This is a genomic window from Microbacterium sp. RURRCA19A (genome assembly GCF_900156455.1).
In the GTDB taxonomy this organism is placed as follows: Bacteria; Actinomycetota; Actinomycetes; order Actinomycetales; family Microbacteriaceae; genus Microbacterium.
Genome location: NZ_FTNQ01000001.1, coordinates 283,312 through 339,938 on the forward strand (window position 1 = coordinate 283,312; position 56,627 = coordinate 339,938).

Annotated in this window: 53 protein-coding genes and 3 tRNA genes (2 of these 56 only partly in view); 35 read left to right on the top strand and 21 right to left on the bottom strand. The window is 70.0% G+C overall.

Annotated elements, in window-relative coordinates:
* Window positions 1-171 carry the 5' portion of an ABC transporter ATP-binding protein gene (locus BW982_RS01385; protein WP_076490314.1) on the bottom strand. The gene continues 741 nt to the left of window position 1, outside the view, so the window shows 171 of its 912 coding nt (coding positions 1-171); its start codon is at window positions 169-171; its stop codon lies off the left edge, out of view.
* Window positions 172-293: 122 nt separating this feature from the next.
* Entirely contained in the window at window positions 294-2,843 is a 2,550-nt protein-coding gene (gene pepN / locus BW982_RS01390; RefSeq protein WP_076490315.1) for an aminopeptidase N, read from the bottom strand.
* Between the two features lie 126 nt (window positions 2,844-2,969).
* On the opposite strand from pepN, the gene BW982_RS01395 reads away from it, so the two are divergent.
* From BW982_RS01395 to BW982_RS01415, 5 genes are all read left to right on the top strand, one after another.
* On the top strand, window positions 2,970-4,157 hold the full coding sequence (locus tag BW982_RS01395; protein ID WP_076490316.1) for a ferrochelatase: 1,188 nt from the start codon (window positions 2,970-2,972) through the stop codon (window positions 4,155-4,157).
* An 87-nt stretch (window positions 4,158-4,244) separates the two neighbouring features.
* Window positions 4,245-4,787: a ribose-5-phosphate isomerase gene (locus BW982_RS01400; RefSeq protein WP_076490317.1), complete on the top strand. Its 543-nt coding sequence runs from the start codon at window positions 4,245-4,247 to the stop codon at window positions 4,785-4,787.
* Window positions 4,787-5,776 carry an Fpg/Nei family DNA glycosylase gene (locus BW982_RS01405; RefSeq protein WP_076490318.1) on the top strand — a complete coding sequence of 330 codons (990 nt, stop codon included), beginning with the start codon at window positions 4,787-4,789 and terminating at the stop codon, window positions 5,774-5,776. The genes BW982_RS01400 and BW982_RS01405 overlap by 1 nt, the downstream gene beginning before the upstream one ends.
* Before the next feature lie 18 nt (window positions 5,777-5,794).
* Complete coding sequence (locus BW982_RS01410) at window positions 5,795-6,421, top strand: FMN-binding negative transcriptional regulator (protein WP_076490319.1); 627 nt, start codon at window positions 5,795-5,797, stop codon at window positions 6,419-6,421.
* On the top strand, window positions 6,418-7,914 hold the full coding sequence (locus BW982_RS01415; protein WP_076490320.1) for an amidohydrolase: 1,497 nt from the start codon (window positions 6,418-6,420) through the stop codon (window positions 7,912-7,914). The genes BW982_RS01410 and BW982_RS01415 overlap by 4 nt, the downstream gene beginning before the upstream one ends.
* A gap of 59 nt (window positions 7,915-7,973) precedes the next feature.
* Here BW982_RS01415 and BW982_RS01420 read toward each other — a convergent pair whose 3' ends face one another.
* Complete coding sequence (locus BW982_RS01420) at window positions 7,974-8,459, bottom strand: Dps family protein (RefSeq protein WP_076490321.1); 486 nt, start codon at window positions 8,457-8,459, stop codon at window positions 7,974-7,976.
* A 140-nt stretch (window positions 8,460-8,599) separates the two neighbouring features.
* On the opposite strand from BW982_RS01420, the gene BW982_RS01425 reads away from it, so the two are divergent.
* A complete protein-coding gene (locus BW982_RS01425; protein WP_076490322.1) occupies window positions 8,600-9,139 on the top strand; it encodes a gamma carbonic anhydrase family protein in 540 nt (179 codons plus the stop codon).
* A 31-nt stretch (window positions 9,140-9,170) separates the two neighbouring features.
* Here the strand turns inward: BW982_RS01425 and BW982_RS01430 are convergent, their stop codons facing one another.
* Window positions 9,171-10,760 (bottom strand): glycosyl hydrolase, encoded by a 1,590-nt coding sequence (locus BW982_RS01430; RefSeq protein WP_076490323.1) that lies wholly within the window; start codon window positions 10,758-10,760, stop codon window positions 9,171-9,173.
* Window positions 10,761-10,861: 101 nt separating this feature from the next.
* Window positions 10,862-11,830 (bottom strand): arsenic resistance protein, encoded by a 969-nt coding sequence (locus tag BW982_RS01435; protein ID WP_076490324.1) that lies wholly within the window; start codon window positions 11,828-11,830, stop codon window positions 10,862-10,864.
* Window positions 11,831-11,975: 145 nt separating this feature from the next.
* Between BW982_RS01435 and BW982_RS01440 the strand changes: the two genes are divergently transcribed.
* Window positions 11,976-12,332, top strand: a complete 357-nt coding sequence (locus BW982_RS01440; protein WP_076490325.1) for an SdpI family protein — start codon at window positions 11,976-11,978, stop codon at window positions 12,330-12,332.
* 8 nt (window positions 12,333-12,340) lie between these two features.
* On the opposite strand, the gene BW982_RS01445 is transcribed toward BW982_RS01440, so the two are convergent.
* A tRNA-Gly gene (locus BW982_RS01445) sits at window positions 12,341-12,414 on the bottom strand.
* 275 nt (window positions 12,415-12,689) lie between these two features.
* On the opposite strand from BW982_RS01445, the gene BW982_RS01450 reads away from it, so the two are divergent.
* From BW982_RS01450 to BW982_RS17395, 7 genes are all read left to right on the top strand, one after another.
* A tRNA-Pro gene (locus tag BW982_RS01450) sits at window positions 12,690-12,763 on the top strand.
* A 73-nt stretch (window positions 12,764-12,836) separates the two neighbouring features.
* Window positions 12,837-14,294, top strand: coding sequence for a trigger factor (tig, locus tag BW982_RS01455; protein ID WP_076490326.1), 1,458 nt, complete (start codon window positions 12,837-12,839; stop codon window positions 14,292-14,294).
* Window positions 14,295-14,477: 183 nt separating this feature from the next.
* Complete coding sequence (locus BW982_RS01460; protein WP_076490327.1) at window positions 14,478-14,966, top strand: tetratricopeptide repeat protein; 489 nt, start codon at window positions 14,478-14,480, stop codon at window positions 14,964-14,966.
* Between the two features lie 78 nt (window positions 14,967-15,044).
* Entirely contained in the window at window positions 15,045-15,629 is a 585-nt protein-coding gene (locus BW982_RS01465; protein ID WP_076490328.1) for an ATP-dependent Clp protease proteolytic subunit, read from the top strand.
* Between the two features lie 29 nt (window positions 15,630-15,658).
* On the top strand, window positions 15,659-16,321 hold the full coding sequence (locus BW982_RS01470) for an ATP-dependent Clp protease proteolytic subunit (RefSeq protein WP_076490329.1): 663 nt from the start codon (window positions 15,659-15,661) through the stop codon (window positions 16,319-16,321).
* A 240-nt stretch (window positions 16,322-16,561) separates the two neighbouring features.
* Window positions 16,562-17,830, top strand: coding sequence for an ATP-dependent Clp protease ATP-binding subunit ClpX (gene clpX, locus BW982_RS01475; RefSeq protein WP_076490330.1), 1,269 nt, complete (start codon window positions 16,562-16,564; stop codon window positions 17,828-17,830).
* Window positions 17,831-17,853: 23 nt separating this feature from the next.
* A complete protein-coding gene (locus tag BW982_RS17395) occupies window positions 17,854-18,657 on the top strand; it encodes a hypothetical protein (RefSeq protein ID WP_083696474.1) in 804 nt (267 codons plus the stop codon).
* Window positions 18,658-18,669: 12 nt separating this feature from the next.
* On the opposite strand, the gene BW982_RS01485 is transcribed toward BW982_RS17395, so the two are convergent.
* Window positions 18,670-20,721, bottom strand: coding sequence for a M3 family metallopeptidase (locus BW982_RS01485; RefSeq protein ID WP_076490331.1), 2,052 nt, complete (start codon window positions 20,719-20,721; stop codon window positions 18,670-18,672).
* 82 nt (window positions 20,722-20,803) lie between these two features.
* On the opposite strand from BW982_RS01485, the gene BW982_RS01490 reads away from it, so the two are divergent.
* Together BW982_RS01490 and BW982_RS01495 are read left to right on the top strand one after the other, a co-directional pair.
* On the top strand, window positions 20,804-21,397 hold the full coding sequence (locus BW982_RS01490; protein WP_076490332.1) for a winged helix-turn-helix domain-containing protein: 594 nt from the start codon (window positions 20,804-20,806) through the stop codon (window positions 21,395-21,397).
* Window positions 21,394-21,597, top strand: a complete 204-nt coding sequence (locus tag BW982_RS01495) for a hypothetical protein (RefSeq protein ID WP_076490333.1) — start codon at window positions 21,394-21,396, stop codon at window positions 21,595-21,597. The genes BW982_RS01490 and BW982_RS01495 overlap by 4 nt, the downstream gene beginning before the upstream one ends.
* A gap of 51 nt (window positions 21,598-21,648) precedes the next feature.
* Here the strand turns inward: BW982_RS01495 and BW982_RS01500 are convergent, their stop codons facing one another.
* The 4 genes from BW982_RS01500 to BW982_RS01515 form a co-directional block, all read right to left on the bottom strand.
* A complete protein-coding gene (locus BW982_RS01500; RefSeq protein ID WP_076490334.1) occupies window positions 21,649-21,897 on the bottom strand; it encodes a hypothetical protein in 249 nt (82 codons plus the stop codon).
* Window positions 21,897-24,464 carry a valine--tRNA ligase gene (valS, locus tag BW982_RS01505; protein WP_076490335.1) on the bottom strand — a complete coding sequence of 856 codons (2,568 nt, stop codon included), beginning with the start codon at window positions 24,462-24,464 and terminating at the stop codon, window positions 21,897-21,899. The genes BW982_RS01500 and valS overlap by 1 nt, the downstream gene beginning before the upstream one ends.
* A gap of 125 nt (window positions 24,465-24,589) precedes the next feature.
* A complete protein-coding gene (locus BW982_RS01510) occupies window positions 24,590-25,213 on the bottom strand; it encodes a pentapeptide repeat-containing protein (RefSeq protein WP_254845506.1) in 624 nt (207 codons plus the stop codon).
* 33 nt (window positions 25,214-25,246) lie between these two features.
* Window positions 25,247-26,551: an MFS transporter gene (locus BW982_RS01515; RefSeq protein ID WP_254845507.1), complete on the bottom strand. Its 1,305-nt coding sequence runs from the start codon at window positions 26,549-26,551 to the stop codon at window positions 25,247-25,249.
* Window positions 26,552-26,837: 286 nt separating this feature from the next.
* On the opposite strand from BW982_RS01515, the gene ileS reads away from it, so the two are divergent.
* The 4 genes from ileS to ndk are packed head-to-tail and all read left to right on the top strand — an operon-like array spanning window position 26,838 to window position 32,388.
* Window positions 26,838-30,218, top strand: coding sequence for an isoleucine--tRNA ligase (gene ileS, locus BW982_RS01520; RefSeq protein WP_076490338.1), 3,381 nt, complete (start codon window positions 26,838-26,840; stop codon window positions 30,216-30,218).
* Window positions 30,215-31,567: a bifunctional folylpolyglutamate synthase/dihydrofolate synthase gene (locus BW982_RS01525; protein ID WP_076490339.1), complete on the top strand. Its 1,353-nt coding sequence runs from the start codon at window positions 30,215-30,217 to the stop codon at window positions 31,565-31,567. The genes ileS and BW982_RS01525 overlap by 4 nt, the downstream gene beginning before the upstream one ends.
* Complete coding sequence (locus tag BW982_RS01530) at window positions 31,564-31,968, top strand: DUF4233 domain-containing protein (protein WP_076490340.1); 405 nt, start codon at window positions 31,564-31,566, stop codon at window positions 31,966-31,968. The genes BW982_RS01525 and BW982_RS01530 overlap by 4 nt, the downstream gene beginning before the upstream one ends.
* 3 nt (window positions 31,969-31,971) lie before the next feature.
* Complete coding sequence (ndk, locus tag BW982_RS01535; RefSeq protein ID WP_063257668.1) at window positions 31,972-32,388, top strand: nucleoside-diphosphate kinase; 417 nt, start codon at window positions 31,972-31,974, stop codon at window positions 32,386-32,388.
* 170 nt (window positions 32,389-32,558) lie between these two features.
* Here the strand turns inward: ndk and BW982_RS01540 are convergent, their stop codons facing one another.
* Window positions 32,559-33,158 carry a vitamin K epoxide reductase family protein gene (locus BW982_RS01540; RefSeq protein ID WP_076490341.1) on the bottom strand — a complete coding sequence of 200 codons (600 nt, stop codon included), beginning with the start codon at window positions 33,156-33,158 and terminating at the stop codon, window positions 32,559-32,561.
* Window positions 33,159-33,607: 449 nt separating this feature from the next.
* Between BW982_RS01540 and BW982_RS01545 the strand changes: the two genes are divergently transcribed.
* Window positions 33,608-36,055, top strand: a complete 2,448-nt coding sequence (locus BW982_RS01545; protein ID WP_076490342.1) for an Rne/Rng family ribonuclease — start codon at window positions 33,608-33,610, stop codon at window positions 36,053-36,055.
* Between the two features lie 87 nt (window positions 36,056-36,142).
* Here the strand turns inward: BW982_RS01545 and BW982_RS01550 are convergent, their stop codons facing one another.
* Entirely contained in the window at window positions 36,143-36,415 is a 273-nt protein-coding gene (locus tag BW982_RS01550) for a DUF4031 domain-containing protein (protein ID WP_076490343.1), read from the bottom strand.
* Window positions 36,416-36,627: 212 nt separating this feature from the next.
* Here BW982_RS01550 and rplU point away from each other — a divergent pair, with 212 nt between their 5' ends.
* The 9 genes from rplU (at window position 36,628) to rsfS (ending at window position 43,475) form a co-directional block, all read left to right on the top strand.
* On the top strand, window positions 36,628-36,936 hold the full coding sequence (gene rplU, locus BW982_RS01555) for a 50S ribosomal protein L21 (protein ID WP_076490344.1): 309 nt from the start codon (window positions 36,628-36,630) through the stop codon (window positions 36,934-36,936).
* Between the two features lie 18 nt (window positions 36,937-36,954).
* Window positions 36,955-37,215, top strand: coding sequence for a 50S ribosomal protein L27 (gene rpmA / locus BW982_RS01560; RefSeq protein WP_076490345.1), 261 nt, complete (start codon window positions 36,955-36,957; stop codon window positions 37,213-37,215).
* A gap of 98 nt (window positions 37,216-37,313) precedes the next feature.
* Complete coding sequence (gene obgE / locus BW982_RS01565) at window positions 37,314-38,861, top strand: GTPase ObgE (RefSeq protein ID WP_076490346.1); 1,548 nt, start codon at window positions 37,314-37,316, stop codon at window positions 38,859-38,861.
* Window positions 38,858-39,694 carry a glutamate 5-kinase gene (proB, locus tag BW982_RS01570; protein ID WP_076490347.1) on the top strand — a complete coding sequence of 279 codons (837 nt, stop codon included), beginning with the start codon at window positions 38,858-38,860 and terminating at the stop codon, window positions 39,692-39,694. The genes obgE and proB overlap by 4 nt, the downstream gene beginning before the upstream one ends.
* Window positions 39,695-39,698: 4 nt before the next feature.
* Window positions 39,699-40,958: a glutamate-5-semialdehyde dehydrogenase gene (locus BW982_RS01575; RefSeq protein WP_076490348.1), complete on the top strand. Its 1,260-nt coding sequence runs from the start codon at window positions 39,699-39,701 to the stop codon at window positions 40,956-40,958.
* 49 nt (window positions 40,959-41,007) lie between these two features.
* On the top strand, window positions 41,008-41,232 hold the full coding sequence (locus tag BW982_RS01580) for a hypothetical protein (RefSeq protein ID WP_076490349.1): 225 nt from the start codon (window positions 41,008-41,010) through the stop codon (window positions 41,230-41,232).
* 10 nt (window positions 41,233-41,242) lie between these two features.
* On the top strand, window positions 41,243-41,839 hold the full coding sequence (gene nadD / locus BW982_RS01585; RefSeq protein ID WP_076490350.1) for a nicotinate-nucleotide adenylyltransferase: 597 nt from the start codon (window positions 41,243-41,245) through the stop codon (window positions 41,837-41,839).
* A complete protein-coding gene (locus BW982_RS01590) occupies window positions 41,836-43,101 on the top strand; it encodes a hypothetical protein (protein WP_083696476.1) in 1,266 nt (421 codons plus the stop codon). The genes nadD and BW982_RS01590 overlap by 4 nt, the downstream gene beginning before the upstream one ends.
* On the top strand, window positions 43,098-43,475 hold the full coding sequence (gene rsfS / locus BW982_RS01595; protein WP_076490351.1) for a ribosome silencing factor: 378 nt from the start codon (window positions 43,098-43,100) through the stop codon (window positions 43,473-43,475). Before BW982_RS01590 ends, rsfS begins: the two co-directional genes overlap by 4 nt.
* 58 nt (window positions 43,476-43,533) lie before the next feature.
* On the opposite strand, the gene BW982_RS01600 is transcribed toward rsfS, so the two are convergent.
* Window positions 43,534-44,571: a methionine synthase gene (locus BW982_RS01600; protein WP_076490352.1), complete on the bottom strand. Its 1,038-nt coding sequence runs from the start codon at window positions 44,569-44,571 to the stop codon at window positions 43,534-43,536.
* Between the two features lie 20 nt (window positions 44,572-44,591).
* A complete protein-coding gene (locus BW982_RS01605) occupies window positions 44,592-45,584 on the bottom strand; it encodes a putative oxygenase MesX (protein ID WP_076490353.1) in 993 nt (330 codons plus the stop codon).
* 119 nt (window positions 45,585-45,703) lie between these two features.
* On the opposite strand from BW982_RS01605, the gene BW982_RS01610 reads away from it, so the two are divergent.
* The gene (locus tag BW982_RS01610; protein WP_076490354.1) at window positions 45,704-46,645 is read left to right on the top strand and encodes a LysR family transcriptional regulator; all 942 of its coding nucleotides are present in this window, start codon (window positions 45,704-45,706) and stop codon (window positions 46,643-46,645) included.
* 50 nt (window positions 46,646-46,695) lie between these two features.
* On the opposite strand, the gene BW982_RS01615 is transcribed toward BW982_RS01610, so the two are convergent.
* The 5 genes from BW982_RS01615 to BW982_RS01635 form a co-directional block, all read right to left on the bottom strand.
* Window positions 46,696-46,768 (bottom strand) — tRNA-Ala (locus tag BW982_RS01615).
* Window positions 46,769-46,810: 42 nt separating this feature from the next.
* Window positions 46,811-47,716, bottom strand: coding sequence for a 3-methyladenine DNA glycosylase (locus BW982_RS01620; protein ID WP_076490355.1), 906 nt, complete (start codon window positions 47,714-47,716; stop codon window positions 46,811-46,813).
* Complete coding sequence (locus BW982_RS01625; RefSeq protein WP_076491740.1) at window positions 47,713-48,423, bottom strand: SOS response-associated peptidase; 711 nt, start codon at window positions 48,421-48,423, stop codon at window positions 47,713-47,715. Before BW982_RS01625 ends, BW982_RS01620 begins: the two co-directional genes overlap by 4 nt.
* Before the next feature lie 168 nt (window positions 48,424-48,591).
* Window positions 48,592-49,623 (bottom strand): App1 family protein phosphatidate phosphatase, encoded by a 1,032-nt coding sequence (locus BW982_RS01630; protein WP_076490356.1) that lies wholly within the window; start codon window positions 49,621-49,623, stop codon window positions 48,592-48,594.
* A 5-nt stretch (window positions 49,624-49,628) separates the two neighbouring features.
* A complete protein-coding gene (locus BW982_RS01635) occupies window positions 49,629-50,309 on the bottom strand; it encodes a DedA family protein (RefSeq protein WP_076490357.1) in 681 nt (226 codons plus the stop codon).
* A gap of 42 nt (window positions 50,310-50,351) precedes the next feature.
* Here BW982_RS01635 and pabB point away from each other — a divergent pair, with 42 nt between their 5' ends.
* The gene (pabB, locus tag BW982_RS01640) at window positions 50,352-51,602 is read left to right on the top strand and encodes an aminodeoxychorismate synthase component I (RefSeq protein WP_076490358.1); all 1,251 of its coding nucleotides are present in this window, start codon (window positions 50,352-50,354) and stop codon (window positions 51,600-51,602) included.
* Between the two features lie 91 nt (window positions 51,603-51,693).
* Window positions 51,694-54,270 carry a leucine--tRNA ligase gene (leuS, locus tag BW982_RS01645; RefSeq protein WP_139327298.1) on the top strand — a complete coding sequence of 859 codons (2,577 nt, stop codon included), beginning with the start codon at window positions 51,694-51,696 and terminating at the stop codon, window positions 54,268-54,270.
* 60 nt (window positions 54,271-54,330) lie between these two features.
* On the opposite strand, the gene BW982_RS01650 is transcribed toward leuS, so the two are convergent.
* On the bottom strand, window positions 54,331-54,831 hold the full coding sequence (locus BW982_RS01650) for a DUF2087 domain-containing protein (RefSeq protein WP_076490360.1): 501 nt from the start codon (window positions 54,829-54,831) through the stop codon (window positions 54,331-54,333).
* A 108-nt stretch (window positions 54,832-54,939) separates the two neighbouring features.
* Between BW982_RS01650 and BW982_RS01655 the strand changes: the two genes are divergently transcribed.
* Window positions 54,940-55,557: a ComEA family DNA-binding protein gene (locus tag BW982_RS01655; protein WP_076490361.1), complete on the top strand. Its 618-nt coding sequence runs from the start codon at window positions 54,940-54,942 to the stop codon at window positions 55,555-55,557.
* On the top strand, window positions 55,554-56,627 hold the 5' end (the start) of the coding sequence (locus tag BW982_RS01660; RefSeq protein WP_076490362.1) for a ComEC/Rec2 family competence protein. 1,233 nt of this gene lie beyond the right edge of the window; 1,074 of the gene's 2,307 nt are visible here — the first part of the coding sequence; it begins with the start codon at window positions 55,554-55,556; its stop codon lies beyond the right edge, outside the window. Before BW982_RS01655 ends, BW982_RS01660 begins: the two co-directional genes overlap by 4 nt.

Sequence of the window (56,627 nt, forward strand, 5' to 3'; positions counted from 1 at the left end):
GCTGCCCGCCGTCGGGCGGTCGAGCCCGACGATCATGCGCATCGTGGTGGACTTGCCGGCGCCGTTGGGCCCGAGGAAGCCGGTCACGCGGCCCGGCGGAACGACGAACGAGACGTCCGACACGGCGGTGCGCGTGCCGTAACGCTTGGTGAGGTGGTCTGCGACGATCATGCTTCCACGCTAGGAAGCGGGTCCGCTCCCGCGCGTCCACCGGGGGAGTGATCCGCGTACATCGCAAGACGTACGCCCTCTCCCACCGGAGCGGGAGAGGGCGTACGTGGAGGGTCGGTGCGTTACTGCGCGTCGCGCTCCTGCACGGCCAGCGCGCGCTCGACGCCCGCGAGGTTCTCGCTCACGAGGCGACGGAGCGCGGGGGCCGCGTCCTTGTGCGCGGAGAGCCAGGCGCGGGTGGCATCCCGCAGCTGCGTGTTCGCGAGAGCGGCCGGGTAGAGCCCCACGATCAGGTACTGCGCGATCTGGTAGCTGCGGCTCTCCCAGATGGGGAGGAGCATGTCGAAGTACGGTCCGACGAACTCCGCGAGCACGTCGACGGTCGCGGGGTGCGTGAAGCCGAGCGCCGCCGAGCGCACGATCGTGTTCGGAGCGTCGGCGCGGTCGATGAGCGCGTCCCACGCCTCCTGCTTCGCTGCGACGGTCGGCAACGCGGCCTTGGCCTGCGCCGCGAACTCCCCGCCCTTCGCCGTGTTGTCGGCCTCGCGGGCCGCATCGATGTCGGCCGCGGTCACCGCACCTCCGGCGGCGAGAGCGATCAGCAGCTGCCACGACAGGTCGGTGTCGATCTCGAGACCGTCGAGGATCGTCTCACCGTCGCGCAGCGCCCGGACCGTCTCGACGTGCGCGGGGGTCGCCGCGGCCGAGGCGAACGCCGTGACGAACTGCAGCTGGCTGTCGCTGCCTGCCTCGGCGGCCTGGGCGAGCGTCCACAGCCCGTCCGCGACGCGCTCGCGCGCGGCCGCACGGGTCGCCGGAGCGACGTAGCTGTTGGCCCCGAGCTGGAGCTGCGCCAGGGTCGTGCGGACCGTGGTCGACTCGGTCTCGGAACCGATGTTGCGGAGCACCAGGTCGATGTAGTCGGTCGCCGAGGCCTCGGCATCCCGGGTCTGGTCCCACGCAGCGCCCCAGACGAGCGAGCGCGCGAGCGGGTCGGAGATGTCCTTGAGGTGCGCGATCGCCGTCGCGAGCGAACGCTCGTCGAGGCGGATCTTCGCGTAGGCGAGGTCGTCGTCGTTGAGGAGCACGAGATCGGGACGACGGGTGCCGCGCAGCTGCGGCACCTCGGTGCGGTCGCCGTCGACGTCGAGCTCGACGCGGTGGACGCGCTCCAGCGCCCCCTTGCCGTTGAGGGAGTAGAAGCCCACGGCGAGACGGTGCGGGCGGATCGTGGGGTAGTCCGACGGTGCGGTCTGCACGATCGCGAAGCGCGTGAGCGAGCCGTGGTCGTCCTGCTCGATGAGCGGCGACAGCGTGTTGACGCCGGCCGTCTCGAGCCACTTCTTCGCCCAGTCGCCCAGGTCGCGGCCGCTCGTGGTCTCGAGCTCGGCGAGCAGGTCGCCGACCTCGGTGTTCGACCACTGGTGCTTCTGGAAGTACGCCGCGACACCCGCGAAGAACTGCTCGATGCCGACCCAGGCGGCGAGCTGCTTGAGCACCGATCCGCCCTTGGCGTAGGTGATGCCGTCGAAGTTCACCTGCACGTCTTCGAGGTCGTTGATCTCGGCGACGACCGGGTGGGTCGAGGGGAGCTGGTCCTGGCGGTACGCCCAGGTCTTCTCCATCGCGTTGAACGTGGTCCAGGCGGCCGTCCACTCGGTCGCCTCGGCGGTGGCGATCGTCGAGGCCCATTCCGCGAACGACTCGTTGAGCCAGAGGTCGTTCCACCACTTCATGGTCACGAGGTCGCCGAACCACATGTGCGCGAGCTCGTGCAGGATCGTCACGACGCGACGCTCCTTCACGGCATCCGTGACCTTGCTGCGGAACACGTACGTCTCGGTGAACGTGACCGCGCCGGCGTTCTCCATGGCTCCCGCGTTGAACTCGGGGACGAAGAGCTGGTCGTACTTCGCGAACGGGTAGGGGAAGCCGAACTTCTCCTCGAAGTAGGCGAAGCCCTGGCGCGTCTTGTCGAAGACGTAGTCGGCATCCAGGTACTGCCACAGGCTCTTGCGGGCGTACACGCCCAGCGGGATGACGCGGCCGTCGGCGCTCGTGAGCTCGGAGAAGACCGACTCGTAGGGCCCGGCGATGAGAGCCGTGATGTACGACGAGATGCGGGGGGTCGCGGGGAAGCTCCACTCGGCCACTCCGTCGCGGACCTCGCGCGGTTCGGGGGTGGGGGAGTTGGAGACGACCTTCCACGCGGCCGGGGCGGTCACGGTGAAGGTGAACTCCGCCTTGAGGTCGGGCTGCTCGAACACCGTGAACACGCGGCGCGAGTCCGGCACCTCGAACTGCGAGTAGAGGTACACCTCGCCGTCGACGGGGTCGACGAAGCGGTGCAGACCCTCACCGGTGTTGGTGTACTCGCAGTCGGCGTCGACGACGAGCTCGTTCGAGGCTTCGAGCTCGTCGAGTGCGATGCGCGAGTCGGCGAAGACCGCGGCCGGGTCGAGGACGCGACCGTTGAGGGTCACGGAGTTCACCGAGCGCGCGATGAGGTCGATGAAGGTCGACGCGCCCTCGGTGGCGGCGAAGCGGACGGTCGTCACGGAACCGAAGACCTCGTCGCCGCGCGTGAGGTCGAGACGCACGTCGTACTGGTGCGTGTCGATGATCGCGCGGCGCTCCTGCGCTTCGATGCGGGTGAGGTTCTCTCCTGGCACTGGCGTTCTCCCGAGGATGTGGGTGGATCGTCGCGGATGGCACTGCTGGCGCCGACGACAACCGTATAAGCCTAGTGTCGAGATACCCCACGGCCGGGCTGATCCCACAGGTGGGAGGATGTCCGGGTGAGCACGACCGACACGGACCCCACCCCCGAGACCGTCCTCTACGCGTCTCCCGCCGCGGCATCCGGACCCCAGTGGGTCGAGACGCCCGTGGCGTACGACGCGATCCTCCTCGCCGGCTTCGGCGGGCCCGAGGGGCAGGACGACGTCATCCCCTTCCTCCGCAATGTCACGCGCGGACGCGGCATCCCCGATGAGCGCCTCGAAGAGGTCGCACACCATTACCGCCACTTCGGCGGCGTGAGCCCCATCAACCAGCACAACCGTGAGCTGAAGGCGGCGCTGGAGGCCGAGATCGCCCGCCGCGGCCTGAACCTCCCGGTGTACTGGGGCAACCGCAACTGGGCGCCGTACCTCGAGGAGGCGGTCACCGAGGCTGCGGAGGCCGGCGACACGACGCTGCTGGCGATCGCGACGAGCGCGTACAGCTCGTTCTCGAGCTGCCGCCAGTACCGCGAGGACTACGCCCGTGTGCTCGAGGCCACCGGTCTCGGCGAGACGGTCACCATCGACAAGGTGCGGCAGTTCTTCGACCACCCCGGCTTCGTCTCGACCTTCGTCTCGGGCGTGAAGGATGCCGTGTCGGCGTACGTCGCGGACGGCATCGCGCCCGAGAAGATCCGGGTCCTGTTCTCCACCCACTCCATCCCCACCGCCGACGCGGAGCGCTCCGGCCCCCGCGACGTCGACTTCGGCGAGGGCGGCGCCTACGAGGCGCAGCACAAGGCCGTCGCCGCGTTCGTCATGGCCGAGGTCGCCGCGGCCGTCGCCGACGTCGAGTGGGAGCTGGTGTACCAGTCGCGCTCGGGCCCGCCCACGCAGCCGTGGCTCGAGCCCGACGTGAACGACGTCATCGCGGAGCTTCCGGGCCGCGGCGCGGAAGCCGTCGTCATCGTGCCGCTCGGGTTCGTCAGCGACCACATGGAGGTCCTGTGGGACCTCGACACCGAGGCGATGGAAGCGGCGGAGGAAGCCGGCATCCGGGCCGTCCGCACGCCCACCCCGGGCGTCGACCCCGCGTACGTCTCGGGACTCGTCGACCTCGTCGAGGAGCGCCTGAAGGGCACTCCGAAGGCGGAGCGACCGCACCTCACCGACCTCGGTCCCTGGTACGACGTCTGCCGCCCCGGCTGCTGCGAGAACGTCCGCGCGGGCTTCAAGCCCGTCGCCGCCGGACTCCGTCCCTGACACCCTTCGACGCCGCTCGTCCCTCGCGGGGCGGGCGGCGTCGTCACGTCCGACCGCGGTGTCCGCGGCCCTCAATAGGATGAGCGCATGCGCATTCACATCGGCACCGATCACGCCGGTCTCGAGTTCTCCACCCAGTTGCAGCACCACCTCGCCTCTCAGGGGCACGAGGTCGTCGACCACGGTCCGATCGAGTACGACCCGCTCGACGACTACCCCGCCTTCTGCATCCGTGCCGCCCAGGCGGTCGTCCGCGACCAGGCCGACGGTCTCGAAACGCTCGGTGTGGTCTTCGGCGGCTCGGGCAACGGCGAGCAGATCGCCGCGAACAAGGTTCCGGGGATCCGCGCCGCACTCGTCTGGAGCATCGCCACGGCCGAGCTCGCCCGCGAGCACAACGATGCCAACGTGATCGCGATCGGCGCGCGTCAGCACACGTTCGAAGAAGCCGTGTCCTTCATCGACCGCTTCATCGCGACACCGTTCTCGGGCGAAGAGCGTCACGCCCGGCGCATCGCGCAGCTCGCCGCGTACGAACAGGACGGCATCCTGCTGCCCGACCCGCGCGAAGCCGCTCCGCGCCCCGACGTGCTCGACGCGAGCGACTCGTTCGACCCCGAGGCAGGCTGATGCCCGAAGGGCATTCCGTCCATCGCATCGCCCGGCAGTTCGACCGCAACATCGTGGGGCGCACCGTCGCGGCATCCAGTCCCCAAGGCCGCTTTGCCGAGGGCGCGTCGGTGATAGACGGTCGCGAGGCCCTCGAGGTGCGCGCCGTCGGCAAGCAGATGTTCCTCCGGTTCGATCCCGATGTCTGGCTCCGGGTCCACCTCGGCATGTACGGCGCCTGGGACTTCGCCGGAGAGGTCGCGGTCGATGCGACCATCGCCTCCGCGAACGGTCGCATGGGGCATACGAATCAGCGGGGCACGGTCGTCGACGAGCAGATCATGGATGCCGCCGGCGAGAACTCCCTCACCTCGATCGGTGCTCCGCGGCGCGCCCGGGTGCGCATGTCGGAGCAGACGACCGGACTCGAGGAGCAGACGGAGTGGCCGCCGCCCGTGGTCGGTGCCGTGCGACTCCGCCTTCTCGCCGAGTCGACGTGTGCGGATCTCCGCGGACCCACGGCCTGTCAGCTGCAGACCCCCGACGAGGTCGCCGCGACCATCGCGAAGCTCGGTCCCGACCCCCTCGTGGACGACGTCGCCGAGGGCGAGGAGCGGTTCGTGTCCACGGTACGGCGAAAGCCCACCGCGATCGGACTGCTGCTGATGGATCAAGCGGTCGTCAGCGGCATCGGCAACGTGTATCGCGCCGAAATCCTGTTCCGCGCCCGGCAGAACCCCCACACACCCGGCCGTGACGTCTCCGAAGAGACGATCCGCGAGATGTGGCGCGACTGGGTGCGGCTGCTGGCGATCGGCGTCGAGACCGGGCAGATGATGACGATGGACGACCTCGATCCCGAGGCCTACCGTCGCGCGATGGCCCACCGCGACGACCGGCACTGGGTGTACCACCGCGCCGGTCTCCCGTGCCGCGTGTGCGGCACGACGGTGCTCGTCGAAGAAGCGGCGGGACGAAAGCTGTACTGGTGCCCGAAGTGCCAGGCGTGAGCGTTCTAGGCTGATCCGATGCGGCAGAACCCGAGCTTCGCGATGACCGACGTCGGAGAGATCCGGCGACTCATCGAGCACAATCCCTGGGTCACGCTCGTCGCCTCGACCCCTGACGGCCTGGTCGCTTCGCACTACGCCGTGCTGCTCGACGACGACCGCGACGACCTCACGATCGTGGGGCACGTCGGCAAGCCCGACGACGCGATCCTCGGGCTCGGCGACGGCGAGCTACTCGTCGTCGTGCAGGGACCGCACGGGTACATCACGCCCCGGTGGTACGGCGACGGCCCCGCCGTTCCGACCTGGAACTTCGTCTCGGCGCACCTCAGTGGCATCCCGGAGATCCTCACTCCGGAGGAGAACCTGCGCGTGCTCGACCGGTTGGTGGAGCGGTTCGAGGGGGAGGACGGACGCGGGCTCCACCGCCCCCCGAACGACGCCGCGTTCGTCGATCGGCTCGCCGCGGGCACGGTCGGTTTCCGTCTGACCCCGACCCGCGTGGTCGGCAAGCGGAAGCTCAGCCAGAACCGTCCCGCCGAGGTCGTCGACACGATCATCGGGGGGCTGTCCGACGGCCCCTCCGCGAACCCGGCCCTGGCCGCCGAGATGCAGCGCGCCGCCGAGGCGCGACGCCGCGCATGATCGGCGAGAACGCGGACTTCGTGCGGGCCGTGCGCGTCGCGGGGCCCGGACGGGAGTTCCTGCCGACGCCCGACGAGCCCGTCGACCTCGTGCTCGCCGGTGGGCGCATCCTCGACATCGCCCCCACGGGCAACCTGCGTCCGCGCGGGCGCGTGGTGGACGGCGACGGCGGATGGCTGCTCCCGGGGCTGTGGGACCACCACGTGCACGTCGTGCAGTGGGCGCTCACGGCCGGCCGCGTCGCGCTCGGCGGCGTCGGATCGGCGCGCGAGGCCGCGACACGGATGTCGGGCATCGCGGCGAGCGACGACCGTCGCATCGGAGTCGGGTTCCGCGACGGGCTGTGGCCCGACGAGCCGACGCTCGCCCTGTTGGATGCCACGACCGGCGAAGTCCCGACCTACCTCGTGAACGCCGACGTGCACAGCGTGTGGATGAACTCCGCCGCGTTCCGGCGCGAGGGCTTCGAGCCGACGGCATCCGGTGTCCTGCGCGAAGAGGATGCGTTCGAGATCTCGCGTCGGCTGAACGCGGTCGACGCCGAGCGGGGCGATCGCGCCGTCGAGCGGATGGCGCGCGCCGCCGCGGCGCGGGGACTCGTCGGGCTCGTCGACCTCGACATGACGTGGAACGACGAACCGTGGCAGCGGCGCGTCGCCCGGGGCTTCGACGCGCTGCGGGTGTCGTACGGCACATACCCGCAGGACCTCGACCGCGCGATCGCCGAGGGCCTCCGCACCGGCGACCCCGTGCGAGGGGCTACCACCGACCTCGTGCGGGTGGGGCCGCTCAAGGCCATCACCGACGGCTCGCTGGGCACACGCACCGCCGCGTGCGCCCACCACTACCCGGGCGAGGTCGACAACCACGGGCTGCTGACCATCCCGCCCGACGAGCTCGTCGACCTCATGACGCGCGCGACCGCGGCGGGCGTGGAGTGCGCGATCCACGCGATCGGCGACGTCGCGAACGCGCACGCCCTCGACGCGTACGCGCTCACCGGTGCCGTCGGCACGATCGAGCACGCGCAGCTGGTCGCCCACGCCGACATCCCGCGCTTCGCGCGGCTGGGGGTGTCCGCGAGCGTGCAGCCCGAGCACGCACTCGACGATCGCGACATGACGGATGCCATCTGGGCCCAGCAGTCCGCCCAGCCGTACCCGCTGAGAGCCCTCGCCGACAGCGGCGCGAACCTCCTCTTCGGGTCCGACGCCCCGGTGGCGCCTCTCGACCCGTGGGCGGCGATCGCCTCCGCGGTGTTCCGCACGCGCGACGGTCGTGACGCGTGGCAGCCGCACCAGCGGGTCGACATCGACACCGCGATCGCGGCATCCACCGCCGGCGGCTCCACCTCTCCGTCGGAGATCGCCCCCGGTGCCCGCGCGGACCTGGTGATCGTCGAGGCGGATCCGCGCACCGCCGACGAGCAGGCCCTGCGCGCGATGTCCGTGCGCACGACGCTGCTCGCCGGCCGCGTCACGCACGCGTCCTGACGCCTTCCACGGGAAAGGGGGCGACGCCGAAGCGCCGCCCCCTTCTCAGAATCCGAGACTCAGGCCGCGAGGTGCGCGAAGAGGAACCAGCGGTCCTTGTCCAGGCCGCGCTTGATCTCGATCGCGACGTCCTGGCTGGTGAGGTCGGTCTCGTCGAGACCGTCGATCGCGGTCTGGATGTCGACCAGCACGGCGTCGATGTCGGCGATCACGGCGTTGATGATGACGTCGGACTGCGCGAATCCGGCGGGGACCGCGGTCTCCTTGGCCTTCGCCGCCACGGTCGCGAGACGCGAGTCGACCGGCAGGCCGAGGGCGACGATGCGCTCCGCGGCGAGGTCGGCCCAGTCCTGCGCGTGCGCGACGACGGAGTCGAGCAGCTCGTGCACGCCGATGAAGTTGGCGCCGCGGACGTGCCAGTGGGCCTGCTTGCCGTTGACGACGAGGGCTTCGAGGCCGAGGACGATCGGCGAGAGGAACTGCGCGGTGCTGGAGGCCATGGTCGAGTCGACGGTGGTGGCGGCGGGCGTCTGAACGGTGCTCATGAGATCTCCTGGATGTTGTGCCGAAGTCGTTCTGACAGCAACGCTACTCACGCCGGAACATTCCGCAAGCAAGATGAGGCTCGGCTAAATCCCTGATAGATAGGCAATCCTCACCTCATCTCAGCCGGTATTCTCGCGACATGACGATCGCCTCCGACGCCTCCGTGCTCGCCCTTACCGACGCCTCACCCGACGTGCACGAGACCGCATTCGTGGCATCCGGGGCCCGAGTGATCGGCGCGGTCACGCTGAGCGAGGGATCGAGCGTCTGGTACAACGCCGTCGTGCGCGGCGACAGTGCCGCGATCGCACTGGGCCCGCGCAGCAACCTGCAGGACAACGTCTCGGTGCATGTCGACCGCGGCCGTCCCGTGACGATCGGCGCCGACGTGTCGGTGGGACACAACGCCGTCGTGCACGGCTGCACGATCGGGGACGGGTCCCTGATCGGCATGGGGAGCGTCGTCCTGTCGGGCGCCGAGATCGGCCCCGGATGCCTCGTGGCCGGGGGAGCGGTCGTGCTCGAGGGCACCGTGGTCCCGGAGGGATCGCTCGTCGCCGGGGTTCCCGCCAAGGTGCGGCGCGCGTTGACGCCGGAGGAACGGGAAGGCATCCTGCGGAACGCGCAGACGTACCTCGCGCATGTCGAGCGGCACGCCTCCGCCGCGCCCGCCGACTGATGCAGGCACCGGGCCGCCCGGCCGGAACCGGTCAGGATGCGGCGGGCACCTCGTCGACATAGATCGGCTCGGTGCCGACCGAGATCCTGGATGTGCCCGGAGCGAGCGGTGCTCCCACCGCCTCACCGGTCAACGATGAGACGGTCGTGCGATAGCCGGACCGCGCCGTGACGGAAACGGTGGCCGCACCGGTGGTGGTGTCCGCGTACGGCGCATCGCGCCAAAGGATGCGTCGTTGGGTTCCGGTGCCATCGACGAAGGTGTACATCCACACGTCGGAGCCGAGCGATTGGCGGGAGCTGAAGCGATAGCCCTCGAGCTGCCGCATCAGGTATCCCGCGGCGGCGGCACTCTGCTTCGGTTGGAAGGCCGCGACCGTGTCGGTCGGTTGGCGGTACAGCCCGAAGTTGTCTTCGGTCTCATCCGGCCGGCTGCCGTCGTCGACGCCGTCGTACCAGACCGTCTGCACCACGGCCGGGTTCGACCGCAGCCCGGCGAAGATCTTCACCAGCGCGGTCGCCGCCTGCTCTTCGGTCTGCACCCTCGCGATGTTGCCGCTGCGGGCCGTCGAGGTGGTGTTCGAGACACCGATCTCGCTCACGATGATCGGTTTGGACACCCCGCCGTTGCGTCTCTTCACCAGCGCGTCCAAAGCGGTGACGCCGGCGAGCGTGGTGTCGAGGTCGCGGGCGTACCCGTGGGTCGAAAGCATGTCGCAGTACCGCAGTCCACCGGCGTCGATGAAATCGGTGAACCAGGGCAGGGGAGTGCCGGAGGTGTTCCCCGCGACGATCTTCACCTGCGGGTGGCGTGCCTTGACGCCCTTGTACACGGCCTTGACGAGCGTCGCATAGCAGTCACCGCTCTGACAGTCGCTCGTGTTGCGCTGCGGGCGATTGAACTCGTTCCACACCTCGACCTTGTCGATCTGCGGGTCCGCGTCGAGGACGGTGTTGATGTAGTCGACGTAGCCCTGACGCCCCTCGGGCGTGGTGGGGGGAGAAAGATTCTCCTTCATGTCGTCGGGGTACGCGACGGGGTTCCCGTACCCGGCGACGAACAGCATCTTCATCCCGTTGTCCTGGGTGACGGTGTGCAGATCCTCCGCGTGCGGCGGGATCGCCCGTTCGCCGCGCACGCGCTCGACGCTCATCCACGACGTCTCGTCGCGAACCTCGCGGAACCCGAGACCTCGCAGCAACGACGCGGTGGCGTCGACGGGCCAGGTCCCGGCGGCGAAGGACGACTTGCCCCAGTGGGTCGCGACGGAGAAGAACCGGTCGGTCGCGTCCGGGGCCGGGTTGACAAGGAAGTTCACGCTGAGGGTGTCACGATCGTCGGCGAGATCGAGAGTGTAGAACCCGTCGGCGGGTACGGGGGGATCGAGCGCGGCGTCAGGGCCGCCGGAGGCCTGGCCGGTTGCGATCTGCTCCCCGGAGCGGGAACGAAGCGTCCACGTGACGGCGCCGTGCGAGTTGCCGAGCACGATCCGGACATCGGATGCCGATGAGAACAGCAGTGACGGACTGGTCACCGACAGGGGACCCGGGCCGGACCGCAGGACCAGTAGGACCGCGGTGGCCGAGATGGCCACCAGCGCGACCACGAGGATGATGACCACGGTTCGCCTCGCCCTCAATGATCGCGCCACGGAACCCCTCTCGTCGGCGTCACGATAACCCAGCGACATGACGGTCACATGTCCGTTCCCTACGGCGCAGGTCAGAACTGCGCGGAGACGTCTCGACGCACGAGCCGCGGCACCACCTGCACGAGCACGACCATGCCGACCAGCTCGACGAGCGTCTGCGTCACGATCGCGGCGGCGGCGAGAGAGAGCGGCTCCGGCAGGGCCAGCGCCAGGGGCAACACGACGAGGGAGTTGCGCGTGGCGCCCGAGAACACCGTGGCGCGGGAAGTCGCGGCGTCCTGTCGGAACACGCGGGCGACCAGGATGGCGAGCATCGGTGCGACCACGAGGAAGACGACGTAGAGGGGGACGACGGGGAGCAGCGCGCCCGCGTGCGCGCGGACCGTCTCGATCTGCGCGCCGAAGATCACCGCGAGGGTGAGTGCGAGGAGCGGCACCATGGCGGCATCCATCGTCCGTTCGACGACCCGGGCCGCACGGAACCGGCGGGCGGCCGTCTGCATCACGGCCGCGAGACCCATCGGGAGCGCGATGAAGAGCAGGAACGCGACGACGAACGGTTCGATCTCGACCGTGTCGAGGATCGCCGGCCCCGCGAAGAGACCGAGATAGACGGGCAGCAGTGCCAGCTGCGCGAGCATGAGCACCGGGGACACGGCCAGCAGGCGGGATGCCTCGCCGCCCGCCAGGCGGGTGAAAACGACCACGTAGTCGATGCAGGGCGTGAGAAGGACCAGCAGGACGCCCACGAGGAGAGCGCGATCGTGGGTGACGAAGCGCGACAGCCCGAACACCAAGACGGGTACCAGCAGGAAGTTCAGGACGAGAACCGCGCCGAGGAATCGCACGTCCTTCAGGGCGCGCCCGATCGTCGCGAACGGGACCGCCAGGAACGTCGCGAACAGCAGCACCATCAACGCGGGAGTGACCAGCACCTCCAGGAACGCCGAGCTCCACGGCGCCAGGAGACCGATCACGGCGCCCGCCATCATCGCCCCGATGTAGACCGGGATCTGCCAGCGGTTCACCCACGCGATCATCGGGACGAGCCTACGGTCACACGGAACGCGGGCGCCGCTCGTCGTGGTGAGCGAGCCCTCGCGTAGCGTGGAGGGACACCCCGACCGCACGCGTCGTCGTGCGCGCCGGGGAGCACTCGCCCGTCGACCGAAGGATCATCCCCCCGTGATCATCGCCATCAGCACCGCCGTCCCCCTGCTCCTGGCGGGACTACTCGTCCAATGGGCGGCCTACCGGTCCGCGCGAGGGACGTTGCCCCTGAACTTCTGGATCGGCATCAGGACGAGCGCGACCCTGCGCTCCGAGGACGCGTGGCGCACGGGTCACGCGGCGGCCGCCGTACCGATCTCGGTCGGGGGCGTCGGGCTCATCGTCGCGGCCGCCGCGGCGTTGTTCCTCGGCGAACAGGCGATCGTCGCCGCGATGTTCGGCTGCGCGTGGATCGTCGTCTGGCTCATCGTCGCGTCCGACGTCGCGGGGAAGGCCGCCGCGACGGTCGGGGAAGATCCCGCGCGCAGCTGAACGAGAAGTGGAGGGGATGACGGGAATCGAACCCGCACCATCAGTTTGGAAGACTGAGGCTCTACCATTGAGCTACATCCCCGCGGCGGCGAACCGCAGCGTCGACCACTCTACTTCACGTCCGCCGGTGTCACCGACACCCGCGTCGCCGGAACAGGGGATGTGACCGCAACAGGACGATCGGTGAGCCGGCAGGCCTGTTCTCGGACGATCGCCTGTTCTCGCGTGTCGCCGCGCCCCGTATCTCGCGCTCGTTCCCCGGGTCATGGCATCCGGACGACTCTCAGACCGGCCCCCTCACCTCGATCGACTAGACTTCCAGGGGTCGTTTCGTCGAACGCGTCCTGCGCGTCGCCCCGGGGCGTAGCTCAGCTTGGTAGAGCGCCCGCTTTGGGAGCGGGAGGCCGCAGGTTCAAATCCTGTCGCCCCGACGCAACGGCCCCACAGACCACAGGCCTAGCCGGCCCCCGCGTGCGCGCGGGCCACACGAGGAGAACACACCGCATGGTCAACAGCACCGTCGAGAAGCTCAGCCCGACCCGGGTCAAGCTCCACATCACGGTCTCGCCCGAAGAGCTCAAGCCGAGCATCGCGCACGCCTACGAGCACATCGCGCAGGACGTGCAGATCCCCGGCTTCCGCAAGGGCAAGGTGCCCGCGCCGATCATCGACCAGCGCATCGGCCGCGGCGCCGTCATCGAGCACGCCGTCAACGAGGGTCTCGACGGGTTCTACCGCCAGGCCGTCGAAGACCAGGAGCTCCGCGTCATCGGCCGTCCGAGCGCCGAGATCGTCGAGGTTCCCGACATCAAGGACTTCTCGGGCGATCTGATCGTCGACGTCGAGGTCGACGTCCGCCCCGAGTTCGACCTGCCCGCGTACGACAGCATCACGGTCACCGTCGACGCCGTCGAGACCGACGACGCGGCCGTGGACGCCGAGCTCGACCGCCTGCGCGCCCGCTTCGGCACGCTCGTGACGGTCGACCGTCCCGCCGCCAAGGGCGACTTCGTCGAGCTCGACCTCGTCGCCACGATCGACGGCAACGAGATCGACCGCGCCGAGGGCGTGTCCTACGAGGTCGGCTCCGGCGAGCTGCTCGAGGGCATCGACGAGGCGATCGACTCGCTCACCGCCGACGAGCAGACCACGTTCCGCTCGAAGCTGGTCGGTGGCGAGCACGCCGGCGAAGAGGCCGAGGTCTCCGTCACGATCACGGCCGTCAAGGAGCGCGAGCTGCCCGACGCCGACGACGACTTCGCCCAGATGGCATCCGAGTTCGACACGATCGCCGAGCTGCGCGAGTCACTCGTGGAGCGCGTGTCGCAGCAGTCGGTGTTCACGCAGGGTGCCGCCGCGCGCGACAAGTTCGTCGAGGCTCTCATCGAGGCCATCGAGATCCCCGTGCCGCCGCAGCTCATCGAGGACGAGGTGCACACGCACCTCGAGGGCGAGAACCGTCTCGAGGACGACGTGCACCGCGCCGAGGTCACCGAGGCGAGCGAGAAGCAGTTCCGCACCCAGATGATCCTCGACAAGATCGCCGAAGACGCCAACGTCCAGGTCTCGCAGGACGAGCTGACGCAGTACCTCATCCAGTCGGCCGCGCAGTACGGCATGGCTCCGCAGGACTTCGTCAACGCGCTGCAGCAGGGCAACCAGCTGCCCGCCATGGTCGGCGAGGTCGCCCGTAACAAGGCTCTCGCGATCGCGCTCGGCAAGGTCACCGTCGTCGACACCAACGGCAAGCCCGTCGATCTGACCGGTTTCGTCGCCGTCGAGGGCGAAGAGCCCACCGACGCCGAGGAAGAGGTCGTCGAAGAGGCGCAGGAGATCGCCGACGCCGCCGCGGACGCGGACGCCGTCGTCGAGGCCGAGGAGGCTCCCGCCGAGGAGGCGCCGAAGAAGGCGCCCGCCAAGAAGCGCGCTCCCGCGAAGAAGAAGGCCGCCGACAGCGAGTAAGACGCGCCCGGTTCGCGAACAGGGGGTGGATGCCATGGCATCCACCCCCTGTTTTCGTCACTGCCTCGGCGACTGAGTGTCCAAGACACGCCGATCCGATGAGCGCCGAACGGCGTGTCTTGGACACTGAACTGATCGCGGCCGACGCACATGCCGCACAGCACAAGACCGGGGAGGACAGACATGGACGACTGGCAGGACCGCGTCGACGCGGTGTGGGACGACGAGAGCCTGACCGACGAGCAGGTCGTCGAACGGATCGACGCGCTGGCCGGCGAGCGGCCCGAGGACGACGCCGTCGCCCTCTTCGAACGCGCCGGCGCCCGAGACTCCGCGGGGCTCGAAGCCGAGGCCGAGCTGCTCTACCGTCGCGCGCTCGACGGCGGTCTCGACGACGAGCGTCGCACCCGCGCGACGATCCAGCTGGCCAGCACGATCCGCAATCTCGGAAAGGTCGACGAAGCGCTGGCGATGCTCCGCGCGGAGTACGAGACCGAGCCCCGAGGCCCGCTCCACGACGAAGCCGCGGCCTTCTACGCCCTCGCGCTGGTGTCGTCGGGAGAGGCCGCGCGGGCGGCATCCATTGCTCTCGAGACCCTCGCTCCGCACCTGTCGCGGTACACCCGGTCGGTGACCGGCTACGCCCGCGAGATCGCGGACGGACACGCCTGATCCGCCCGCGGCGAACACGGCGACCCGCCCCGAACCGCGCCGGTAGATTCGTTGCAGATCACCGGAAGAGGAGCACCAATGCCCGAACCCCTTATGGCAACGAGCGTCTTCGACAGGCTGCTGAAGGACCGCATCATCTGGCTCGGTTCGGAGGTGCGTGACGAGAACGCCAACGAGATCTGCGCCAAGATCCTGCTGCTCGCCGCAGAGGACTCGCAGAAGGACATCTACCTCTACATCAACTCGCCCGGCGGCTCGATCACGGCCGGCATGGCGATCTACGACACCATGCAGTTCGTGCCGAACGACATCGTCACCGTCGGCATCGGCATGGCCGCGTCGATGGGTCAGCTGCTGCTGACCAGCGGCACCAAGGGCAAGCGTTACATCACGCCCAACGCACGCGTGCTGCTGCACCAGCCCCACGGCGGCTTCGGCGGTACCGCGAGCGACATCCAGACGCAGGCGCAGCTCATCCTGTCGATGAAGAAGCGCCTCGCCGAGATCACCGCCGCACAGACCGGCAAGAGCGTCGAGCAGATCAACGCCGACGGTGACCGCGACCGCTGGTTCACCGCCGACGAGGCCCTCGAGTACGGCTTCGTCGACCACATCCGCGAGCACGCGACCGACGTCGCCGGCGGCGGCGGGACCGCGGCCTGAGGCCGAGGGCGAGAGGAAAGGACACCGCAATGCACACTCCCACCTTCGGCGGCGGCGCCGCGCACATGCCGAGCAGCCGCTACATCCTGCCCCAGTTCGAGGAGCGGACGGCCTACGGCTACAAGCGCCAGGATCCGTACAACAAGCTCTTCGAGGACCGCGTCATCTTCCTGGGCGTCCAGGTCGACGACGCCTCGGCCGATGACGTGATGGCCCAGCTGCTCGTGCTCGAGTCCCAGGACCCCGACCGCGACATCATCATGTACATCAACTCGCCCGGCGGCTCGTTCACGGCCATGACCGCGATCTACGACACGATGCAGTACGTGTCGCCCCAGATCCAGACGGTCGTGCTCGGCCAGGCGGCCTCGGCGGCGTCGGTCCTCCTGGCGGCGGGTGCCCCCGGCAAGCGGCTCGCGCTGCCGAACGCCCGTATCCTGATCCACCAGCCCGCCGTGGGCGAGTCCGGCCACGGTCAGGCGTCGGACATCGAGATCCAGGCGGCCGAGATCCTGCGCATGCGCACGTGGCTCGAAGAGACCATGGCCCGTCACACCGGCCAGGACGTCGCGAAGGTCAACAAGGACATCGACCGCGACAAGATCCTCTCGGCGCAGGAGGCGATGGACTACGGCATCGTCGACCAGGTGCTCACGACCCGTAAGCGCGTCCCGGCGGCCCTGACCGCCTGATCGCTTCTCGACGATGCCCCGCCGGCCCTCCGCCGGCGGGGCATCGTCACGTCCGGGTGCCGCGGTCCGGGGGCGAGTCGCCGGGGCGGGGGAGAGTGATGCCGGGGCCTCCGGCGAGGGGCGCGTGTCCGCCCGTGGCGATCACAGCGGCGGCACTCGCGCAAATGCCCTCGAATGTCGCGGGCAGCGGTTAGGCTCAAAGTCACTCGGGCGAGTGGCCGGGGATAGGGAGGCACGGGCATGGCACGCATCGGGGAGAGCGCCGATCTGTTCAAATGCTCCTTCTGCGGCAAGAGTCAGAAGCAGGTGCAGCAGCTGATCGCCGGTCCGGGCGTGTACATCTGCGACGAGTGCGTCGAGCTGTGCAACGAGATCATCGAAGAGCGCATGGCCGAGGCCTCGTCCGGCGAGGTCGCCGACTTCGACCTGCCGAAGCCCCGCGAGATCTTCGGGTTCCTCGAGGAGTACGTGGTCGGACAGGAGCCGGCGAAGCGCGCTCTCGCCGTCGCCGTCTACAACCACTACAAGCGTGTGCGTGCCCACGGCACCCTGCAGCCGGCCGAGGCGCGGGCCGAGGAGATCGACATCGCCAAGAGCAACATCCTGCTCCTGGGGCCGACCGGCTGCGGCAAGACCTACCTGGCCCAGACCCTCGCGAAGCGGCTCAACGTCCCGTTCGCGGTCGCGGATGCCACGGCCCTCACCGAGGCCGGCTACGTCGGTGAAGACGTCGAGAACATCCTGCTGAAGCTTCTCCAGGCCGCCGACTTCGACGTCAAGCGCGCCGAGACCGGCATCATCTACATCGACGAGGTCGACAAGATCGCGCGCAAGGCCGAGAACCCGTCGATCACGCGCGACGTCTCGGGCGAGGGCGTGCAGCAGGCGCTGCTGAAGATCCTGGAGGGAACGGTCGCCTCCGTCCCGCCCCAGGGCGGCCGGAAGCACCCGCACCAGGAGTTCATCCAGATCGACACGACGAACGTGCTGTTCATCGTGGCCGGCGCGTTCGCCGGGCTGGAGGAGATCATCTCGTCCCGCGTCGGAAAGCACGGCGTCGGCTTCGGCGCACCGCTGCAGCGCAAAGAAGACGCGCCCGACCTCTTCAGCGAGGTTCTGCCCGAAGACCTCCACAAGTTCGGCCTCATCCCCGAGTTCATCGGTCGCCTGCCGGTCGTGGCATCCGTGTCGCCGCTGGATCAGGACGCGCTGATGGAGATCCTCACGGCACCGCGCAACGCACTGGTCAAGCAGTACCAGCGCATGTTCGAACTCGACGGCGTTCAGCTCGAGTTCGAGGAAGACGCATTGCGTGCGATCGCCGACCTCGCGGTTGCGCGGAAGACCGGTGCGCGTGGTCTGCGGGCGATCCTCGAAGACGTGCTGGGCCCGGTGATGTTCGATATCCCCTCCGCCGAGGACGTGGCGAAGGTCGTGATCACTCGCGCCTCCGTCGAGGACGACTCCCCGGCGACCCTGGTGTTGGCCCAGAAGCGCAAGAGCGCCTGAGAGGCACGGGTGACGGCGATCCGATGATGCGTCGCCGGCTCGCCGTCATCATTGCGGTCGGGCTCGTGTCGTGCGGCATCGTCGCTGTCGCGGCCGTCTTCCTGCTCCGTAGTGCCACGGGTCTCTTCGATACGGTCGATCAGGCGATCGCCGACTCGGCGGACGGCGAGGTCCTCGCCGCCCGCGCCGTGCGCGACACCGCGGACGACCTCACGTCGTCGCTCGGTTACGTCCAGAGATCGGTGGATGCCGAGACTCGCGCCGCGACGATGTTCACGGCGTCGACGGGCGCCGTCATCGTGACACCTGTCGTGTGGAGCGGGGGCGGTTCCTCCGATGGTCCCGCGATCGTCGATGTGCGGATCGACGCCGAGATCGCCGCGGTCGAGGGAGCCCTGTGGGCGAAGGGCAACTCCTCGGGGTCTGCCGCGGGCTGCTACCGGTTCACCATCCCGGTCGGCGCGTACGCGCGGTCGGAGCCCATCGACTGCCCCGCCGCGGCCGCCCCCGCAGAGCCTCCGGTCACAACGACGCCGGCCGTGCTGCCCGCCGACGCCGAGGAGCGCGTCCGTGCCGCCCTGGCAGCAGGCGACGCCTCCGTCGACTCCGTCCGGGCCGCTTTCCCCGAGCCGTCCGTCACGGTCGAGGTGACCACGACGGACGCCGGTGAGACCGTGGCCGCGGTCGGAGTTCCGGCCTCGCGTGACTGCGTCGTGCTCGTGCGGCGCTCCGACGGAGTCATCGACCCGGTCGATTTCCGCCGCATCTCACTGGAACCCGGCGAAGCCGGGTGCTCGACGACGCTCTACACGAACCCGCCGTTCTGATGCCGCCGCGGGTCAGCCGGTGAGGCCCCGCCGCTCCAGCAGGGGCTGGATCTCGGCATCCCGTCCACGGAAGTCGCGGTAGGCCGCGAGCGGGTCGCCCGCCCCGCCGACGCCGAGCAGACGCCGGCGGAACCGGTCGCCGTTCTCGCGCGTCAGGCCGCCGTTCTCGCGGAACCACTCGACGGTGTCGGCGTCGAGCACCTCGCTCCAGATGTAGGAGTAGTACCCGGCGCTGTAGCCGCCCGAGAAGACGTGCGCGAAGTACGTCGAGGCGTAGCGCGTCGGAACAGCGGGGTTGTCGAGGCCGATGTCGGCGAGGGCCGCCGCTTCGAACGCGGCGACGTCGATCTCCGACGACGCCTCTTCGACGCCGAGTCCGTGCCAGGCCTGATCGATCCAGGATGCCGCGAGGTACTCGCTCGTGGCGAAGCCCTGGTTGAAGGCTTCCGACGCGTGCAGCCGCTCGACGACGTCGGCGGGCAGCGGCTCCCCGGTCTCGTGGTGCCGCGCGTAGTTCGCGAGGATCTCGGGCCAGAAGATCCACATCTCGTTGACCTGGCTGGGGAACTCCACGAAGTCGCGGTACACCGCGGTGCCGGCGAAATGCGGATAGGTGACGGTGGCGAAGAGACCGTGGAGCGCGTGGCCGAACTCGTGGAACAACGTGGTGACCTCGTCGAGAGTCAGCAGCGTCGGGGTGCCCGGCGCGGGCTTGTTGACGTTGAGGTTGTTGACCACGACGGGAGCGGTGCCGCGCACGCTCGACTGAGTGACGATCGAGTTCATCCACGCGCCGCCGCGCTTGGTGTCGCGCGTGTACAGGTCGAGCAGGAACAACCCGAGCTCACTGCCGTCGGCGTTGTGCACCTCGAACACGCGCACCTCGGGGTGGTATCCCTGCAGGTCGTGGCGCTCGGAGATCCGGATGCCGTAGAGGTGTTCCGCGGCCGCGAAGACGCCGTCGCGCAGCACGCGCTCGGCTTCGAACCACGGGCGCAGCGCCGAACGATCGAGGTCGTACTTCTCCGCGCGCACCTTCTCGGTGTAGAACGCCCAGTCGTGCGCCTCGAGCCGGATGCCGTCGTCATCGGCGATCCGCTGCAGCGCCTCCTGCTCGGCCCGGGCGTTCCGTGCCGCGGGGGCGGCGAGCCGACGGAGCAGGTCGTGGACGGCGGCGGGGGTTCCGGCGGTCTGGTCGGCGAGGACGGCCGCGGCGTGCGAGGGGTATCCGAGCAGCGCGGCGCGCTCCGCACGCAGCCGGACGATCTCGCGGAGCGTCCCACGGTTGTCGTGCACGTTGCCGCGGGTGCCGCGGGCGCGCGAGGCCTCGAGCAGCCGGCGGCGGCTCTCGCGGTTCGTCAACGACGCCAGGTACGGGTGGCCCGTGTACAACGTCAGGGTCAGCACGTAGCGTCCGTCGAGCCCGCGCTCGGTCGCCGCCTGCGCGGCAGCCGACAGCTCTCCGTCGGAGAGTCCGTCGAGCTCGGCGGCATCGTCGAACACCACCGCGAGGTCGTTCGTGTCGGCGAGGAGGTTCTTCTCGAAGGTCGTCGTGAGCACCGAGAGCCGCTGGTTCAGGGCGGTGAGACGCTGCTTCTCATCGGGTGCGAGTCCCGCTCCCGCGAGCGACATCTCACGAAACCGGCGCTCGACGAGATAGCGGCTCTCGGCATCCAGATCGAGGTCGTCGAGGGCGTCGTGCACCGCGCTCACGCGCGCGAACAGCGCGGCGTCGAGCTGGATAGCATCGCCGTGGGCCGACATGAGCGGCGCGAGCTCTTCTTCGATCGCCTGGATCTCGGGGGTGCCGTCGGCTCCGGTGACCGTGTAGAACGTGCGGGCCACGCGGTCGAGCAGCTCGCCGCTGCGCTCCAGCGCGACGAGGGTGTTCTCGAACGTCGCGGGCTCGCTCTGCGCCGTGATCGCGTCGACCTCGGCGCGCTGCGCCGCGAAGGCCGCGTCGAACGCGGGTCGGTAGTGCTCCGGCCGGATGCTGCCGTAGGGGGGCAGGTCGTAGGGGAGCGAGGGCGGCGCGAGGAGGGGATTGGTCACGGCATCCGTCATCGTTCCAGCGTAGTCAGCACGGCGACGACGCGGTGCAAAGAAACATTTGCATCGAACCACTTGCAAAGGTATCTTTGCACTTATGGGTTCCGAATCTCGCCCCGAGGGGCGCATCCTCGACGCCGGCGCTCTGCGCGCCCTGGCGCACCCCCTCCGCGTCCGGCTCTACGACCTGCTGAGCCAATACGGACCGCAGACGGCGAGCGGGCTCGCGGGGTTGACCGGGGAGTCCACGGGCGCGACCAGCTACCACCTGCGAGCCCTCGCGCAGCACGACCTCATCCGCGAGGTCCAGGGACGCGGCACGGCGCGAGAGCGCTGGTGGGAGCGACCCGCCGGGGCCGTGACCCTCGTCAATCCCGAGATGTCCACGACCCCGAGCGGACGGGCCGTGATGGAGGCCGTGCATTCGGAGACGCTGACCCTGCGACAGCAGCAGCTCATGACGTTCGTGACGCACGGATGGGACGACGATCAGGAATGGTTCGACAGGAGCCTGATCTCCACCGCGAGCGCGCGGCTCACCGTCGACCAGATGGCGGAACTCGCCGACCGGCTGCAGTCCGTCATCGCCGAGACCGTCGACCGCTACCGCGACCAGTCCGGCGACGACCTGCGCGTCGTGACGATGCGCGCCGATGTCTTCCCGCTCCCCGCCGAAGGAGGCACCCGGTGACCGCCCTCGCCGCACCCCTCGCCACGCCGACCACGTCCGAACGGATCCTTCTCGCGCTGTCGCGCGTGCTCGCCGACCATGCCCACGCGCGCATGCACGCGCGAGCGACACGCGCCGACGTCCGCTCTCAGAGGGATGCCGCCGTCGCCGCCGGGCAGCGGCTCGACTTCCAGGCCGAGGCCTACCTGCGCGCGCGCTGAGTGATGCGAGAAGGGCCGGGGATGTGGCATCCCCGGCCCTTCTCCGCCGCGTCAGGCGAACTCGTCCTCGTCGTCGTAGCGCACGACCACCTCACCCGAGGCGTCCTGCTCGACGATCACACCGGTGTCGAGCTCGGCGATCGGACGACCCTCGAGGAACGTCAGCGTCCAGCGCGGGGCGGGAGCGCTGAGCCCATCGGGATTCAGTGCCGCCTCGACGGCCGCGATCTGCGCGTGCAGCACCGCGGGCACGGCAGCCGGCGGCTGCTCGCGGGCGGTCCAGCGGGTTCCGAGCTGCATCAGGCCTCCTGGGGTGCGAACACGATGTCGGTGACGGCGGTGGTGTCGGCCTCGACGAACGTGATCGTCTCGATGCGGCCGACCGCGCGCAGGTCGCCTTCGGCCAGACGCAGGGCCTCGACGTGCGGACCCGACACGGTGAGCGAGGCGACCTGCGTCTTCTGCGAAGCCTTGGCCTCGGTCTTGGCGCGACGGATGCCGATGAGCGCTTCGCCCACGGCCGTCAGCACCACCGGGTCGCCCTCGATGCCGAGCGGCTCGGGCCACGCGGCCGTGTGGACCGAGCCCTCCTCGAACCACGACCACACCTCCTCGGCGGCGAACGAGAGCACCGGGGCGAACAGGCGGGTCAGGGTCGACAGCGCGGTGCGCAGCGCGAGCGCAGCGGACGCCTGGCCGGCGTCGGAGCGGTCGTAAGCGCGTTCCTTCACCAGCTCGAGGTAGTCGTCGCAGAACGTCCAGAAGAACGACTCGGTGATCTCCAGCGCGCGGGCGTGGTCGTAGGCCTCGAGCGCCGCGGTCGCGTCGGCGACGACCTTGTCGAGGGTCGTCAGCATCGAGGCATCCAGTGCGTGCGTCACCTCGGCGCCCTCCGGCACCGGGAACGACAGCACGAACTTGGCCGCGTTCAGCAGCTTGATCGCGAGGCGCCGCCCGATCTTGATCTGCGTCGGATTCTGCGGGTCGAACGCCGCGTCGGTGCCCAGACGGCTGGAGGCCGCCCAGTACCGCACCGCGTCGGATCCGTGCTGCTGCAGGATGTCGGCGGGGGTGACGACGTTGCCCTTCGACTTCGACATCTTCTTGCGGTCGGGGTCGACGATGAATCCCGAGATCGCCGCATCCGTCCACGGCGCACGGTCGTCTTCGAGGGCGCTGCGGAGCATCGTCGAGAACAGCCACGTGCGGATGATGTCCTGCCCCTGCGGGCGCAGGTCGAACGGCGCGACGAGGTTCCAGAGCTCGTCGTCGCGCTGCCAACCGCCGGCGAGCTGCGGCGTCAGCGACGACGTCGCCCAGGTGTCGAGGATGTCCTGCTCGGCGTCGAAACCGCCGGGCACGCCGCGCTGATCCTCGGTGTAGCCCGGGGGCACATCGGTGGTCGGGTCGACGGGGAGCGTCGCGAGATCGGGCGTGAGGACGCGGGAGTAGTCGCGCTCCCCGTTCTCGTCGAGGCCGTACCAGACCGGGATCGGCACGCCGAAGAAGCGCTGACGCGACACGAGCCAGTCGCCGGTGAGCCCGTTGGTCCAGTTCTCGAAGCGCACGCGCATGAAGTCCGGATGCCACGACATCTCGCGACCGAGCGAGATCAGGCGCTCGCGCAGCTCGGCATCCCGCGCGCCGTTGCGGATGTACCACTGGCGCGTCGACACGATCTCGAGCGGGCGGTCGCCCTTCTCGAAGAACTTCACCGGGTGCGTGAAGGGCTTCGGCGCGCCCTCCATCTCGCCGGACTCCTGGAGCAGCTCGACGATGCGCTTCTTGGCACTGAACACGGTCTTGCCCGCCAGCTCTGCATACGCCGCCTTCGCGGCATCCGTCACGATCACATCGGGCGCGTCGGCGATGATCCGACCGTCCTTGCCGATGATCGTCCGGTTGGGGAGGTCGAGTTCGCGCCACCAGATGATGTCGGTCACGTCACCGAACGTGCAGATCATGGCGATGCCCGACCCCTTGTCCTGCTGCGCGAGCGGGTGGGGGAGCACCGGCACCTCGACGTCGAACAGGGGCGTGCGCACCGTCGTGCCGAAGAGCGCCTGGTAGCGCTCGTCGTCGGGGTTGGCCACGAGCGCGACGCACGCGGCGAGCAGCTCGGGGCGCGTCGTCTCGATGAACACGTCACCGGAGCCGTCGGTCTTGTGGAACCCGAGGCGGTGGTAGGCGGCGGGCTGGTCGCGGTCCTCGAGCTCGGCCTGCGCGATGGCCGAGCGGAAGTCGACGTCCCACAGCGTCGGGGCGAGCGCCTGGTAGGCCTCGCCGCGTTCGACGTTGCGGAGGAACGCGAGCTGGCTCGTGCGCATCGCGGCATCCGAGATCGTGCGATACGTCTGACCCCAGTCGACGCTCAGGCCCAGCTCGCGCCACAGCGTCTCGAAGGCCTTCTCGTCCTCGACCGTGAGCGCCTCGCACAACTCGATGAAGTTGCGGCGGCTGATCGGCACCTGGTCGGCGGCCTTGCTGCTCTTGTTGTCGCCGCCCGAGAACGGGGGAGTGAAGTCGGGGTCGTACGGCAGAGTCGGGTCGCAGCGCACGCCGTAGTAGTTCTGGACGCGACGCTCGGTGGGCAGGCCGTTGTCGTCCCAGCCGATCGGGTAGAACACCGTCTTGCCGCGCATGCGCTCGAAGCGCACCTTCACGTCGGTGTGCGTGTAGCTGAAGACGTGCCCGATGTGGAGGCTTCCGGATGCCGTCGGCGGAGGAGTATCGACCGAGAAGACACCGGCGCGGCCCACCTCGGCGGCGCGGACCCGGTCGAAGACGTACGTGCCGCGGTCGGTCCACGCGGCATCCCATTTCTGCTCGAGGCCCTCCAGGGCGGGCTTGTCCGGAATCAGCGACATGGGTACTCCTCGAGCGATATAGGCGGCACCGTGTGAGCGTGCCTGACTGTGGAATGTCGCTCGAGTCTACCGGGCCGGGGTGGGGCGATTGGGTGGAGCGGCGCAGGGCGGCGGAGTCCGGCTCCTCAGTCCTGGACGTCGATGCCGAGGGCCCGCGCGAAGTCGGTCGCGGCGAGCTCGACCTGGCGGTGGGTCAGCGTGACGCCGCGCAGCGAGTCGGGTCGCCCGAAGGAAACCGCGTCGAGGCCCCGCAGGTCGGCGTGCTCGGCGCGCAGTCCGTCCGCGTCGACCTCGTCGGCACGGCATCCCTCGAACCGCACACGCGCGAGCTTCGCGAGCGGAAGGTCGAGCGTGCCGATCACGCAGTCCGCGACGAGGACGTCGCGCACCGTCGCGCCGCGCAGCGACAGGAAGTCGATCCGCACGCCGCGAATCTCGACGCTGTCGAGGTCGGCACCCGAGAGGTCCAGTGTGCCGACGCGTCCGCCGATCATCGCGACGTTGCGCCAACGCCCGTCGCGAGCCAGCAGTTCCGTGGCGCGCAGCGTCGCGAACTCGACGTCGGTCAGGGTGGCGCCGGTCAGGACCAGGGAGTCGACGGATGCCTCGGCGACCGAGCACTCCGCGAGCGTCGAGTGCGCGGCATCCACATGCCCCTCCAGCGAGACGATGCGGGCGGCGAACAGATCCGCCCGCGGTCCGAGCCCACCGACGTCATCGAACTCCCGAGGCAGGTCGGGCGCCGACACGCGGGGCGGCAACGGGCCGCGGGCGCGGACCACTCAGGCCTCGAGGGGTTCGGGTCGACGGCGCGACGCGGCCCACGCGGCCACCAGCGTCAGAACGGAGAGGATCGCGAGCACGACACCAGGATGCCACCACGCGAATGCCGTCTGCGCGCCGAGCGCCGTGGTCACCAGCGGGACGAAACCCGAGATGGTCGCGGCGATCGCGTACGTCAGCGACAGCGCGGAGTAGCGGAAGTGGTCGGGGAACAGGTCGCTCATGAGGCCCCCGAGCGCCGCCCACGACATCGTCGGGAGGATGCCGCCGATGATCATGGTCGCGACGAGGATCGGGAACGTGGCGAACTGCAGCAGGAAGTACATCGGGAACGTGATGAGCAGCGTGCCCAGCGCGCCCCAGGCGACGACCTTTGCGGAGCCGATGCGGTTCGCCCAGGCCCCGAACAGGGGGATCGTGACCAACTGCAGGAGTGCGCCGATCGTCGTGGCCACGAGCAGGTCCTGGAAGCTGAAGCCGAGCTGCGCGACGCCGTAGTTGATCGTGTACGTGTTCATGAGCGAGTACGACCCGATGCCCAGCAGCGCGGCACCGATCGCGATCACGACGGCGACGGGTCGGGCGCGGAACATCGTGAGCACCGGCAGCCGGTCACGGCGACCGGAGGCGACCACGTCTTCGAACACGGGCGTCTCGTCGATCGACCACCGCAGGTACAGCGAGACCAGAAGCAGCGGCAGCGCGAGGAGGAACGGGATGCGCCAGCCCCACGCGGCGAGCTGGTCGGCCGGCAGCGCGACGGTCATGACGATGAACACCGCGGCGGAGAGGATCGATCCGACGGGGGAGCCGAGCTGCGGGATCGCGGCGTAGAACGCCCGCTTGACGGGGCTCGAGTGCTCGGTCGCGAGCAGGATCGAGCCGCCCCATTCGCCGCCCAGCGACAGGCCCTGGGCGATGCGCAGCACCAGCAACAGCACGACGCCGAGCCATCCGGCCTGTGCGTACGTGGGAAGCGCGCCGATCAGGCCCGTGGCGACCCCCATGATCGCGACGGTCCACAGCAGCGTCGTGCGCCGACCGAGCCGGTCGCCCATGTGGCCGAAGATGATCGCACCGATCGGCCGGACGACGAATGCCAGCGCGATCGTCGAGAACGACGCGAGGGTCCCGCCGACCTCGCCGAGCGGAGCGAAGAACAGGGGGCCGACGAAGAAGGCGGCGAAGTACGCGTAGACGTAGAAGTCGAACGACTCGAGAGACGTGCCGATCATCGACGCCCAGGCGACGCGGCGCGTCGGGGCGGAGGAGGTCGGACGGGCAGCGGGAGGGGCAGAGGTCACGGGAGTCGATCTTGGCACGAGTCCAGAAACTCCCCGGCATCCGCGGACATTCCCCGGCCCGACCGCGGTGGCGTGGGGGACCGCGTAGAATGGCGGGATCAGCACCGATCCGGCCATCACCGGGGAGCTCTCGGAAGAACAGGGTCACCACCCTCAGTAGAACCGAGCGGGGCAGGCCCGTCACAGCCGCAGTGAGAGCGGCGCACACCCCGGTGGGCGCAATGCGGGGTGGTACCGCGGTCCGACCGGATCGTCCCTGCAGGTGGATCGCAACCTGCGGAGAGACATGACCTACCCTCGCCCCTCATCCTTCGGCCCGGCCGCCGATGCCGCGGCATCCGTCGTCCCCAGCCCCCGGTTCCCGGACATCGAGCGCGACACACTCGCGTTCTGGGACGCCGACGACACCTTCCGCGCGTCCATCGCGAACCGCGACGGCGCCGAGGAGTGGGTCTTCTACGACGGCCCGCCGTTCGCCAACGGCCTGCCGCACTACGGGCACCTGCTGACCGGGTACGCGAAGGACCTGTTCCCGCGCTTCCAGACGATGCGCGGCAAGAAGGTCGACCGCGTCTTCGGATGGGACACGCACGGCCTCCCGGCGGAGCTCGAGGCGATGAAGCAGCTCGGCATCACCGAGAAGGACGAGATCGAGCGCATGGGCGTCGCGGTCTTCAACGGCAAGGCCCGCGAGTCGGTGCTCGAGTACACCCGCGACTGGCAGGACTACGTCACCCGCCAGGCGCGCTGGGTCGACTTCGAGCGCGGCTACAAGACCCTCGACACGTCGTACATGGAGAGCGTCCTCTGGGCATTCAAGACCCTGCACGACAAGGGCCTCGCGTACGAGGGCTACCGCGTGCTGCCGTACTGCTGGCGCGACGAGACCCCGCTGTCGAGCCACGAGCTGCGCATGGACGACGACGTCTACAAGATGCGCCAGGACCCGTCGGTCACCGTGACGTTCCCGCTCGTGGGCGCGAAGGCCGAGGCGCTCGGGCTCACCGGCGTGCGGGCCCTCGCGTGGACGACCACGCCGTGGACCCTGCCGACGAACCTGGCCCTGGCGGTCGGTCCCGGCATCCGTTATGCCGTCGTTCCGGGCGGTCCGAACGGTGCCGCCGACGTGCACCGCGCGCCCGACGGCACACCCGACGAGGCGAGCGAGGCGTGGGCGCACCGCTACCTGTTGGCCGAAGACCTGCTGCCGGGCTACGCGAAAGACCTCGGGTACGAGTCGGTGGATGCCGCCCGCGTGGCCGTCGTGCAGACGATCACGGGCGCCGAGCTCGGCGGGGTGTCGTACGACCGCCTGTTCGACTACTACGCCGACGCCGAGGTGTGGGGCACGCAGGACGCGTGGAAGATCCTCGTCGACGACTACGTCACCGTCAGCGACGGCACCGGCATCGTTCACCAGGCCCCGGCCTACGGTGAGGACGACAAGCGCCTCGCGGATGCCGCGGGCCTGCCGACCATCATCTCGCTCGACGACGGCGGCCGGTTCCTGTCGGCCGTGACCGACGTCGCGGGGGAGCTGTGGATGGAGGCCAACCGCCCCCTGATCCGCCTGCTCACGCAGAGTGGGCGCCTGCTGCGCGAGGCGTCGTACGAGCACTCGTACCCGCACTGCTGGCGGTGCCGGAACCCCCTCATCTACAAGGCCGTGTCGAGCTGGTTCGTGCGGGTCACCGATTTCAAGGACCGCCTGCTCGACAACAACCAGCAGATCACCTGGGTGCCCGAGAACGTCAAGGACGGCCAGTTCGGCAAGTGGCTCGAGGGCGCGCGCGACTGGTCGATCAGCCGCAACCGCTATTGGGGCTCGCCGATCCCGGTGTGGAAGAGCGACGACCCGAACTTCCCGCGCGTCGACGTCTACGGCTCGCTCGCCGAGATGGAGGCCGACTTCGGCCGCCTGCCGCGCAACGCGGACGGCGAGGTGGACCTCCACCGTCCCTACATCGACGACCTGACGCGACCGAACCCCGACGACCCCACCGGCCGTTCCACGATGCGCCGCATCGAGGACGTGCTCGACGTGTGGTTCGACTCCGGCTCGATGCCGTTCGCGCAGGTGCACTATCCGTTCGAGAACCAGGAATGGTTCGACGAGCACTCGCCGGCGGACTTCATCGTCGAGTACATCGGGCAGACCCGCGGGTGGTTCTACCTGATGCATGTGCTCTCGACCGCACTGTTCGACCGCCCGGCGTTCACCGGTGTCTCGTGCCACGGCATCGTGCTCGGCAACGACGGGCAGAAGATGTCGAAGTCGCTGCGCAACTACCCCGACGTCCGCGAGGTGTTCGACCGCGACGGCTCGGATGCGATGCGCTGGTTCCTCATGTCCAGCTCGGTGCTGCGCGGCGGCAACCTCATCGTGACCGAGGAGGGCATCCGCTCGGGCGTCCGCGAGTTCCTCTTGCCGCTCTGGAACGCGTGGTACTTCTTCGCCACCTACGCGAATGCGTCGGGCGACGGGTACACCGCCGAGTGGCGCACCGACTCCACTGACGTGCTCGACCGCTACATCCTCGCCCTCACGGGTGACCTCGTGCGCGACGTCGCGGTCGACCTCGAGGGCCTCGACTCCACGACCGCGGCCGAGCGCCTCCGCGACTTCGCCGAGGTGCTGACGAACTGGTACATCCGCCGCTCGCGCGACCGCTTCTGGGTCGGTGTGACCGACGACCCGTCCAGCCGCGAGGCGTTCGACACGCTGTACACGGTGCTGGAGACGCTGACCCGCGTCGCCGCCCCGCTGCTCCCGCTCGTGACCGAGCGCGTCTGGCAGGGGCTCACCGGCGGCCGCAGCGTCCACCTGGAGGACTGGCCGGATGCCACGGCGTTCCCGGCCGCGGCCGACATCCGCACCGCGATGGACACCGTCCGCGAGGTCTCCAGCGTCGCCAACGCCCTCCGCAAGAAGGAGGGCAAGCGCGTGCGCCTGCCGCTGCCGCGTCTGACGGTCGTGACGCCGGATGCCGAGGGGCTGGCGCAGTTCGACGACATCCTGCGCGACGAGCTCAACGTCAAGGCCGTCGAGCAGGTCGCCCTCCAGGACGGCACCGCCGCGGAGTACGGCATCACCCACCGGCTGTCGGTGAACGCCCGCGCCGCCGGCCCGCGCCTGGGCAAGCAGGTGCAGCAGGCGATCAAGGCGGCCCGCGAGGGCGACTGGAGCGAGGTCGACGGCACGGTCGTGGCCGGGGGCATCCCTCTCGAACCCACCGAGTACGACCTCGTCGTCGAGACCGCCGGACGGCCCGACGGCGAGGCGCTCGCGGTGCTGTCGTCGGGCGGATTCGTGCTGCTCGACACCGTGACGACGCCGGAGCTCGAGGCCGAGGGCCTGGCGCGCGACATGATCCGCGGCATCCAGGACACCCGCAAGGCCGCCGGCTTCGACGTGAGCGACCGCATCGCGCTGACGCTCACCTTCGACGATCCCGCGGACGCTGCGGCGGTGGCCCAGGCGTTCGACCTGGCGGGAGTGGCATCCGAGACCCTCGCCGAGAGCGTCGTGCTCGCGAGCCGCACCGAGCGGCTCATCGCGCGCGGCGAAGCCCGCGCGCCGGAGTTCGAGAACGTGATCGCGGCGAAGACGTACGCGAACGTCGGTGCCGTGACCGTCGCCGTCGCCCGGATCGGAGCACCCGCATGAGCGACCGTTCCCGCGCCGACGCCGTGTACAGCGCCCTGCTCGAACGGCAGGGCGAGCAGTGGGTGCAGCCGCGCGTCGAGCGCACGCGCCGCGTGCTCGAGCTGCTCGACGACCCGCAGCGCACCTACCGCGTGATCCACGTGACGGGCACGAACGGCAAGACGTCGACGAGCCGCATCATCGAGAGCCTGCTGCGGTCGCTCGGCCTGCGGACCGGGCTGTTCACGAGTCCGCACCTCGAGCGGTTCACCGAGCGGATCCTCATCGACGGCGAGCCGGTGGCGGATGCCGCGGTGGCCGACGCCTGGGACGAGATCCAGCCCTTCGTTCAGATCGTCGATGCCGAGCTCGAAGCGTCCGGAGACGCGCCGCTGACCTTCTTCGAACTGCTCACCGTGCTCGCGTTCGTCGCGTGCGCGGACGCGCCCATCGACGTCCTCGTGCTCGAGGTCGGAATGGGCGGCGAGTGGGACTCGACGAACACCGCCGACGGCGACGTCGCGGTCTTCACCCCGATCGACATCGACCACACCGACCGCCTGGGGAACACGATCGCCGAGATCGCGACCGTCAAGGCCGGGATCATCAAGGAGGGTGCCGCGGTGGTCTCCGCCGCGCAACCCGAGGACGCGCGGCGCGCGATCCTCGCCCGCGCCGAGCGCATGCACGCGACCGTGGCGTTCGCGGGCGAGGCGTTCACCCTCGAGGCGCAGACGCTCGCCGTCGGCGGGCAGTTGCTGACGGTGCGCGGCATCGCCGGCACCTACTCCGAGCTCTACCTTCCGCTGTACGGCGCGCACCAGGGGGCGAACGCGGCCCTCGCGGTCGCCGCCGTCGAGTCGCTCATCGGGGGAGGAACGCAGCCTCTGAACGCCGAGATCGTCGCCGACGGCCTCGGGGCCGTCACCTCGCCGGGACGCCTCCAGCTCCTCGGCACCGCACCGACGGTGCTCGTCGACGCCGCGCACAACCCGCACGGAGCGCGCGCGCTGGTCGCCGCGCTCGATGAGGCGTTCGACATCGACGAATGGGGGGCGGTCGTCGGCATCCTGGCGGGGAAGGACACCGTCGGCATCGTCTCGACGCTCACCCCCGCCGTGGCGCGCGTCTTCGCGACCGCTCCCGACAGCGAACGCGCGGGGGATCCCGACGTCATCGCGGACGTGGCCGAGGCCGCGGACGTGCCCGTCACGGTGCACCCCACGCTCGAGGATGCGGCCGACGCCGCGCGGGCCTGGGCGTCCGAGTCCGATCGGCGCGCGGTCGTCATCGCGGGGTCGGTGGTACTCGCGGGCGAGGCGATCCGCCTCGCGGAGCTCGAGGACTGGAAGTCCGGGTGGCAGGGATGAGCCCGCGCGAGCGTCGCCCCCGACGCGTCCGCGGGGCCCAGGAGTCGCTCGGGGCCGTCGTCCTCGGCTTCGAGTCGATCGTCGTCTTCCTGGGCGGGCTCGTGGTCTACGGTCTGAAGGCGCTCCCGTGGGGCATCGAGCCGTGGTGGGGCATCGTGGGCGGCGTCGTGATGGCCGCGGCGATGGTCGCGACCTCGGGGCTGCTCCGTCATCGGTGGGCGATCATCGTCGGCTGGGCTCTGCAGGTGATCCTGGCGCTCGGTGGCATCCTCGTTCCCGCCCTCGCCGTCGTCGCTCTCATTTTCGGCGGTATGTGGGCGTATGCGACGATCAAGGGAGCGGCCCTCGACCGCGCCAACGCGCGGAGGGCCGCCGACCCCGACCTCTCGAACGGAGAATGACCCATGGCCACCGAAGAGACCCTCGTCCTGGTCAAGCCCGATGGCGTCGCCCGCGGCCTGACCGGCGCGATCCTCGCCCGCATCGAGGCGAAGGGCTATGCCCTCGTCGACATCCGCCTCGTCGAACCCGACCGCGAGACCCTGGCGCGGCACTACGCCGAGCACGAGGGCAAGCCGTTCTACGAGCCGCTGCTGGAGTTCATGCTCTCCGGCCCGTCGGTGGCGATCCGCCTCGCCGGAAACCGCGTCATCGAGGGGTTCCGCTCCCTCGCCGGCACCACCGACCCGACGACCGCGGCCCCGGGCACGATCCGCGGCGACTTCGGCCGCGACTGGGGCCTCAAGGTCCAGCAGAACCTCGTCCACGGCAGCGACAGCCCCGAGTCCGCCGCGCGCGAGCTCGCGATCTGGTTCGCCTGACCCGGATGCCACGACGGCCGCCGCCCCCGTGTGGGGCGGCGGCCGTTCTGTCGTCTCCGCCGGGGCTGCGCGGCACCGACTCCGCGATCCGCCCTGGCTCAGTGGCATCCGTCCGGAACGGACTGAGGTTCCGAGGATCGCCGAGGCTGTGCGGCGGCGTGTGGAGGACGTCAGATCTGTCCGAGGACGTCGAGCCGCAGCTGAGCGAGCACGGCGACGACGACGTAGCCGCCGAACGCCATGAGCGGGACCCAGGCCATGAGCGACGCGGCGACGTTCCGCGTCTTCGCGCCGACGGGGAAGATGCCCTCGCGCAGCAGGTGCAACGTGACGGCGAAGAACGTGGGGATCACCACGGACCACGTCACCATGCACCAGGGGCACAGGGTGCCGAGCACGAAGATGCTCTGCGAGATCAGCCAGATGACGAAGGTCATCGCCCCGACGATGCCCAACCAGAAGAGGATCCAGAACCAGCGGGCGAACCGTGCGCCCGCGAGGATGGCGAAGCCGACCACGATCGGCGCGATCCACGCGGCGAGACCGATGATCGGGTTCGGGAATCCGAAGACGCTGCCCTGCCAGGACTTCAGGTTCGCGGTGCACTGGACGAGCACGCTGAAGTCGCAGGATGCCGCTTGCCCGCCGTCCATGAGCTGACGGAACCGCTCCATCGTCAGCGAGAACGCCGCCCACCATCCGATCGCTCCCGCGATGATCAACCACACCGCGAGGACCGTGGGCCGGCGCGGGGCGACGCTTTCACTCATGCTCGCGATTCTTCCACCGTCCGGCGATGCAGCCGCTGTGCGATGCCTCGGCGTCGAGACGCCGTGTCGCCGAGACGCCGTGTCAGCGAGACGCCGTGTCAGCGATACGCCGTGTCGTCGGGAGGCGCCCCGTCCCTCCTCCTCGATAAACGCGATCGGCGGCGAGAAACGCGCCGCCGTCGCGTTTCTGACCGCGAATCGCGTTTATCGAACATGAAGACCCACGGCGCCTGTGAGCGAATCGGGCCGACCGTGCGATAATGGAGCTTCGATGAGCCGCGGCCGCGCCGCAGGCGAATCACCAGAAGACTTCGGGCGATGACCGCCCTTCGCAGCACGAGCCGCAGGCCTGCTGCAGACCGAGTGAGTTCGCGGCCCCGCCGGGTGCGGCGCCGCACGAGATTTCGCCGGGCGACGCGCGGTGTCGCCCGCCAGGGAGTACGCCCGACATGGCTGACGCAACCGAAGATCAGATCCCCACCGAGACCCCGGTGGACGACACCCCCGACACGACGCAGGTCGAGGACGCGGCGACGGACGCACCGTCGACCGACGCCGATCCCGACGACGAGGCCGCGGTCGAGGATGCCGAGTCCGCCGCGGAGAGCGACGCCGGTGAGCCCGCCGTCCTCTCGACGGATGCGGTGGATGCCGTCGAGGCCGACGCCGTGACCGCGACCGCGACCGACGCCGTGGAACCCGAGGTCGACACGGCCCCCGCCGAGCCCGAGGTCCCCGCCGAGCCCGAAGCCCCCGCCGAGCCCGAGAAGCCGGCCATCCCCACCGCGGTCTCGCTGGGCCTGCTCCCCGAGGTGTTCGTGTCGGCGGTGTCGACGCAGCTGCACTTCTACGCCCCCGAGCTCCCTCCTCTCATCGTGCGCGACGAGGTCGATGACCGCGACGACGAGGCACCCGCCGAGCGGACGTCCGCCAACGCCCGCCGCCGCAACCGGCGACGCGGGGGAGCGGTAACCGGCACCGACGAGCCGGCCGAGGCTCCGGCGGCTCCCGTCCGCCAGCGCGCCGTGGAACTCATCACCGAACCGCAGCGCATCAAGGGCTCGACGCGTCTCGAGGCCAAGAAGCAGCGGCGCCGCGACGGTCGTGAGGCCGGACGCCGCCGCCCGGTCGTGACCGAGGCCGAGTTCCTCGCCCGCCGCGAGGCCGTCGACCGTGTCATGGTCGTGCGCTCCAAGGGCGGTCGCATCCAGATCGGTGTCCTCGAAGACAACGTGCTCGTCGAGCACTACGTCGCCCGGAACCAGGATGCCTCGCTCATCGGCAACGTCTACCTGGGTCGCGTCCAGAACGTGCTGCCGAGCATGGAGGCGGCGTTCGTCGACATCGGTCGTGGCCGCAACGCCGTGCTGTACTCCGGCGAGGTCGACTGGGACGGCGTCGAGACCGGCAATCAGCCCCGTCGGATCGAGCTCGCGCTGAAGTCCGGCGACCGCGTGCTCGTGCAGGTCACGAAAGACCCGGTGGGTCACAAGGGCGCCCGTCTCACGAGCCAGATCTCGCTGCCCGGCCGCTACCTCGTGTACGTGCCGAACGGATCGATGAACGGCATCTCCCGGAAGCTCCCCGACACCGAGCGCGCGCGCCTGAAGAAGATCCTCAAGGAGGTGCTGCCCGAGTCGTCGGGCGTCATCGTCCGGACGGCCGCCGAGGGCGCCACCGAAGACCAGCTGACGCGCGACGTCCAGCGCCTCACCGCGCAGTGGGAGCACATCAGCACCCAGGTGAAGACGATCCAGGCCCCGGCGCTGCTGCACTCCGAGCCCGACCTGCTCGTCAAGATCGTGCGCGACGTCTTCAACGAGGACTTCACGCGCATGCTCATCCAGGGTGACGAGGCGCTGACCACGATCTCCAACTACCTGGCCGGAGTCGCCCCCGACCTGCTCGAGCGCGTCGAGAAGTACGAGGGCGACCAGGATCCGTTCGACGCGTTCCGCATCACCGAGCAGATCGAGAAGGCGCTCGACCGCAAGGTCTGGCTGCCCTCCGGCGGGTCGCTCGTGATCGACCGCACCGAGGCCATGACCGTCGTCGACGTCAACACGGGCAAGTTCGTCGGGTCGGGCGGCAACCTCGAAGAGACGGTCACCAAGAACAACCTCGAGGCCGCGGAGGAGATCGTCCGCCAGCTGCGCCTCCGCGACATCGGCGGCATCATCGTCGTCGACTTCATCGACATGGTGCTCGAGTCCAACCGCGACCTCGTGCTGCGCCGCCTCATCGAGTGCCTGAGCCGCGACCGGACGAAGCACCAGGTCGCCGAGGTCACGTCCCTCGGTCTCGTGCAGATGACCCGCAAGAAGCTGGGTCTGGGTCTTCTCGAGACGTTCAGCGAGGCGTGCGAGGTCTGCGCCGGCCGCGGTGTCATCGTGCACCACGACCCCGTGGTGAAGCACCGCTCGACGCCCGCCGCGAACAGCAACGGCAACGGCAACGGCAACCGCCGCAGCGGAGGCCGCGGGGGCAACGGCTCCGCGGCGGCCGGCGGCGCGGGCGGCGGCAACGGCAACGGTGCGCAGGCGGCGCCGACCGGCGGCACGCACGTGATCACCGAAGGCGTGAAGTCGGCGCTCGCGCAGATCGCGGCATCCACGATCCATCCGACGGTCGATGACCCGGCGGTCGTCGAGGCGGCCGTGGTCGCATCGGTCGAGGCGGTTCTGGATGCCAAGGCCGAGGCGCCCGCGCGCGAGAAGCGCCCGCGCAAGAAGCGTGAGCCGCGGGCCCCGCGCACCGAGAAGGACGCGCTGCTCGAGTCGGTGCTCGAGGCTCTGCCCGAGCCCAAGGCGCCCGGTCAGGGACGCTCGCGCCGCCGTGTGACCACCGCCGCGCTCACCGGCACTCCCGTGAACGCGCAGCCGACCACGGAGGCGTAGCCCCCGTCTGTCTCACGCGTGAGGGGTCGATATCCGTCGCATCCGACCACGGTCGGGCGACAGATATCGACCCCTCACGCGGATCGGTTAGATACCGCGGCGCTCGCGGGCGGTGATGCGCAGGCCCGAAGCGCGCAGACGGCGGACCAGCTCACGCCCGCCGACATGCTCGGCGCCGGCGGCGACGAGGTCGGCGTGCCGCTCGTCGGGCACGTCGTAGTGGTCGAGGTCGAAGGCTCGGCGGGGGATGCCGGCCGCCGCTGCGAAGGCGTGGAGCTCGTCGAGGTTCGCGTCGCTCACCAGGTGCGCCCAGAGCCTGCCGTGCGCCGGCCACTGCGCGTCGTCGATGAGAATGGCCACATCGCGATCCTACGGCCGACACGCGGTCCCGATGCTTTTGCCGGATGCCGCCGGGTGGGCTAAACTCGTCCTTTGGTGCGTCGTGTCCGCGCGATTGACGCGAGACCCCGTCGACTTCGGTCGGCCGGATCGCACCGAGACTCAGGGCTCGAAGCCCTCCCGACGTCATCAGACAACCGGAGCCGTGCGCTCCCGAACGAAACAGGTGTGAAGTGGTTTACGCAGTTGTGCGCGCCGGCGGCCGGCAGGAAAAGGTCGAGGTCGGCACGATCGTCGTGCTCGACCGCCAGGCGGCGAAGGTCGGCGAGAGCATCCAGCTGCCCGCCGTCCTGTTCGTCGACGGCGAGAAGGTCACGACCGACGCCGACAAGCTCGCGAAGGTCTCGGTCACGGCCGAGGTCCTCGGTGAGGAGCGCGGTCCGAAGATCGTGATCCAGAAGTTCAAGAACAAGACCGGCTACAAGAAGCGCCAGGGCCACCGTCAGGACCTCACGCGCGTCAAGATCACCGGCATCAAGTAAGAGCCAGGAGACGCAGAGATGGCACACAAAAAGGGCGCAAGCTCCACCCGCAACGGTCGTGACTCCAACGCACAGCGCCTCGGCGTGAAGCGCTTCGGCGGCCAGGCCGTCCTCGCCGGCGAGATCCTCGTCCGCCAGCGCGGCACGCACTTCCACCCCGGCGCCAACGTCGGTCGCGGTGGCGACGACACGCTGTTCGCCCTCGCCGCCGGCTCCGTCGAGTTCGGTCAGAAGGGCGGCCGCAAGGTCGTCAACATCGTCGCAGCCGCCGCGGAGTAATTCCGCAGCGCACGGCGTTCCCGAGGGGGTGGGCACTGTGCCCGCCCCCTCGTCGTTTTTCCCGCCCCGGCTCCGCCGGCATCCCGGAAGGATCCCTCATGGTCACCTTCGTCGACCGCGTCACCCTGCACCTGCGTGCGGGCAAGGGCGGCAACGGCTGCGTGTCGGTGCGCCGCGAGAAGTTCAAGCCGCTGGCCGGCCCCGACGGCGGCAACGGAGGCAGCGGCGGTGACGTCGTGCTCGTCGCCGACCCGCAGGTCACCACCCTGCTGTCCTACCACCACTCGCCGCACCGGTCGGCCGGCAACGGCGGGTTCGGCATGGGCGACAACCGCTCCGGCGCTCTGGGCGAAGACCAGGAGCTCCCGGTTCCGCTCGGCACCGTCGTGAAGGACACCGACGGCAACGTGCTGGTCGACATGCTGACGCCCGGCATGCGGTTCGTCGCGGCCCCCGGCGGACTGGGCGGCCTCGGCAACGCTGCACTGGCCTCGCCGAAGCGCAAGGCCCCCGGCTTCGCGCTGCTGGGCACCCCCGGTTGGGAGGGCGACGTCGTCCTCGAGCTCAAGACCGTCGCCGACGTGGCCCTGGTGGGCTTCCCGTCGGCCGGCAAGTCGAGCCTCATCGCCGCGGTCTCGGCCGCGCGCCCGAAGATCGCCGACTACCCCTTCACGACCCTCCACCCGAACCTCGGAGTCGTTCAGGCGGGCGACGCGCGCTACACGATCGCCGATGTCCCGGGACTGATCGAGGGGGCGAGCGAGGGCAAGGGCCTGGGGCTGGAGTTCCTCCGCCACGTCGAGCGCTGCACGGCGCTGGTCCATGTTCTGGACTGCGCCACCCTCGATCCCGGCCGTGACCCGCTGAGCGACCTCGACATCATCCTCGGCGAACTCGCCGCCTACCCGGTGCCCGAAGGCCAGCTTCCGTTGCTCGAGCGTCCGCAGATCGTCGTGCTGAACAAGATCGACGTGCCCGAGGCGCATGAGCTCGCCGACTTCGTCCGTCCCGACATCGAAGCCCGAGGGTTCCGCGTCTTCGAGATCTCGACGGTGAGCCGCGCCGGACTGCGCGAGCTCACGTTCGCCCTCGGCGACATCGTCGAGCAGCACCGCCTCGCCACGATCGAGGAAGCTCCCGCCGAACGCGTCGTCATCCGGCCGAAGGGCGCGGAGAAGGACTTCACGATCAAGGTCGAGGGCGGAACGTACGGCCCCGTCTACCGGATCCTCGGCGACAAGCCCGTCAAGTGGGTGCAGCAGACCGACTTCCAGAACGAGGAGGCCGTGGGCTACCTGGCCGATCGCCTGGCGCGTCTGGGCGTCGAGGACGAGCTGTTCCGCGCGGGCGCGGTCGCGGGTGCGACGGTGGTCATCGGCCCCGGCGACGGCATCGTGTTCGACTGGGAGCCGACGCTGTCGTCGGCCGCCGAGCTGATGACGGCGCCGCGCGGCACCGACCCGCGTCTTCTGCAGAGCACGCGTCGCACGAACAACGAGCGTCGCGAGCGCTACCACGAGCGGATGGATGCCAAGGCCGAGGCCCGCGCCGAGCTCGAGGCCGAGCGTCTCGCCGCGCGTGCCGCGGGGATCTCGCCCGACGGCGACTCGTCCGCCCTGACGTTCGATGACGAGGACGAGCGGTGACCGCGCGCACCCGCACGGACCTGCCGCGCGCGTCGCGCGTCGTCGTGAAGGTGGGGTCGTCGTCGATCAGCGGCGACGGCGCCTTCCGCATCGACCTGATCGTGGACGCGCTCGCGCGTGCCCGCGAGTCCGGCGTCGAGGTCGTGCTGGTGTCCTCGGGCGCGATCGCCACGGCGCTTCCGCTTCTGGACCTGCAGGGACGGCCGAACGACCTCGCGACCCAGCAGGCCGCCGCGGCCGTGGGCCAGAACGTGCTCATGTGGCGCTATCAGACCTCCCTCGACCGCTTCGGCCTGCTCGCGGGTCAGGTGCTGCTCACCGCGGGCGACCTCGAGAACGCCACGCACCGGTCGAACGCGCGCCGGGCGATGGAGAGGCTGCTGGGGCTCGGCATCCTGCCCATCGTCAACGAGAACGACACGGTCGCCACGCATGAGATCCGCTTCGGCGACAACGACCGGCTCGCGGCGCTCGTCGCGCAGCTCATCGGGGCCGACGCCCTCGTTCTGCTCAGCGACATCGAGTGCCTGTACACGGCCCCGCCCAGCGAGCCGGGCGCGCGTCCCATCACCGATGTGGAGTGGGGCGACGACCTGTCCGAGTACACGTTCGGCTCGGTCACGGTGAACGGCGTCGGCACCGGGGGAGCGGCGACCAAGGCGTCCGCCGCGAAGCTCGCCTCCGCCGCCGGCGTGGGCGTGCTGGTCACCAGCGCCGACCTCGTCGCCGAGGCCCTCGCCGGCGCTTCGGTCGGCACCTGGTTCGCCCCGCACCCCGACCCCGTCACCCTCACCACCGGCCCCGTGGGCTCGGTGGCCGCGGCGATAGACTGACGCGATGACCCTCACCGCCGTTTCGGTCGACGAACGCCTGCGTCTCGCGAAAGACGCCGCGCGTCAGGTCGGGCTCCTCGATTCCGCGGCGAAGACCGCGATGCTGCGGGCGATCGCCGAGGCCATCGACACCCACTCCGAGGCCATCGTGGCGGCCAACGCGGACGACCTCGAGAACGGCCGCGCCGCCGACATCGGCGATGCGCTGCTCGACCGTCTCCGGCTCGACGCGGCGCGCGTGGCCGCCCTCGCCACCGCCGTCCGCGACGTCGCCGAGCTGCCCGATCCGGTCGGCCGCGTCCTCGACCGGCGTACTCTTCCCAACGGCCTCGCGCTCGAGAAGGTCGCGGTGCCCTTCGGTGTCGTCGGATCGATCTACGAAGCCCGCCCGAACGTGACGGTCGACATCGCGGCACTCGCGCTGCGTTCCGGAAACGCCGTGGTGCTGCGCGGAGGTTCTGCCGCGCTGAATTCCAACGCCGCCCTCGTCGAGGTGATGCGCGGCGCCCTTTCGAGCCAGGGCGTCTCGCCCGAAGCGATCCAGACGGTCGACGACTTCGGCCGCGACGGCGCCCGCGCCCTGATGAACGCGCGAGGCCTGGTCGACGTCCTGGTGCCGCGCGGAAGCGCCGGACTCATCGAGACCGTCGTGACCGAGTCGACGGTGCCGGTGATCGAGACCGGCGCCGGTGTCGTGCACGTGTACTTGGATGCCACGGCCCGAGCCGACTGGGCGCGGGACATCGTGCTGAACGCGAAGACGCAGCGACCCAGCGTCTGCAACGCCGTCGAGACCGTGCTCGTCCACCGGGATGCCGCCGATCGGCTGCTGCCCGACCTGCTGGGCTCCCTCGCCTCCGCCGGCGTCCGCGTGCACGGCGACGAGGCGGTGGCGGGTTACGACCCCCGTGTTGTGGCGGCCACGGAAGACGATTGGGCCACCGAGTACCTGAGCCTCGACCTGGCCGTCCGCGTCGTGGACGATCTCGACACCGCGCTCGCGCACATCCGCCGCTACTCGACGCACCACACCGAGTCGATCATCACCGACGACGACGCGTCGGCCGCACGGTTCCTGGCGGAGGTCGACTCCGCGGTGGTGCTCGTCAACGCGTCCACGCGGTTCACCGATGGCGGAGAGTTCGGCTTCGGTGCCGAGGTGGGGATCTCCACGCAGAAGCTGCACGCCCGCGGTCCTATGGGGCTGGCCGAACTCACCAGCACCAAGTGGCTCGGGCGCGGCGACGGCCAGGTCCGGGCCTGACCGCTAAAATGGATCTGCGCGCCGCGCAGAATTCTCGAACGGAGCACTGATGACTTTCGCCTCGCTGATCGCCCTCGCCGCCGAAGAGGGCGCCCACCACGGCGGCAACGCGCAGGCCGAGACGTGGTGGATCGGTGCGATCGCCCTCGCCGGTTTCCTCGCGCTGAGCCTGGTGACCCTGTCGTACCGCAACGTGTCGAACCGTCACGCGCACAAGGCCGAGGCGTACACCGCCAAGCACGGCACGCCCACCCCCGAGGCGCACGGCCACTGAGGCCCACCGTATGTCGGTGACGCGCGCCCCTCGCATCGGGGTCATGGGTGGGACGTTCGATCCCATCCATCACGGTCACCTGGTCGCGGCCAGCGAGGTCGCACAGTCGTTCGATCTCGACGAGGTCGTCTTCGTTCCCACGGGGCGCCCGTGGCAGAAAGCCGACGTCACCGAGAGCGAGCACCGCTACCTCATGACGGTCATCGCGACCGCCTCGAACCCCCAGTTCACGGTCAGCCGCGTGGACATCGATCGTGCGGGTCCCACCTACACGATCGACACCCTGCGCGACCTGAAGCGCGAGCGTCCGGGCGCCGATCTCTTCTTCATCACCGGTGCCGACGCGGTCGCGCAGATCCTGGGGTGGCGCAACCATCAAGAGCTGTGGGACCTCGCGCATTTCGTCGCGGTGTCACGTCCCGGGCACGTCTTGACGACCGAGGGCCTTCCCACCGAGGACGTCAGTCAGCTCGAGATCCCGGCACTGTCCATTTCGTCCACAGACTGCCGCGCCCGCGTGCGCCGAGGGCACCCCGTGTGGTACCTCGTCCCCGACGGTGTCGTGCAGTACATCGCGAAGCATCACCTCTACCGGAGCCCTGCATGAGCACATCCGAGAACCCCGAGACCCCGCCGCTGACGCGGCGTCAGCTGCGCGAACTCCGCAACACCGGTGCCACGCCGATCATCACCCCGCAGCTCGACGCCGACGAAGCGGTCCCCGACGAGCCCGGCACGGCCCCGGATGCCACGGCATCGTCCGCAGCGACGCCCGCCGAGCCCGAGGTGCCCAGCGAAGAGCAGGAGAGCCCGACCGCTGAGCCGGAGCCTTCCGTCGCCGAGCCCGACGAGTCCGGAGCAGCCCAGGAGCCTCCGGCCAAGAAGGGCGGGATGTTCGGCGGGCTGTTCGGCCGGAACAAGGCCGAGACGGCGACGGTCGACGAGGCTCCCGTGGTCGACGCGAAGCCCGCACCGACTCCGGTGCAACCGATCGTTCCGGCATCGTTCCCGCCGGTCGACGGCCCCGATCTGGGCGTGACCGGCCTCACGCGTCGGCAGGCGCGCGCGCAGGAACGCATCCGCACCGCATCGGTGCCGATCATCGCGCCCGACCTGCAGCCCGGTGTCCCCGGCTCCCGTGACGAACCGTCCGAGATCGCCGCGCCGACCGAGGACGCGCCCGACGACAGCGCGGAACACGCGGCCGTCCCCGCCGCACAGGCCGAGGTCGACAGCGCGCAGTCCACCGACGAGACCGACCAGGCCGCGGAGTCCGCGGACGAATCGTCTCTCGAGGACGTCCCGGCGATCTTCCGGCCCGCGGCGCCCGACGAGGAGCCTGCCGCCGATGCAGCGACTCCGCTCTCGACGGTGAACCCCGCCCTCGGCTCCGACCTGCTCAGCGGGCAGACCCCCGAGATCTCGCTGCCGCCGTCGTTCGATCAGCTCATCTCGCGCAGCGCCACGGCCACGGGCTCGGTGGCGACGCCGAACGCCCTGATCCTGTCGCAGACTCCCGCCGGTGTTCCCCTGGTGGGTCCGGTCACCTCGACCGGGGAAGTGCTCATCACCGGCACGTTCGAGCTCCCCGAGGGCCTCGGCTCCGCCGGTCACGCCCCCGGAACCACCGACGGACGCGACGTGGACGCGGTTCTCCTCGACGGAGAACTCCCGCCGGCGTCGTCGCCCACCCCCATTGCGGCCAGCGCCGCGATCAGCACCGTCAAGCAACCCGGTGAGATCATCCGGCCCCCGGCACCCGAGAAGGGCAGCAAGCTCGTCATCGGTCTCATCATCACCACCGGCGCTCTCGCCGTTGCGGTGGCCGTCGCGCTGGTCCTCGCCTTCACGACAGGAGTCTTCGGATGACAGCCAGCCCCAACGGGATCGAGATGGCGCGTATCGCCGCGATCGCCGCCGACTCGAAATCCGGTGAAGACCTCGTCGCTCTCGACGTGTCCGAGCCGCTGCCGCTCGTGGACATCTTCCTTCTGGTGACGGGTCGCAACGAGCGGAACGTGGCCGCCATCGCCGACGAGGTGGAGGAGAAGCTCCTCGAAGCGGGCCACAAGCGTCTGCGCCGCGAAGGTCGGCAGGAGTCGCGCTGGATCTTGCTCGACTTCGGCGACCTCGTCGTGCACGTCTTCCACGAGCAGGAGCGCGTCTACTACGGGCTGGAGCGCCTGTGGAAGGACTGCCCCGTCGTTCCGTTGGAGATCCCCGCACCCGCCTCCGCGGACTGACACGAGACGCACCGCAGGGCCGCTCCGTTCGGAGCGGCCCTGCGGCATTCCTGCGGCCTCAGACGAGGGCGCCGGTGAGTTCCTCGCGAAGGATCGCCGCGCCCGCACTCAGCGCGCTGAGCTTGGCCAGCGCGACGTCACGCGGCAGCGGGGCCATGCCGCAGTTGGAGCTGGCGATGAGCTTGTCGGCATCCACGAAGTCCAGTGCGCGACGCAGCGTGTCGGCGACCTCTTCGGGGCGTTCGATTTCGTGCGAGGCCACGTCGATCGCTCCGAGCATGACCTTCTTGCCGCGGATCAACTCGATCACCTCGATCGGGATGCGGGAGTTGTGCGACTCGAGCGACACGATGTCGATGCTGGACTGCTGCAGCAGGGGGAAGGACTCCTCGTACTGTCGCCATTCGGGGCCGAGCGTGGCCTTCCAGTCCGTGTTCGCCTTGATGCCGTACCCGTAGCAGATGTGCACGGCGGTCTCGGCGCGCAGACCCTCGACGGCGCGCTCGAGCGTCGCCATGCCCCAGTCGCGCACATCGTCGAAGAACACGTTGAAGGCGGGTTCGTCGAACTGGATGACGTCAACCCCCGCCGCTTCGAGCTCCTTGGCCTCCTGGTTCAGGATGCCGGCGAACTCCCACGCGAGCTTCTCACGGCTCTTGTAGTACCGGTCGGAGAGCGTGTCGATCATCGTCATCGGGCCCGGCAGCGCCCATTTGATGCGCTGGTCGGTCTGTGCGCGGAGGAAGGCGGCATCCCGCACGAAGACGGGCTCCGGACGCTCCACGGCGCCCACGACGGTCGGGACGCTGGCGTCGTACCGGTTACGGATGCGCACGGTCTCGCGGTTCTCGAAGTCGACGCCGCTCAGGTGCTCGATGAAGGTGGTCACGAAGTGCTGGCGCGTCTGTTCGCCGTCGCTGACGATGTCGATGCCTCGCCGACGCTGCTCGTGCACGGCCACGCGCAGGGCATCCTGCCGGCCCTCGACGAGCGCATCGCCCTCGAGCGACCAGGGCGACCAGAGCTTCTCGGGCTCGGCGAGCCACGAAGGCTTGGGCAAGCTGCCGACGAGCGCGGTGGGAAGGAGTGCGTTCATGGGGGGAGTGCTCCGGCGGGTCAGTGGACGAGGGCGGGGGAGAGGCCTGCCCAGCGGGCGAGAAGCTCGCCGTGGGGCTTCACGAAGTGCTCCTCCGTGTACTTCCCCTGGGTGACGGCGAGGCGCGAGCGCTCTTCACGGTCGTACTCGACCCGCGTGCGCGAGAAGTCCCCGCTCTCGAGGGTCGGACGGAACACGTGCGCGGCGGTGGCGTTGGCGTTGTAGATCTCGGGCCGGTAGATCTTCTGGAACGACTCCATCGTGCTGATCGTGCCGATGAGCTGCAGGTTCGAGTAGTCGTTGAGCAAATCGCCGCGGAAGTAGAAGGCGAGCGGGGCAACGCTGCCGGCCGGCAGGAAGTACCGGACTTTCAGCCCCATCTTGCCGAAGTACTCGTCGGTGAGCGAGTAGTCGTCCTGCGCGTACTCGACGCCGAGGATCGGGTGGTGGTTGTCGGTGCGCTGGTAGGTCTTGCTGGTGGAGACGCTGATGCAGATCACCGGCGACACGGTGAACCGCTCCCGATACGCGGCGGATTCCAGGAAGTCCTGGAACAGCTTGCCGTGCAGCGCACCGAAGTCGTCGGGGACGGTGAACGACCCGGCGGCGGCGCTGGCCGCGGGCAGCAGCACGCTGAAGTCGAAGTCGCGCAGGTACGACGAGAAGTTGTTGCCAACGATCCCGTGGTGCCGGGCACCCGTCGCGCGGTCCACGATCACGAGGTCGAGCACCTCGAGCAGCGGGAACACCTGGTCGTCGCCGGAGACCGCGAACTCGAGGTCGACGGAGACGATGTCGATCTCGAGCGTGTAGCGGTCGCCGTCCGGGTTGTCCCACCTCGCGAGGTCGTTGAACCGACGATTGATCATCGTGAGCGCACTGCGGAGGTTCTCGCGGCGGTCGTCGCCGCGGGCCAGGTTGGCGAAGTTCGTCGTGGCTCGCGAGTTCTGCGACGGCGAATAGTCCTCGTCGAATCGGGTGGTCGAGATCCGGTAGGTGAAGTCGGTGGACATCCCCGAAGCTCCTCTCGCTCGTGGGCTCTCGCCGCGCGGTCATCGGTGGCTCCATCGTGCTCGTTCCTGGCATCCATCGGGTAATCCGTGGCGACTATCCCCTCCTATAGTCTTTACCTATGGCGCGTCGATCGAGCGGTGTCACGCTGCAACAGCTGCAGTCCTTCATCGAGGTCGCCGCGGAGGGTTCCATCTCCGCCGCGGCCGATCTGCTCTACGTGTCGCAGCCGACGATGTCGGCCGCGATGAAGGACCTCGAAGCGAGAGTGGGTCGGTCTCTGCTCGTCCGCTCCGCGCGCGGGATCACGCTGACCTCCGACGGCGTCGAATTCCTCGGGTACGCGCGCCAGGTCGTGGAGCAGGTCGCGCTCCTCGAACAGCGCTACCTCGACGGCCCGGCATCCCGGCGGCTGCTGGGAGTCTCCGCACAGCACTACTCCTTCGTCGTCGACGCGTTCGTGCGCATGGTCAAAGCCAGCGGGGCCGCGCGGTACGAGTTCTCGCTGCGGGAGACGCGCACGTGGGACATCATCGAGGATGTGCGGACGCTGCGCAGCGAACTCGGCATCCTCTACCGCAACGACTTCAACCGGGACGTCATCGACAAGCTGCTGCGCGATTCCGGGCTGTCGTTCCATCCGTTGTTCCTGGCCGACCCGCACATCTTCGTCTCGCGGAAGAACCCCCTCGCGGCGCGCGAGCGGGTGACGCTCGACGATCTCGCCGGCCTGCCGCGACTCACGTTCGACCAGGGCAACAACAACTCGTTCTATTTCGCCGAGGAGATCCTCTCGACGCTGTCCAGCGAGCAGGAGATCCGCGTGTCCGACCGCGCGACGATCTTCAACCTCATGATCGGTCTCGAGGGATACACGATCTCGACCGGCATCATCAGCGACGACCTCGACCCCGAGATCGTGGCCGTGCCGCTCGACGTGGACGAGCGCATCGAGATCGGGTGGATCGCCCACTCCGCGATCCCGCTCACCGAACAGGCGCAGCGCTACCTCGACGAAGTGCGGGCTGTCGTGCGGGAGTTCGACGTCGTGCTGTTGGGCTGACATAGCCGCGAACGACGAAAGCCCCCGCCGAAGCGGAGGCTTTCTCTGGGTGGACCTGAGGGGACTCGAACCCCTGACCCCCTGCATGCCATGCAGGTGCGCTACCAGCTGCGCCACAGGCCCGTTTTCTGTTCTTGCCCCTCGCGAGGCAACTCCATGAGCTTACTACACGGATTCGGGGCGCAAGAAATCGGCTCCACCGGGCGTGTCGTCGCCACCCGTGACCGCGGCGACGAGCGCCGTGCGCAGAGCCTGCGCACGCTCGCTCAGGATGCGTTGGCGGGCGACATAGCGCGCCTTGCCCTCAACCGTCTCGATCGCGACGGGGGAGTACCCCCAGTCGGTCAGGTCGTAGGGCGACGCCTCCATGTCGAGCGTGCGGATGTCGCGCGCGAGCTCGAACGCGTCGAGCAGGATCTCCCCGGGCACGAGCGGCCCGAGCTTCACCGCCCACTTGTAGACGTCCATGCCGGCGTGCAGGCATCCGGGCTGCTCGACGTCGATCTGACCGTCGCGCGCCAGCGGTGTGCGATTTCGCGGAGCCGCGTCCGGCGTGAAGAACCGGAAGGCATCGAAGTGCGTGCACTTGAGGTCGTGCGCCTCGACGACGGCGTCGGTCCCGTCGCGGCCGAGACGGAGCGGCACCGCGTGGCGCACCTCGTCGGCGCGATAGGCCATGGCCCACTCGTGCAGCCCGAAGCAGCCGAACTGCGCCGGGCGCGCGGCGGTGGCACGCAGCAGGTTCACCACGCCCCGGTACAGCGAGCCGCGGTCGCGGCGGAAGGTCTCGGCATCCACCTCGACGCCGTCGGCCGTCACCCGGTACCAGCGCCAGGACGCGCGTTCCTCGGCCTCGGCGAGCACGATGCCGGGACCTGGATGCCACCGACGCAGGATCGCCGGCTTGTACGAGTAGTACGTGAAGAGGAAGTCCTCGACCGGATGCTTCTGACCGCGGGCCGCGCGGGCGCGGTGCGCAGCCGTGAGGGTCTCGGCGCGCCCGGCGTGCGCTTCCGCGCGCGCGGTCCACTCGGCGCGCGCGAGCACCGCCGTCTCGAGGAGCGTCGTCATTCGACCGGCTCGATGAGGTCGGGCCCGTCGTTGCGCACGTTCCCGACGGCCGACGACACGACGTGGTCGTCGAGCGTCTCGGCCACATCGGGGGCCGCGTCGACCGCGGCGTCCAGGATGTCGCCGACGTTCTCGGTCGTCGGGTCGAGCCACGCGTCGGCGAAGTCGGGATCCATGAACAGCGGCATCCGGTCGTGGATGGATCCGAGGCGTCCGATCGCGTCGCGGGTGAGGATCGTGCAGCTGAGCACCCAGCGCGAGGGGTCGTCATCGGCCTTGGCCGGGTCTTTCCACCACTCGTACAGCCCGGCGAAGAACAGGGGCGATCCGTCGGCGGGGTGGATGTAGTGGGGGGTCTTGCCCGCCTCCGTGGTCTTCCACTCGTAGTAGCCCGAGGCGGGGATGACCGCGCGGCGCTTGATCAGGGCGTTGCGGAACATCGGCTTGTCTTCGACCTCTTCGGACCGCGCGTTGAACGCCCGGGCGCCGATCTTCACGTCTTTCGCCCACCCCGGGACGAGACCCCAGCGGGCGACTTCGAGGCGTCGCACGGGCGGCTCGGTCTTCACCGAGTCGAGCACGATGGCCACGGACGCCGTCGGAGCGATGTTGTACGACGGCGGCGGCAGCTCATCGGTCTCGACGTCGACGCGCAGCACGCCCACGAGCTCGGATGCCACATTGGCCACGACGAATCGACCGCACATGCTTCGAGCGTACGCGGGGGTCGCGACATCCCGGGGGCCGAGGCCGATGAACGCGTGCGCCTTCAGCGATCCGCACAACCTCAGCGATCCGCACAACCTCGGCCCGGAACCCGCGGATGCCACTCACCCCGCGCGAATCACCGAGGACATGCCGCCGCGACCCCCACGTCAGGCGTCGCGGGCGATGACGCCGACGTCTTCGAGACGTTCCAGCAGACCGGCACCGTCGGACTCGCTGACCCACGGCACGTCCGCGGCGGAGTGGTCGTCGACGACCGTGCGACCGCCGGCGAGCACCGCCTCGGCGGGCAGCAGGCGCCGGATCGCGACGGCGGCGACGCTCTCGGGGTGCTCGATCGCGAAGCGCGTGTAGATCGAGTCGTCGTGCTGGCCGTCGTCGCCGACGAGCAGCCACTTCACGTCGGGGAACTCGGTGGCGAGACGCCGCAGGTTGGTCTCTTTGTGGTCGCGCCCGCTGCGGAACCAGCGATCGTGCGTCGGACCCCAGTCGGTCAGCAGGAACGCCCCCGACGGGAACAGGTGCCGGCGCATGAAACGGGTGAGCGTCGGCGCGACGTTCCAGGCGCCGGTGGAGAGGTAGATGACGGGCGCGCCGGGGTGCTCGCGCGACAGCCGTTCGAGCATCACCGCCATGCCCGGGACGGGCTGGCGCGCGTGCTCATCGACGACGAAGGAGTTCCACGCCGCGAGGAGCGGGCGCGGGAGAGCCGTGACCATGACCGTGTCGTCGATGTCGCTGACGACGCCGAAGCGCACGTCCGAGCCGACGATGAACACCCGCGTCTCGGTCGGTTCGCTGCCCTCGACGGTCATCGTGACCGGCTGCCATCCGGGCGGGAGAGAGGCGGGGAGCTTCGCGTCGATGACGCCACCGCGATCGGCGACGACCTCGTGCGCGACCCCCTCGATCGTCACCGTCACCTGGGCGTACCCGACCGGGACGGCCGCGAAGCTCCGCCACCCGCGCAGACTCGCGAATTCGCCGGTGGAGGTCCGCTTCACCGGGGGAGTGATGAGGACGCGGCCGAGCACCCGAACCCATTCCTCGGTGCCGTAGCCGGGGAAGCCGGTCACCGACGGCCGCAGTCCGCGGGCGCGCGCGCGACGTTCGCGCCAGGCGTGGAAGCGGTACTCCAGGCGGGCGAACCAGAGCACTTTGGCGCGAGGGGAGCGAGGCATCCTCCTCAGTCTTTCACGTCGTCGCCCGCCGGTTCGAGGGAGTCGTGCTCTTCGGCGAGGTGGCGGCGCTCGATGCGTTCGAGCACCTTCTTGCCGATGTAGACGAGGAGGAGGAAGACGACGATGATGCCGACGAACACGTATCCGGCGTAGTGGATCCGGTCCGAGAGTTCGCGGTAGGTGCCCGCAGCGGTCGCGGCGACGGTGATGTACAGGCTCGCCCAGACGATGCACGCCGGCGCCGTCCACGCGAGGAAGCGGCGGTAGCGGTAGCCGCTCATGCCGACGGTGAGCGGCACGAGCGAGTGGAGCACGGGGAGGAAGCGCGAGAGGAAGATGGCGGGACCGCCGCGGCGGCGCAGGTATCGGTCGGCCCGCTCCCAGTTGCGGTCACCGAGCTTCTGTCCCAGGCGCGAAGCACGGATGCGCGGACCGAAGTAGCGCCCCAGCCAGAAACCGAGGCTCTCGCCGGCGAGCGAGCCGATGACGACGGCCACCCCGAGCAGCACGCCCTCCCACGGTGACGCGATCGCGGTACCGGCGACGATGACGACGGTGTCGCCCGGGACGACGAGACCGACCAGCACGCTCGTCTCGAGCATCATCGCGATTCCGGCGACGAGCGTGCGCACCACGGGATCGACGTTCTGCGCGACGTCGAGGAGCCACGTGAGGATCTCGTTCACCTCGCTCAGCCTAGGGCCGCCGGATCGCCCTAGCCTGGGAGCGTGCCGCGTTCTGTCTCCCCGGTCGTCCTCCCGCGGTGGCGCGACCCCGAGGACGTCTTCTCCGCGCTGTACGCGACCGCGCCGCACGCGTTCTGGCTCGACGCGGGTGCGGACTCGGTGTCGGGCTGGAGCTACCTCGGCACGGGCATCCCCGCCGACGCCGAAGCGCCTCTTTCGATGGATGCCGCGCACCCGGTCGTCCACGACGCCACCGGCCCCGCCTTCCGCGGCGGCTGGGTGGGCTGGGTCTCCTACGAGGGGGTTCCCACCTGGCTGCGCGTCGAGGGGATGCTCGCGTTCGACCACGCGGCACGCCGGGTCTGGGCGTTCTCCGCCGCCGGTTCCGCCGAGGATCTCGCCCGGGTCGCCGACGCCGCCCCGACCGCTCCGACGGTCCCGGAGGCCGAGCCCCGGGGCGTGGCATCCGGGCGCCACACCCCCGAGGAGTACGCGGAGCTCATCGCCGCCTGCCGGGAGCGCATCGCCGACGGCGACGCCTACCAGCTGTGTCTCACCACGCGCTTCCGGCTGGCCGGCACGGTCGATGCCCTTCCCGCGTTCCGCCGCCTGCGACGGCACGCGTCATCCCACCACGCGGCCTTCCTGCGCCAGGGCGAAGTGACGCTCGTGAGCGCGTCACCCGAGCGGTTCCTCGACGTGCGCGGCGGGCGCGTCCACACCCACCCGATCAAGGGCACCCGCCCGCGGCATCCGGACCCCGCGCGCGACCAGGCCCTCGCTGAGGAACTGCGGACGGATGCCAAGGAGCGCGCCGAGAACGTCATGATCGTCGACCTCATGCGCAACGACCTGTCACGGGTGTGCGAGCCGTCGTCGGTCGGCGTCGACCGGCTGCTCGAGGTCGAGACGTACCCCACCGTGCATCAGCTGGTGAGCGAGGTCTCGGGGACGCTCCGCCCCGGCACCACGATCGGCGATCTCCTGACCGCGACGTTCCCGGCGGGGAGCATGACGGGTGCCCCCAAGGCGTCGGCGATGGAAATCCTCGCCGGATTGGAGGGAGCGCCGCGCGGCGTCTACTCGGGCGCGTTCGGCTGGATCGGCGAGGACGGGTCGGCAGACCTCGCCATGGTCATCCGGAGCATCGTCGTCGAGCCGGATGCCACCTGGGTCGGCGCCGGAGGGGGCATCACGTGGCGGTCGGTCGCGGCATCCGAGGTGGCCGAGGTGGGCATCAAGGCCCGTGCTCCGCTCGCGGCCATCGGTGCGGTCGTCCCGGCCGGATGGTGAGCGCCCGGCCGCTTCGGAAGCCGCCCCGCGGGGTCCGGTAGCCTGGACGTTGGCCCTCGTGGCCTCCCGACTTTCACGATTGGTCTCACCCGTGTCTCAGAACCCCTCTTCCGCGCCGTCCGCCGACGGAGGCTTCGACCCCCACGAGATCCAGGCGAAGTGGCAGCAGGCGTGGGCCGAGAAGGATCCCTTCCGCGCCGGCGGCGACGCCGACACCCGTCCGCGCAAGTACGTACTCGCGATGTTCCCGTACCCCTCGGGCGACCTGCACATGGGGCACGCCGAGAACTACCTCTACTCCGACATCGTCGCGCGCTTCTGGCGCCACCGCGGCTACAACGTCCTCAACCCGATCGGCTGGGACTCGTTCGGCCTCCCCGCCGAGAACGCCGCGATCAAGCGCGGTGCCGACCCTGTGGAGTGGACCTACTCCAACATCGCGCAGCAGAAGGAGAGCCTGAAGGACTACGGCGTCTCGTTCGACTGGAGCCGAGTGCTGCACACGAGCGACCCCGAGTACTACCGCTGGAACCAGTGGCTGTTCCAGAAGCTGTACGAGAAGGGCCTCGCGTACCGCAAGGACGCGCTGGTCAACTGGGATCCGGTGGACCAGACGGTGCTCGCGAACGAGCAGGTGCTGCCCGACGGCACGAGCGAGCGCAGCGGTGCCGTCGTCGTCAAGAAGAAGCTGACCCAGTGGTTCCTGCGGATCACCGACTACGCCGACCGTCTGCTCGACGACCTGAACCAGCTCGAGGGCTTCTGGCCGCAGAAGGTCATCCAGATGCAGCGCAACTGGATCGGTCGCTCGGTCGGTGCCGACATCGAGTTCGAGATCGAGGGCCGCGCCGAGAAGATCACGGTCTTCTCCACGCGCCCCGACACCCTGCACGGCGCGACGTTCTTCGTCGTGGCGCCCGAGTCCGACCTCGCGGCCGAGCTCGCGGCATCCGCCGACATCGAGGTGCGACAGAAGTTCCAGGCGTACCTGCAGGAGGTGCAGCGCGCGACCGACATCGAGCGACAGGCCACCGACCGCCCGAAGACCGGCGTGTTCCTGGGGCACCACGCGATCAACCCGATCAACGGCGAGAAGCTGCCGATCTGGGCCGCCGACTACGTGCTGGCCGACTACGGTCACGGCGCGGTCATGGCCGTGCCCGCGCACGACCAGCGCGACCTGGACTTCGCCCGCGCGTTCGACCTGCCCGTGAAGGTCGTCGTCGACACGAACGCCCCGGTCACGGGTGCGATCCCCGTCATCGAGCTCGACGACGACGGGGTGCCGATCGACCCGCTCGGCGACGTCGACGACCTCGACCCCGTGAAGACCGGCGTCGCACTGACCGGTGACGGGCGCATGATCAACTCCGGCTCGCTCAACGGCCTGTCCAAGCGCAACGCGATCGCGCGCATGATCGAAGAGCTCGAGGCCAAGGGCGTCGGCCGCGCCGCGAAGACCTACCGGCTGCGCGACTGGCTCATCTCGCGCCAGCGGTACTGGGGCACCCCGATCCCGATGCTGCACGCCGAGGACGGCACCATCGTTCCCGTGCCCGCCGACCAGCTGCCCGTCGTGCTGCCGTCGGTCGAGGGCCTCGACCTCAAGCCCAAGGGCTCGTCGCCGCTCGGCGCCGCCACCGAGTGGGTCGAGGTCACCGACCCCGAGACCGGGCAGAAGATGCTGCGCGACCCCGACACGATGGACACGTTCGTCGACAGCTCGTGGTACTTCCTGCGCTTCCTCTCGCCCAACGACCCGAACGAGGCGTTCTCGCTGCCCGAGGCGCGCAAGTGGGGTCCGGTCGACTTCTACATCGGCGGCGTCGAGCACGCGATCCTGCACCTCCTCTACGCGCGCTTCATCACGAAGGCGCTGTTCGACATGGGCCTGGTGGAGTTCACCGAGCCGTTCTCGAGCCTGATCAACCAGGGCATGGTGATCCTCGACGGCGCCAAGATGTCCAAGAGCAAGGGCAACCTCGTGCTCTTCCAGGAGGAGCTCGACGCCCACGGCGCCGACGCGCTGCGCGTGGCGCTCGCCTTCGCCGGTCCGGTGGAGGACGACAAGGACTGGAACGACGTCTCGACCACCGGCGCGGCGAAGTTCCTCGCCCGTGCGCTCCGCATCGCGCACGACGTCGACAGCGAGACCGACGTCGTGTGGGCCGAGGGCGACGCGGCGCTCCGCCGCGTGACGCACCGGCTCCTGGCCGAGGCGCCGAACCTCATCGAGCAGACGAAGTTCAACGTCGTCGTCGCCCGCCTCATGGAGCTGGTGAACGCCACCCGCAAGGCCATCGACGGTGCCGCCGGCGCGAGCGACCCGGCCGTGCGCGAGGCCGCCGAGGTCATCGCCATGACCCTCGACCTCTTCGCCCCGCACACCGCGGAGGAGATGTGGCAGACGCTCGGCTACGACGGCTTCGTCGGGCTCCAGACCTGGCGTCAGGCCGACCCGACGCTGCTCGTGGAAGACACCGTGACCGCGGTCGTGCAGATCGACGGCAAGGTGCGCGGCACGCTCGAGGTCTCGGCCAAGATCGGCGCCGACGCGCTCGAGGCCGCCGCCCGCGCCGACGAGAAGGTGCGCCGCGCCCTCGGCGACCGCGAGATCGTGCGCGCCGTCGTGCGCCCGCCCAAGGTGGTCAGCTTCTCGACGAAGTAAGCGGTTCCGGATGCCACGTCCCCGGTGCTCTGAGGAGCGCGGGGGCGTGGCATCCGTCGTTCACGGGCGGGTGAGGGCGTATTCGGTGCCGGAGCGCGTGCGCTCGATCAGCCCCTCGTCGACGAGGTAGCGGCGGATCGCGGCGACGTCGTCGACGATGGCGGCGAGCCGTTCGCTGATCTCGCGTTCGGTCAGGCGTTCGTCGTCGACGAGGATCCGGGATGCCACGGCTGCCAGCACCGCGCGTCGATCACCGGCGCGGGACGGATAGCCCGTCAGGCGGCCCTCGGTGAAGAACCGATCGACGCCGGTGGGACGCGGGGATCGGGGTGCGGCCGCGAGGGCGTCGGCGAAGACGGTGGCGGACACGGCGTGGCCGTCGGGCGTCTCGGCGATCAGACCGGCCGAGGTGAGCGTGGTCGTGACCCGTCGGGCGCGCGCGGGCGCCAGGGCGGCGACGGCAGCGTCGAGCCGCTCGCCGAGCACGACGCGCGCGTAGACCTCGCGGGCCGCGTCGTCGGAGAGGGCGGCGAGGATCGCGCGCCAGGCGTTCTCGTTCATCCCTTCAGGCTAGGTGCGGGTCCTCCCCATCGCACCGATCGACCGAGTTGTTCACGGTTCGCGCCCGTGCGCCCCCGGACGGGACGGGCGACTTCGTAGCGTGCTGGTGTGACCGCCGCCCCCGAACCCGAGCAGCCCGCGCCACGGCTCGCTCCGCGTCGGCGTCTGGGTGTCGGCGCGGTGATCGTGCTCGTGCTGCTGGCGTTCGCGGTCACGGTGGGGATCGGCATCTTCCGCGGGGCCACGGGCGCCGAGACGGTCACCTCGTCGTCCACGCCCGCTCCGACGGAGAGCGGCCCGCCCTCCGCGGGGGTGTATGTGCACGTGGCGGGAGCCGTCCGCGCCGCGGGCCTCTATCGACTCGAGGTGGGCGACCGGGTGGCGGACGCCGTCGCCCGGGCCGGCGGATTCGCCGACGACGCCGCCCGCGACGGGGTGAACCTGGCACGCGCGGTGACCGACGGGGAGCAGATCGTCGTCCCCGTCATGGGGGCCGAGCCGGCGGTTGCGGCAGCGGCCGGAGCGGCGACATCGGGGCCACTGGATCTCAACTCCGCGACGCGCGAGCAGCTCGACGCGCTGCCGCGGATCGGCCCGGCGCTCGCGGATCGCATCCTCGCCTGGCGTGAGCAGAACGGTCGCTTCACGAGCGTCGATGACCTCGGCTCGGTCCCCGGTATCGGCGACAAGATGCTCGCGAGCCTGCGGGATCTGGTGCGGGTATGAGCGAGCGACGGGCCCTCCGGAACCGGGCGTGGCGACCGGTCGCCGTGGCCACCGCCACGTGGATCGGTGCCGCCGTCACGACCGCGGCACCGGCGGCGTGGATGGTGGCGGTCGGGCTCACGGTGGCGTCCGCGGCCGCCGGCATCGTCTTCGCCCGATTCCGACGCCCGGCGCTGCTGGTCGTGACGATCGCACTCGCGTGCGCCGCCGCCTCGGGAGGGACAGTGGCCACGCTCGCGACCACCCGACAGGCCGTCGTCGACCTCGAGGTCGACGGGGGTCGCCATCTGCGCGTGACGGCGACTGTCACGGGCCATGTGTCCGGCAGCGCCGACGGCGGGGCCTGGTTCGATGCGACGGTATCGACCGTGTCCGCGGGCGTGACGACCGTTCGCGGGGTGATCCCCGCCCGGATCGGGGTCGACGCCGAGGGGCGGGAGCGCCTCTCCGCCGTGGGGCAGGGGAGTGAGATCGTGCTCTCGGGACGGGCGATCCCGGCCGATCCGGCCGAGCGCGCGGTCCTCGTGCTCCGCGCGAACGAGGTCGAGCGCGCCCCTCCGCCGCAGGGAGTGTGGGCGACGTTCGAGGGATTGCGCGACGGACTCGTGGCCTCCACCCGCGGACTGCCGCAGCCCGGCGCCGGGCTCATCCCCGGACTGGCCGTCGGCGATACGTCGAGTCTCGACGCCGCCACCGAGGCGGCCATGACCGAGTCGTCGTTGTCGCACCTGACGGCGGTGTCGGGAGCGAACTGCGCCCTCGTGGTCGGGGCGGCCTTCGCGCTCCTGGCCGTGTGCGGGGCTCGGAGGTGGGTCCGGGTCACGGGCGCGCTCCTCGTCCTCGTCGGGTTCGTCGTGCTCGTCACCCCCGAACCGAGCGTCGTCCGCGCCGCGGCGATGAGTGCGATCGGCATCCTGGCCCTCGGGTTCGGTCGGCCCACGGTCGGGATCGCCGTGCTCGCCGCCGCGGTCACCGCACTTCTCATCGCCGACCCGTGGTTGTGCCGATCTCTCGGTTTCGCGCTGTCGACGGCGGCCACCGCCGCCCTTCTCGTGCTCGCCCGCCCCCTG

What these genes read in the sequence shown, in the direction of transcription:
- BW982_RS01400 (WP_076490317.1), top strand. Translation starts at nt 4,245, where the DNA reads ATGCGCATTCACATCGGCACCGATCACGCCGGTCTCGAGTTCTCCACC.
- BW982_RS01405 (WP_076490318.1), top strand. Translation starts at nt 4,787, where the DNA reads ATGCCCGAAGGGCATTCCGTCCATCGCATCGCCCGGCAGTTCGACCGC.
- BW982_RS01410 (WP_076490319.1), top strand. Translation starts at nt 5,795, where the DNA reads ATGCGGCAGAACCCGAGCTTCGCGATGACCGACGTCGGAGAGATCCGG.
- BW982_RS01415 (WP_076490320.1), top strand. Translation starts at nt 6,418, where the DNA reads ATGATCGGCGAGAACGCGGACTTCGTGCGGGCCGTGCGCGTCGCGGGG.
- BW982_RS01420 (WP_076490321.1), bottom strand. Translation starts at nt 8,459, where the DNA reads ATGAGCACCGTTCAGACGCCCGCCGCCACCACCGTCGACTCGACCATG.
- BW982_RS01425 (WP_076490322.1), top strand. Translation starts at nt 8,600, where the DNA reads ATGACGATCGCCTCCGACGCCTCCGTGCTCGCCCTTACCGACGCCTCA.
- BW982_RS01435 (WP_076490324.1), bottom strand. Translation starts at nt 11,830, where the DNA reads ATGATCGCGTGGGTGAACCGCTGGCAGATCCCGGTCTACATCGGGGCG.
- tig (WP_076490326.1), top strand. Translation starts at nt 12,837, where the DNA reads ATGGTCAACAGCACCGTCGAGAAGCTCAGCCCGACCCGGGTCAAGCTC.
- BW982_RS01460 (WP_076490327.1), top strand. Translation starts at nt 14,478, where the DNA reads ATGGACGACTGGCAGGACCGCGTCGACGCGGTGTGGGACGACGAGAGC.
- BW982_RS01465 (WP_076490328.1), top strand. Translation starts at nt 15,045, where the DNA reads ATGCCCGAACCCCTTATGGCAACGAGCGTCTTCGACAGGCTGCTGAAG.
- BW982_RS01470 (WP_076490329.1), top strand. Translation starts at nt 15,659, where the DNA reads ATGCACACTCCCACCTTCGGCGGCGGCGCCGCGCACATGCCGAGCAGC.
- clpX (WP_076490330.1), top strand. Translation starts at nt 16,562, where the DNA reads ATGGCACGCATCGGGGAGAGCGCCGATCTGTTCAAATGCTCCTTCTGC.
- BW982_RS17395 (WP_083696474.1), top strand. Translation starts at nt 17,854, where the DNA reads ATGATGCGTCGCCGGCTCGCCGTCATCATTGCGGTCGGGCTCGTGTCG.
- BW982_RS01485 (WP_076490331.1), bottom strand. Translation starts at nt 20,721, where the DNA reads ATGACGGATGCCGTGACCAATCCCCTCCTCGCGCCGCCCTCGCTCCCC.
- BW982_RS01490 (WP_076490332.1), top strand. Translation starts at nt 20,804, where the DNA reads ATGGGTTCCGAATCTCGCCCCGAGGGGCGCATCCTCGACGCCGGCGCT.
- BW982_RS01500 (WP_076490334.1), bottom strand. Translation starts at nt 21,897, where the DNA reads ATGCAGCTCGGAACCCGCTGGACCGCCCGCGAGCAGCCGCCGGCTGCC.
- valS (WP_076490335.1), bottom strand. Translation starts at nt 24,464, where the DNA reads ATGTCGCTGATTCCGGACAAGCCCGCCCTGGAGGGCCTCGAGCAGAAA.
- ileS (WP_076490338.1), top strand. Translation starts at nt 26,838, where the DNA reads ATGACCTACCCTCGCCCCTCATCCTTCGGCCCGGCCGCCGATGCCGCG.
- BW982_RS01525 (WP_076490339.1), top strand. Translation starts at nt 30,215, where the DNA reads ATGAGCGACCGTTCCCGCGCCGACGCCGTGTACAGCGCCCTGCTCGAA.
- BW982_RS01530 (WP_076490340.1), top strand. Translation starts at nt 31,564, where the DNA reads ATGAGCCCGCGCGAGCGTCGCCCCCGACGCGTCCGCGGGGCCCAGGAG.
- ndk (WP_063257668.1), top strand. Translation starts at nt 31,972, where the DNA reads ATGGCCACCGAAGAGACCCTCGTCCTGGTCAAGCCCGATGGCGTCGCC.
- BW982_RS01540 (WP_076490341.1), bottom strand. Translation starts at nt 33,158, where the DNA reads ATGAGTGAAAGCGTCGCCCCGCGCCGGCCCACGGTCCTCGCGGTGTGG.
- BW982_RS01545 (WP_076490342.1), top strand. Translation starts at nt 33,608, where the DNA reads ATGGCTGACGCAACCGAAGATCAGATCCCCACCGAGACCCCGGTGGAC.
- rpmA (WP_076490345.1), top strand. Translation starts at nt 36,955, where the DNA reads ATGGCACACAAAAAGGGCGCAAGCTCCACCCGCAACGGTCGTGACTCC.
- obgE (WP_076490346.1), top strand. Translation starts at nt 37,314, where the DNA reads ATGGTCACCTTCGTCGACCGCGTCACCCTGCACCTGCGTGCGGGCAAG.
- BW982_RS01575 (WP_076490348.1), top strand. Translation starts at nt 39,699, where the DNA reads ATGACCCTCACCGCCGTTTCGGTCGACGAACGCCTGCGTCTCGCGAAA.
- BW982_RS01580 (WP_076490349.1), top strand. Translation starts at nt 41,008, where the DNA reads ATGACTTTCGCCTCGCTGATCGCCCTCGCCGCCGAAGAGGGCGCCCAC.
- nadD (WP_076490350.1), top strand. Translation starts at nt 41,243, where the DNA reads ATGTCGGTGACGCGCGCCCCTCGCATCGGGGTCATGGGTGGGACGTTC.
- BW982_RS01590 (WP_083696476.1), top strand. Translation starts at nt 41,836, where the DNA reads ATGAGCACATCCGAGAACCCCGAGACCCCGCCGCTGACGCGGCGTCAG.
- rsfS (WP_076490351.1), top strand. Translation starts at nt 43,098, where the DNA reads ATGACAGCCAGCCCCAACGGGATCGAGATGGCGCGTATCGCCGCGATC.
- BW982_RS01600 (WP_076490352.1), bottom strand. Translation starts at nt 44,571, where the DNA reads ATGAACGCACTCCTTCCCACCGCGCTCGTCGGCAGCTTGCCCAAGCCT.
- BW982_RS01605 (WP_076490353.1), bottom strand. Translation starts at nt 45,584, where the DNA reads ATGTCCACCGACTTCACCTACCGGATCTCGACCACCCGATTCGACGAG.
- BW982_RS01610 (WP_076490354.1), top strand. Translation starts at nt 45,704, where the DNA reads ATGGCGCGTCGATCGAGCGGTGTCACGCTGCAACAGCTGCAGTCCTTC.
- BW982_RS01620 (WP_076490355.1), bottom strand. Translation starts at nt 47,716, where the DNA reads ATGACGACGCTCCTCGAGACGGCGGTGCTCGCGCGCGCCGAGTGGACC.
- BW982_RS01625 (WP_076491740.1), bottom strand. Translation starts at nt 48,423, where the DNA reads ATGTGCGGTCGATTCGTCGTGGCCAATGTGGCATCCGAGCTCGTGGGC.
- BW982_RS01630 (WP_076490356.1), bottom strand. Translation starts at nt 49,623, where the DNA reads ATGCCTCGCTCCCCTCGCGCCAAAGTGCTCTGGTTCGCCCGCCTGGAG.
- BW982_RS01650 (WP_076490360.1), bottom strand. Translation starts at nt 54,831, where the DNA reads ATGAACGAGAACGCCTGGCGCGCGATCCTCGCCGCCCTCTCCGACGAC.